The sequence below is a fragment of the Vibrio sp. R10-SG-ISO4 genome (genome assembly GCF_059834135.1).
The window spans coordinates 1-57,671 of record NZ_JCBDHJ010000015.1; the positions used below are offsets into that span (position 1 = coordinate 1).

Genomic DNA, 57,671 nt, shown 5'->3' on the forward strand with positions numbered 1-57,671 from the left:
AGAAACCCGATGAAAAATCGAGTGTAACACTGGGCCATGCAATTTGATACTCACGCAGCGCAGGCATCAACCACTGAAAGCAGGAGTGGCAGTCTATCGCCATGTGCAGGCGTCCGTTGACGTCTTCTTTGAGGCTTGCCAACTCATTTTCTGCGCGCGCAAGCTTGGGCAGAACCTCATCGGCGACACGAAGTAAGATTTGTCCTTCAGAAGTGAATTTCACCGGACGAGTTTTACGCAAAAAGAGCGGACTGCCTATGCGAGACTCGAGATCTTTGATTTGATGAGAAAGGGCCGATTGGGTCAAGTGCAGTGACGTTGCGGTTGCGGTGAGTGATCCGGTATCTCTCAGTGATACTAATGTTTTCAGATGCTTAAGCTCAATCATTAATTTATTTCAACCTTTCCCTGTCTCAGATGAGTAAAACTAACTTACTCGTTTTTTATGGGCGTGTAAACATCTAGACGTCCAGGTTGATTTGATATTCATTCTATAACAACAACGCTGACCCAATGGGTCGGCGTTGTTGTTATAGGGATTGGTTTACAGTGCTTGACCATTCACCGTGACATTAACGTCAATGTTGCCACGAACGGCGTTGGAGTATGGACACACTTGGTGAGCGATTTTCGTCAGCTCTAGTGCTTGCGCATCGTCGAGAGCGAGTGCGACGTTCAAGCTCACGGTGAGTGCAAAGCCACCTTGCTCATTTGGACCGATACCGACTTCAGCGGTCACTGGCGCTTCTTTCAATGTGACCTTGCCTTCACGCGCAACGTGGAGCAGAGCGTTGGAAAAACAGGCTGCATAACCTGCGGCAAATAGTTGCTCTGGGTTAGTCGCCGCACCGGTGCCGCCCATCTCTTTCGGATAAGCAAGGCTAAGCGAAAGTAGACCGTCGTCAGTTTGAACCTGACCGTTACGGCCAGCAGATGCGGTTGCTTGAGTTTTGTAGAGTGTGCTCATGGGTATCTCCTTGGTTATTTAAGTTGTGTGCAATCTAATTGTTTGCAATCATATATCGAACCCAAGTTGTTTTGCAACTATATTGTGCGCAATTTATTTTTAAGGTGAATGCTATGGACACTTGTCATGTGACGCCCCCCTTGAGTGATGAGGATAAAATAAAACTCGAGAATCAAGTCTGTTTTCCACTATACAGTGCGGCTAACGCAGTTGGCCGAGCATACAGACCGCTACTGGATGCATTGGATCTCACCTACGCGCAATACCTAGTGATGATGGTGCTGTGGGAGCAAGATGGCGTCAGTGTCAAAGAGCTGGGTGCTCGGTTATACCTCGATTCAGGGACCTTGACGCCACTGTTAAAACGTTTGGAAAGTAAAAGGTTTGTAGAACGAGCGCGCAGTGAGAATGATGAGCGCGTGCGGGTCCTCAATCTCACCTCGCACGGAAAAGCGTTGAAGCAGCAAGCCCTTACCGTGCCCTCTGCGCTGTCATGTAAAATCAATTTACCCCTGGAAGAGATGGTGATGCTCAAGCAGCTATGTGAAAAAGTGCTTGAGCGTCTAGGTGAGTGAGGGAGAACGCCTCACTGCGTATCGTTACAACACTTCTTCTTTGTAAAAGAAACGGTTGAGCACACTCGCCAAGGCCTCTTTGGTTGCTGGCTTGGTGAGGCGACCATCCATCAGCTTGGCCATTTTCGTGACACTGGCGCTCTCTGCCTCTCCGCTGAGCGCAATAATAGGAATGCTTGGGTAAGACTCCTTGATGCGTCTCGAGGCTTCAAAGCCATCCATGACCGGCATCTGGATATCCATAAACACCAACTCAACGGGATTATCGTGAATGATGTCGAGCGCGGTTCGACCGTTATTTGCCATAATCACTCGATAGCCCAGTTGTTCCACGTACAGTTTGACTAACGCGCGTTGCACTTCTTTATCATCCACCACCAACACCACTGGCGCGCCCGGAGCGGTAGGGCTCGAAACCACTTGGCGATCACGCGGTTTTACTTTATTTGGAGGCTCAGCGGCGGGCGTTGATTTATTCGGCGTTATAACGGGCTTTTGCGTGGTGGGGGGAAAGCTTAACGTGAACTCCGTAAATTTACCTTGTTCTGAGCGGCACTGAATTGCCCCACCAAACGCTTTCATCACGCGTTGACAATAGCCCAGACCTAGCCCGCTACCACCACTCTTACGGTGACTGAAGAAATCATCAAAAATACGCTCAAGAAGATCCGCTGGAATACCTGGGCCAGTATCAGTGACAACGAGCCGGTTGTCGTTCTCCCCAAGCACGGTTTCAATGGTGATGTGGCTATCTGGGTAAGAGTCAAAATAGTAAATGGCGTTGCGAAGGAGATTGAAAATAACAAAATTAAACAGTGTCTCGTTTACCTTAGCGACAAAATCTTGATTCAGTTTTAGGTGGACACGGCGGCGAGTGGGTTCATCGTCAAAGCCATAGTTTTCGACAGCGCTGCGCACGCAGGCGCTGATCGATGTCGCCAACGCGGGCTCTTGATCCAGCGAGGCACTGTTCACCTCTCGCAATATGATATCGATCAGCTGGCGGCCACGCAGGACGGCTTGCTTGCCGTTGTCGACGTGTGTCATCAATTCAAAATGGGCGGGCAAATGGCGAATTTTTAAGTTGAGATGCTCAAACTCATACTGCACTTGGCTGAGTGGGTTACGCATTTCATGTGCAATGGAATTGGCTAATGCCTGAGACTGTTTGACCTTACGTTCGTAGTTGATGTGCGCTTGAACTTTGGAGAGCACCCGTTGCAGCGCTTCAAGTTCCTCATAGGAGAAGTTTAATCCGCCATCTTTCTCACTTGAGACCAAGACATGCGACAGTTTATTTCGACCTTCATAAATAGGCAGAACTAGGGCGGATTGTGTCTTTTTCATCGCTGAGCGAACTTGACTCAGTTTGCTACTGCCACTTTTCGCCATCGCTTCTTCCACCTCATCGAGCACAAGTGGTGCGGTGTGGGTTTCAAAGTAATCACGGTAAAAGCTTGCTCCTTGAAAGTCATCCAACAAGCGCAGTTTATTTTCAGGTACATCGAGGTAGCGAGCGAGTTTGTCCATCGCTTGCGTTGGTGAGTGATGAAATTCGTTCTCCAACTTGATGATTTTTTCCACCGGAGACACGGGATCGCCATACACAATATAGCTAATGGAACGTTGCAAGCTGCGGTAAAGTTTGGACCAAGATAAGCCAACAATCGCGACTATGGTGACCACCTCAAACGCGTGTGAATCATCAAATATGGGCAGTAAGGTGATGGCAGAAAAATAGACGAACAGTGTCACGGCGAAGCTCAAACCGATATACAGGATATAGCGCGAGCTATAAAAGCGAGAGGTAAGCAGCGCGTAGCCCATGAAGAGCATTTCGCTGACAGACAGTGCAGGTGGTAGCCAAGTCAACGAGAAGTCATTGAGGAAATAAGTAAAGCCAAGCTGAATGACCGCCGTTGAGCACATAAAAATGGCCATGCCAAGAATCATGTAGTTGATTCGAGTCCGTTGAATACGGTTTTCGCTTGCCGTTAGAGAGAGCAGATTGATAAACGTCAGCACCACCAAGGTGGCCAAACCGAGGAAAAAGGGCTGAGTATACGGACCAAACTCTAATACGAACTGACTGGGGCCTGAAATAGAGGCGCCTTGTACGGTCAAATCCGGTAAAAGGTTACAAGCCAAACCAAAAGCAAATACGCTCCAAGCCACAATGGATTGGAACACGGGGACGCGTTTACTTGCGTAATAGGTGCGCAGCTTAGCGGTAAAATGATACGCAGAAGCGAAGGCGACTAGCGCAGAATTATTGGCGACAATCGCCATCAAGACCGCCGTTTTCTCTCCGAGCAATGGCAGCAATCCGGTATGAAAGTAGTAGTTACTAAGAATCCAAATAAACAAGCCAAATGTGTAGGTCACATAGTAAAGATAGCTGTTAAGACTGCTTGCACCGTGCTTTTTATACAGTGAGTAACAGAAGTAACTAGACCAAGTCAGTACCAACATCGCTGTCATAAACAGCACGATGGCCTTGGGGTACATAAGCTCTTGAAGGACAAAATTAAGCATGAGTTCTGGATTTCACCATGGGTTGACGTTGTTGTGATTGCGCGTTGTTTTTATCGTTAGGTTGGCAGTATCGATGACCTCTCTGATTGTGATGATTCGCGTCTGTTCTGGAGAGCTCTGGAGTGCTTAGCTTTTGGTAATCATAGTACCTCAGTTCACCTTGTGGGAGGGCGAGTGAATCAAAGTAAGCGCGGGAAAAGAGTTGTTGCTCTAGGGTTGGTGAACCATCATACGAAAGGCAGAGTTTTAAAGCGCGTACACGACAATCCAGTGCTTTTTTAAAAAACACATTCGCCTCTTCGGCATAGTTTTCTTCTACCTGATAAAACCAAGCATGTTTTGCTTCCTCTTTAGAGACGGACGCAGAAATTGGTCTCTCCGATAGGGGGCTGTTTGCTCGGGAGCGGTTGGTCGCCATGACGTTGTCGTGTTTATTTCTATGTGAACACTCTTGTTGTTTCACATAACTCACGCAAATGCAACTTGGTTAATATTCTGGTTGGATCTTAATCCCAAGAAATGATGAGCGTGGTTCGGTGTGCGATGCAACAAAATCTGGATTGCGCTAGTTTTGTGATCTAACGCAACTTAAGTGTTGGGTTGTTGATTTGATTATCAAAATGACATTATCCACTAGAATTGGACGATTTTTTCACAGAATTTTGGCATGATTGATCGCTAAGTTGCGTTAAAATCTATTTATAATTCTGATGTTTAGCGTTTCGTCACCGTTGGCTTTCTCGCCAAGTGATAGGCAGATAGATAAAAAAGTTGGCGAAAATCAGAAGCTTGGCATACACTTTTCAAAGTAACGCCGATATGTTGTTGATTGGCTTACCGAAAGTACTGGGTGTTGCCTTGGCGCAACTATGTTTAACACAGCTTTGAGGAAAGTTTTATGGCGCTCACAAAAGCCGATTTGGCTGAAAACCTGTTTGAAAAGCTTGGATACAGTAAACGGGATGCCAAGGAAACGGTTGAAGCGTTTTTCGAAGAGATTCGTAAAGCTCTAGAAAGTGGCGAACAGGTAAAACTGTCAGGGTTCGGAAATTTTGATCTTCGTGATAAGAATGAACGACCAGGTCGAAACCCGAAAACTGGTGAAGACATTCCTATCAGTGCACGCCGTGTAGTCACCTTCCGTCCCGGGCAAAAACTGAAAGCCCGAGTTGAAAACGTGAAAACAGAAGGTTGATCTGACAAACAGCGCCCTGTGCGATGATGGCAGTCCGAATTCCATAAAAAATCCCCAAGTCTTTGACTCGGGGATTTTTGTTTTTATGCCATGGCGATACAAGAGTGGGGGTTAGTCGCGCTTCCACAGGATGTGGCAAAACTTATGTTCTGGATCGCGGCTGACTAATAGACGTGCGAATACGTCATCCAACACGTCATTGTCTTCATTGACGAGTCCAACCCGAACCTCTGCATACGTCTCTTTGTCGACATCAAAGCCAACATGGCCCGCCCAATCTTCTCCGGTTTCAACCAGTTCGGCAGCACCACGGTCATCAAATTGCGCCGTAAACAGAATCACATCTGCGGGCTCAAGATTATCGGGAGCCATCTCTAGAAAGATGTCGTAGGCCGTGTCAATGGTGTCATCGTAAGAAATGAGATCAGACATATTACGCTCGGCTTGTGTATTTACGTTCAGCAGTGTTGATGATGACGCGATCGCCAGTGGCTATGTACTCAGGTACTTGCACGACAAGGCCAGTCGAGAAACGAGCAGGCTTGGTGCGAGCAGATGCTGACGCACCCTTGAGCGATGGGTCGGTCTCTTCAATCACAAGTTCAACTGAAGCGGGCAGTTCAAGTGCAACCGCATTGCCGTTGACTAAAACCACGTGTAAGCCTTGAATCTCTTCAGTGATAAATAGCAAGTCATCTTCGATATCATCGCGTTTAAAGGTGTACTGAGTGTAATCTTCATTGTCCATGAAAATGTACTCGTCACCATCAACGTATGAGAATGCTGCGGCGCGTTTGAACATGTCGACAGTGTCAAGTACGTCATCGGACTTGTAGCGCTCATCAACGCGAGCACCAGTCGTGAGATCAGTGCAACGCAGTTTATAAATTTTTGAACCGCCGCGACCGCCAGGAGTCGTCACTTCAATATCTTTGATGAGTAGCGTTTTGCCGTTAGATACAATCGCAAAACCTTTCTTTAGCTCACTTGCCTTAGGCATGAACGTTTTCCTTCATATGGGTGTATTTTGGCGCATTATATATCAGTTATTCTTTGAGAAGGAATAACTTGATTGCACAGAGCGTGTGAGCGATCATTAAAGTCACCATTGATTGACAATAAGTTCAGACTGTTACCGCATGCCTCTTCCCGTTATCGACCCAACTCAACCGTTCCAAGCTCGTTATCAGCCTGCAATAGGGGAGCTGATGGCCTATTTACAAAGTGGGCTGGGTGACAATCTCCACAGCGTTTATCTCTATGGCAGCGTGGCGCGTAAAACGGCGGTCGAAGGGAAGTCCAATATGGATGTCATCGTGATTACGCATCGCTCTTTTAGCGATTCGCGGTCATCTCTGTTTAATACCATCAAATTTCACTTTCAAAAGCGTTATCCGTTTATTACTGGGGTTGCTTTTAAAACTGGTTTAGCCAGTGAGGTGGCGAGTTTAGAGGGTATTCTTTCTTGGGGATTTTTATTGCGTCATTGCGCGGTGTGTATTCATGGTGAAGATCTCTCGGAGTGCTTTGGCGATTATGAGCCGAGTTGGGAAATCGCTAAGCAGTGGAACATGGACGTCGAGGATTCGATTGCCGTGTACCGCAATCGAATTGCGCGCAGCAACAAACCCGAAGACCAAAGTCATGCTCAAATCATCATCGCCAAAAAGCTGCTCCGAGCAAGCTACTCATTGGTGATGGTTCGAGACAAACAGTGGTTCGATGATCCCATTGAGTGCGGCCAGCAATTCTTACGCTACCATCCTGAAAAGCAGCTCGACATTGAGCGCTTGGGGATTTTACTGTCTGGGCGTGTTATCCCTAAACGCTCTGTGGTGGGTCTGTTGGATTCCTTTGGTGATTGGTTGGTCAAACAGTACCAAAAGACGGAATTTAAAATCGGTTAGAACAAGCCAAGTTGAGGCTCACTCAAGCGTGCAAAGTCGAGCCCGATAAAGGGCAGAATTGCATCTGCGACGGGTTTGAGTTGTTTATCAATGTAGTGCTGATAATCAATCGGACTCTTTCGATACTCTTTGGGTTCAGGCCCTTGTGTGGTGATGAGGTACTCGATTCGGCCTTTGTTTTGGTATTGCAAAGGTCGACCAAGTTGCGCGTTTATTTCATCCGCCATTCGAGCGGCTCGCACTTGAGGCGGAATGTTCTTTTGATACTCATGAAGTTTGCGCCGTAGCCTTTTCTGATACACTAACTCCTCATCAAAGCGCCCGTCTAACGTCTGCTCGACACAATCTCTAACGTATTGACACGGATCCTCACCGTGAAAGACTAAGCGATAGAGCTCATTTTGAAAGCGCTGTGCCAGTGGCGTCCAGTCTGTACGGGCGCTTTCCAATCCTTTAAACACCAGGTGTTCGTTGCTCTCGGTGACAATCAATCCTGCGTAGCGTTTTTTCGACCCTGTTTCTTGGCCGCGTATCGTTGGCATCAAAAACTTTTTGTAATGGGTTTCGTATTCCAGCTCAAGCATCGAGGTTAAACCGTATTCTTGGCTAAGATACTCACTCCACCACGCATTAATGTGTGTGGTCAGTTGCTGGCCTATAGCATCAGCTTCTTGCTGGCTTAAGCTTGTCCCTAGTGACACAAAGGTCGAATCGGTATCCCCGTAGATCACTTGATAGCCTTGGGATTCAATCAGGCGTTTGGTCTGCTTCATGATCTCGTGGCCGCGCATGGTGATGCTAGAGGCGAGGCGTGTATCAAAGAAGCGGCAGCCCGAGGAGCCTAATACACCATAGAAGGAGTTCATGATGATCTTAATGGCCTGAGAAAAGGCCTTTTCATTGTTTTTCTTCGCTCTATCGCGCGCGGCCCATAAGGTTTCAATCATGGTAGGCAGAAAGTGGGTGCTGCGGTGGAACTGGCCGCCACGAAAGCCTTCCACCGCTTGGTGGGCCTCTTTACCCACCTCAAGCTTCAGCCCTTCGACTAGCCCGATTGGGTCAATCAGAAAGCTGCGAATGATCGAAGGGTAGAGGCTTTTAAAATCCAGCACCAGCACCGAATCGTACAAACCCGGGATTGAATCCATCACATAGCCCCCGGGACTGGCTAGCCAGTTTTCAGGCTGTAAGTTGGGTGCCACGTAACCGGCGCGATGGATCTGCGGTAGGTAGAGGTTGGTGAATGCCGCGACAGAGCCTCCGACGCGATCCAACTCAACACCGGTTAACCGCGATCGTTCGATGGCAAAATCGAGCAAATGGGTATGGGCGAAGATTTTATTGACCAATACACAGTCTTGCAGGTTGTAGCGGGCGAGAGAGGGTTTGTCGTGTCGAAACATGTGGTTAATTTCATCCATGCGATCATGGACGTTGTGGATCTGTTTCCCTTCGCCAAGAAGCTCCTGAGAAACGGACTCCAATGACCAACTGCGAAAGTGGTAAGTCGCGGTTTTTAACGTGTCGATACCGTCCATGACGACGCGACCTGGGATCGAGATGAACGCTTGGCCGGTCGACGTAGATGAGCGGAAGTAGGCTTTTTGGTTGCCTCGCCCTAAGTAGAGCGCCATCTTGTGCCATTGGGCTCGTTTATCGAGCAAGCGAAAGTCAAAATCAATCACGTTCCATCCGATGACCACATCGGGATCATAGGTTTGGAACCAGTGAACCAGAGCTTGGAGGAGGGCTTTCTCATCACTGACCCACTCTATCGGAGTATCGGCGGATTGTGGCGTACCCACCATAATCACGCGACTGTCTTTGGGGCTGTCTAACCCGATCGAATAGAGAAGGCCTTTTTCGGAGCATTCGATATCAAGCGACACCACATGGAGTGTTGGGGTGTATTGGCCTTGGCGACATTTGGCGTTGCTGACTCGAACATAGCCTGACTTTTGCTCTACGTGACCGACAAACTCTACGCTACCCTGAATAAATCGCTCCATGAGAAATCTATCCGCAAGGCGGATGTCGTCTTCCAAAACAAGGACATCTTGCTGCTTCAACTGTTGGCTGAAGGCCGTCGCTGTTTGAATGGTGGCACTGTAGCAAGCCGCGAGAGGGGTGTGGGTAAAGTCTTTCAGTTCGAGGGGTTGGATAGTGGCATCGAACCCATGCTGTAAGTTGATCTCGCGCGCTTGGTCTATATGCGATTGCGGGATAAAGAACACGGGTTTTTCGCCCTCAATGACCAGTTGCATCGGCCCTTGCGCGGTAGAGAGCCAGAGGTCAATTTGAGTGCGGCGTCCAACATCGCGTGCTTGGCGTGTCAGTAAAAAACCGTGTTGAATGGTCATAGTAAAGCGTGTTCCTTGGTGAGCATGATAACCCCAATTGGATGCGGTGATGGGTCATGCTCGCCCAGTGTAGCACAGGCGACTAAGGGATAACGCTAGTAATAAACGTAAGCCGTCAACTGCGCGAGAAGATCGTCACGATGCCAGTGCCGGTAGCTTACTTCACTGCGAAGGGCGAAATCTGACGTCATGGACCAATTCCAGTGGGTACTGGCTTGCGCTTTGTGAGAGGCAGGAGAATCGAACAGACTGAGGTACTGCCCCTGTACGCTCACTTTATGCGCCTGATTGATTTGATAGAGCAGGCCCACCTCAGCCCCTGCGCCGAGAGTGGCTTGGTAGTCGGTCAGCGCACCACCACTTAATTCAGCGGAGAGCAGCGTATAGCCGTGTACGAGATTGGGATCCCCCCATGCCTTTCCCACTCCCCCTTGGCCGAACCAGCGTCCGGACGTGTTGGTGCTATCGGGCTGTCTGTCAAAGCCTGTGCGAATATTCCATGCCCAACTGCTGAAGACGCGATTACTCGGCGCAAGCGCCATTGCATCAATAATATACAGCTTCTCTAACCGGCTTGTGCCGTTGTCATCAAGGCTCATTTGCGCATCAAGAAAGCTAATTTGTGCGCCGGGAATAAATCCAGCTTGCGAGTCTAATAGATCATGATACGCGGCGCGCCAATCTAAGGTGAGCCGATGACGGTTGAGATCGGAGTAGCGGTAGCCTAGCCCGACACGGGCAGAACCATGCCCATGTTCAGGCGATACGCTAGGTACGCGGACGTCGCTGAAGGGTGAGGGGGTTTTAATGATACTGCGTTGATACAAAAGATCGGTGAGCTGTTTGGCGGTAGGGTCGCGTTCTAACCCTTGATCGTAGAGCTCAAAGTTAAGCCACTCATAGGCGAATTCAAGGATCGCCGCACGTTCAGCATCACTGTATTCTGATGCGCTAGGGTAGATGCCCTTTTTTGCGCGTTGCGCCGCAGCAAAGCGCTCATCACTCATCGACTGCGATTGATGCAGTAAGCGTGTACCAAAGGCCGCACGATACTGGGGCGCGGCTAACAGATCTTGCGCCGCGAGGGCTTTGACTGTATCCGAAGGAATGGCCTGAACGGGGAACTGATCGACTAAATAGAGATCTTCACGAGCCAATTCCAAAAGAGCGAGCAGCTGGTAAGAGCAGTTTTCATCCAAGAAATAGTAATCAAATTGAGCTTGCTGCATTTCCCAGAGATGCAGTAAGACCCGTTCCACTTCATCTTCTGTTAAGTTGAGGGGGTATTCCCAAATATCTCTCGACTCGATGTCATTGTATTCCCTTACCTTTCTGTAATAGGGCATCACGGTATAGCGACCTGGATAAGCGCCGAACAACCCTTTCATCGCATAGAGTGCTGCGTTGTCTTGCGTTTCCGGCTCCGCGGCGAAATTCACCGCAAACGCCACTAACTCTTTATGACGCGTCTGGTCTTTGGCGTCGACGCGCAGCAGGGTGTGGCCAAACATGGAGGACGGGTTATTCATAAAAGCAGTAGGAAACACCAGTGTGAGTCCTTGAGGATCCAGTACCGCCTTCCATGTCTCCAACTCCGGGCAGTCGAGCGTCGCTCGTCGTCCTTGTTGCTCTTCAAGCCAAGTAAAGCGTGCGGGAAATTGGCACCTTGCAATGTGGGCTTGTGCTTCCTCCTGCTGATAGAACGCATGAATAGTCGCCTCAAGCTCTCGCTCTGGCGAACGCTTACCCAGTGCAGAGAAAAAGAATTCGTCGGAATCCACTTGGCTCTCTATACGGCCAGACCAATGGCTCTGATAGTGGCCCAGTTTCTGCCAATATGAAGAGTGAGCTAACGTTGCGACGTCTAGTGCGACCTCGGTCGGCGACTCGGCTTGCGCCAAGCAAAGAGGGGAAGAAAGTGCAAGTAAAGCGCCAGTGAGTGACATCAGTTTTTTCATAGTTGGTCGGGGAGATCCTAAATCGGCTTGCGATGACTTTAACGCCAACATGCTGATAATTCGAGTGGTACAGTGATATTCAATACAAGTTTGAGAGGATAAAAGACGCCACACAAGCGTGCAGCGCCTTTTAAGCGAGGATTAAATCGCGTAGTTGGCCAGTGTTTGGTCGCTTGAGACCAAGGCGTTGAGGTTGGTGAACACCTCTTCAGACGTGACGTTTTCAGACTGGAACACTTGCGAGAAGTTCTCTTGCGCTAGCGTATTGAACGCGCCTTTATCTGATTCTTGGATGCCCCACACTTCAGAAAGTGTCGCGAGCGTTTCACCTTCGCCTTTCGCGATGTCACGCGCAAGATTGTCCATGTTGCCATCGATAAACAGGGCTAATTTCTGCGCTGAGCTGATCGTGCCGTTGCCATCACATCCCAATGTACCAAATGTAATACCAAAGGTTTGGTTACCGAACGTACCGTTTGTTGTGGCGCCTAGCACTTTGAAGACTTTGCCAGATTGACCATCAAAAATCATGGTACCTAGACCACAACCGATATCAGAATCGGCCATTGCGACGTTTGAGAGAGGAAGAGTTGAAGCCAGTGCTGCCACTGCGAGAAGCTTTTTCATACCATATCCTTATATCATTATGGTTCGTCAGCTTAATGCCAACGAGGGTTATGCAACGCAATTCGTTACATCCTTTTTATGAATAGTTGAAATTGATTGCATTTTCAATGCATAGCTACGAATAAAGCATTCATGCTCCAAATGTTGAGAATCTATCGCTTTAAATAGTGTCAAACTATTGATTCTTAGGTTAATTAAGTGCAGTCCAACAGTTATGAAAATAAGTTCTTGCTAAACTTTGCGTTTGGGCACATATTCAGTGCAGGCAATAAAAACCAAAATGAGTTAAACTAGGCAGCCATGCTGTTATCCACTGTATAAGTGGGTGCAGAGCCAAGTTAAAAGTGTGGAGATACAAGTTTGATAAATGTTTTCCTTGTAGATGATCACGAGCTGGTTCGCACAGGGATACGACGTATTATTGAAGACGTCCGTGGAATGAACGTAGCAGGGGAAGCTGTAAGCGGTGAAGATGCAGCAAAATGGTGTCGTAGCAATCATGCAGACGTCATTTTGATGGATATGAATATGCCCGGTATTGGTGGCTTAGAAGCGACAAAGAAAATCCTGCGATTCAATCCAGATGTAAAAATCATTGTTTTGACTGTTCATACGGAAAATCCGTTTCCAACGAAAGTGATGCAAGCGGGAGCTGCCGGTTATTTAACCAAAGGTGCAGGTCCTGATGAAATGGTCAACGCGATCCGCGTTGTTCACAGTGGTCAGCGTTACATCTCACCAGAGATAGCGCAGCAGATGGCATTAAGCCAATTCTCACCCGCCTCTGAAAATCCATTTGCTGATTTATCAGAGCGTGAGCTGCAAATCATGATGATGATCACCAAGGGGCAAAAAGTGACGGATATTTCCGAACAACTGAATCTTAGCCCCAAAACGGTAAACAGCTATCGCTACCGTTTGTTCAATAAGCTGCACATCAGTGGCGATGTTGAATTGACGCACCTAGCGATACGACATGGAATGCTCGACACCGAGACCCTCTAGTGACACAAACGTTTGACTCGGTAACCTTCCTTAAGACTGTGACCAATCAGCCCGGTGTGTACCGCATGTACAACACCGAGGCTGAGGTTATTTATGTCGGCAAAGCTAAAGACCTCAAAAAGCGCCTCTCTAGCTATTTTCGCAAAAATGTGGATAGCGAGAAGACTCGCGCGCTCGTTAGTCATATCGCCAAGATAGATGTCACCGTTACGCACACGGAGACGGAAGCCCTTATTCTAGAGCACAATTACATTAAGCAGTATTTGCCTAAGTACAATGTGCTATTGCGTGACGACAAATCCTATCCGTACATCTTTGTCAGTGGTCATAAGCACCCTCGGCTTTCAATGCATCGTGGGGCGAAAAAGCGTAAAGGTGAGTATTTTGGTCCGTATCCTGACTCTGGTGCTGTTCGAGAAACGCTGCATCTGATTCAGAAGATCTTTCCGGTTCGTCAATGTGAGGATACGGTATACAGCAATCGCACCCGCCCTTGTTTGATGTACCAAATTGGTCGCTGTGCTGCACCTTGTGTCAGTGACGTTATTTCTGACGCGGAATATCAAGAGTTGGTTGATCTCGTGCGCTTGTTCTTAAAAGGCAAAGACAGCCAAGTGCTCTCGACGCTGGTGGAAAAAATGGAGCAGGCGAGTCAGTCACTGCGCTTTGAAGATGCGGCTAAGTTTCGCGATCAGATTCAAGCCATCCGCCGCGTGCAAGAGCAGCAATTTGTCTCTGAAGATTCGATGGACGACATGGATGTACTGGGTTTTGCTCAAGAGAAAGGCATCGCGTGTATCCACATCTTGATGATTCGCCAAGGCAAGGTACTTGGCTCTCGAAGCCATTTCCCTAAGATCCCAGCAGAGACCGATGCACAAGAAGTCTTTCACAGTTTCCTGACTCAGTACTACCTCGCGCACAATGAAGCACGCACCGTGCCGACGCGTATTATCTTAAATGCCGGGTTAAGCGACGAAACCAAAGCGTTGCAAACTGCGCTCAGTGAGCGGCTCGGTCGTAAAGTCCATTTTCATACCAATCCGACAGGGACACGGAGTCGCTACCTCAAACTGGCGAACACCAATGCACTGACGGCAATCACCACTAAGATCAACCATAAAATGACCATCTCTCAGCGCTTCAAAGCACTTCGGGAGGTATTGGGTATGGAGACGATCGCCAGAATGGAGTGTTTTGATATCTCACACACCATGGGTGAGAGTACGATTGCCTCTTGTGTGGTATTCAATCACGAAGGCCCATTGAAGCAAGAGTACCGGCGCTACAACATTACCGGGATCACCGGTGGTGATGATTACGCTGCGATGGGGCAAGCCCTTGAGCGCCGATACGCCAAGCAGCTTGATGTCGAAAAAATCCCCGACATTGTCTTTATTGACGGTGGTAAAGGTCAGCTTAACCGAGCCCATGACATCATTTCGCAATACTGGGGGGATTGGCCAAAGCGACCCAAACTGATTGGTATTGCGAAAGGGGTGACACGAAAACCTGGCCTCGAAACCTTAATCACCACCGATGGTGAAGAGTTCAACTTACCCAGTGACGCGCCTGCTTTGCATTTAATGCAGCACATTCGTGATGAGAGCCACAATCATGCGATTGCCGGACATCGTGCGAAACGTGGTAAAACACGTCGTACGAGTGCACTTGAAGGCATTGAAGGCATCGGACCGAAACGTCGTCAGGCGCTGCTGAAATACTTGGGCGGTTTACAAGAGCTCAAACGTGCAACTGTTGAAGAAATCGCCAAAGTTCCGGGCATTAGCCACTCTTTGGCAGAAAACATCTATCAAGCATTGAAACAATAAGAAAAATCCCGCAACATAAGAGCCCGCCAAAACGGCGGATTGCCAGCCGTACGCACACAAAAAGAGCCTTAAATAAATATGCGTTTAAACATTCCGAACCTACTGTCTTTGTTGCGACTTTTCTTGATTCCCATTTTCGTCGTGGCATTTTATCTTCCTTACGCTTGGGCTCCATTCGCGGCGGCAATGATTTTCTTTGTGGCAGGGTTCACCGATTGGTTAGATGGCATGTTGGCGCGAAAACTGGGTCAAACTTCCCGTTTTGGTGCGTTTATCGATCCTGTTGCGGACAAAGTGCTGGTGGCAACCGCCTTGATTCTGATTACCGAGCACTTTCACTCCATTTGGGTGACCATCCCTGCTGTCACTATGATTGCCCGAGAGATCATCATCTCTGCGTTACGTGAATGGATGGCGGAAATCGGCAAACGCGCCAGTGTCGCCGTCTCTTGGGTTGGCAAAGTGAAGACGGTGAGCCAGATGTTTGCGCTTTGGGTTCTGATTTGGCGTTACGATGATTGGATGATTTGGCTCGGCTACGCGGCACTATACGTCGCGACGTTTCTTACCTACTGGTCGATGGCGCAATACTTGTTGGCCGCCAAAGATGATCTACTCGACGAAGAACATCATTAATCCACTACGTTCATTAGAAACAACACAGCCCGTCAATCGACGGGCTGTGTTGTTTCTAATGCTGACGGTTTCGTGAAGGCGGGTTGTTGCGCCGGAACGTAGTGACTGAGTTGATCTATAGGGCTTGGCATAGCAAAACAGTAGCCTTGCAAGAAATCCACATCCAGTTTGGTGAGTTTATCCAAATGCGCGGTGGTTTCCACGCCCTCTACCACGACGCGCAGCCCAAGCCCTCTCGCCATCACGACGATGGTCGAGACAAAATTAAGGTCGTTGTCGTTAAACACGATGTCTTTGACAAACGAACGGTCAATTTTTATCTCATCAATCGGCAGTTTTTGCAGTAAAGAGAGAGAGGAGAAGCCGGCGCCGAAATCATCGAGTGAGATCTTCGCACCCGCTTGGCTCAAGGTGGTGAGCGCTTGTAAGCAGGCGTCGAAATCTGTGATGGCGGCGGTTTCTGTGACCTCAAAACAAAAGCGGCTGACAGGAAGGTGGTGGTGATGAATGATGGTGATCAGCTCATGGGCGAAGTCGGGTTGGATTAATTGCTTTGCACTCAAGTTGACAGAGACATGCTGGTAGCGGCTAAGGCTGACGGACTGTTTAATGTCGCGACACACCTGATGAATCAGATGCTTACCCAGTGCACCAATCAGGTTGATTTCCTCCGCGAGACGAATGAATTGATGCGGCGTAACGTGTCCAAGCTGCGGTGAGTGCCAACGCGCCAAGGCTTCCACAGCGGTAAAGTGATTGTCCGTTGGGGAAAACAGCGGTTGGTAGTGCATGACGATTTCGCGGTTTTCAATCGCGAGCTTGAGGTGATGCTCCATGGTCACTTTATCAAACAGGGATTCTTCGTCTTGTTGGCGATAGCAGGCGGGCTGTGTTGCACCTTGGCGCTTGGCTTGGTACATGGCAATGTCTGCCCGCTTGATGAGATCATCGGGCGTTGTCGCATCCCACGGATACATGGCAATGCCAATACTGCCGCTGGCGACCAACTCAATCTCTTCGCAGTGCAGCGGTTTTTTGATGACGTCCAACATATCACTGGCGAGCGCCAGCGCTTGTTCGCGGTTTGCCACATCGCAAAAGAGTAAGAACTCATCACCCCCGAGTCGGGCGATGCGATGTGTCGCGGCTAATGTGCTTTGTATTTGTTGCGTGACATGTTGTAACAAGGCGTCACCGACATGATGACCAAAAGTATCGTTGATGAATTTAAAGCGATTTAAATCCATCAACATGACCGCTTTGGGCTGTGTAGGTAGGGCGGCAAGTTGGCTGTTCATGACTTCAATGATCTTGCGGCGGTTCGCTACGCCTGTTAGAGCGTCGTAATAGGCCATTTGACGGATTTTTTCCGCGCTCACTCGGCGCTCGGTGACATCGGTGACCGAGCCGATCATTTTCACCGCGCGACCCTGCGCATTATATAGGGCGGAACCAGCCGCATTGACCCACAATATCTCACCTTTCGAACTTTTTAAGCGAAATTCCAACTTGAAAGGGGTTTGATCGCGTAGATGCTGCTTGAGCGCTTGCTTTAGCGTGTCTCTATCTTCATGGTGAGCTAAGTCGATGACCTGTTCGAGAGGGTAGACGCCGCTAGTTCGGCTGGTCTCTATACCCACCATCGCCAGTAAACGACCATTGAGGCGAAAATGGTTAGCAGCGATATCCCACTCCCAAATACCATCGTTTGAACTATTGGACACCACTTCAAGTTGTTCGAGCAGTTGCTGTGATTGTTGCTCGTTGTGTTTGCTGGTGGCAATCAGTGCGTCACGCTCGATAAACAGCGCCAGCATATCTAAATAGTTATTGAACATCGCCATCGAGTGAATGTTGACTTCGTCACTGATGGCGTCCACAACCGACACCAGTTTCCACTGCTGCTGGGTTCCGGTGGCGATCGGGATGATGGTGGCAATGTAGTGGGTATCGTGTTGGATAAACGGAAAACTCTCGATCCCGTCGCTGATACGATGTTGACTATCCAACGTGCTAGGATGTGTCATCCCTTTCTCAGCCCAACTGTCGACGTGGTACTCACCATGACGCCCTGTGGCTAAACATGCCCAAGCGAGCGGACTGTTGTAGATACTCTGGGCATCTAAGATGGCAGAGAAGCCCTCTTGAGCGAGGGAATAAAAGTTTTCGAAAATCTCAAACGACGATCGCCCTTCATTGGTCAGTAAAGCTTGGCGAATCGGAGAGCCAAGGGTGGGGTCGATGGCCTTGAGACCTTCACGAGGCTTAACGCCACAAGAGCGCCGCACAATCAACTGTTGCTCGAGCGATGTGCTGATTCTTGAATAGGGTGCACCTTGCATCCGTTTAAGGGCACGAAAGAAGGCATCTCGAGTGAGCGTCTCAAGCCGCTGGTCGACAGTGGTGAGCGGCGGGGTAGTGTGGTCGCCAAGAAAGACATTGTCTACGCCAACCACCGCGATTTCCTGTGGTACATTTAGGCCCATGTGTTCAAGCTGTTCTATCATTCCGATCGCATTGTGGTCAGTGGCACAAATAATCGCGCTACATGGTGATTGGCGCTGTTGATAAAGCACCGCTGCTTCACGGCCGCCGGCCAGCGAGCAGTTGTTGACTTCGAAGATCATCGCTTGACTGGCAGGGTGACCATAGGCCTGTTGGATGGTTTTATAGGCAGAGAAACGTTGTCGAATGTCATCAACGGTAAAATCGCCACAAAAGCCTATCTGGCGGTGACCAAGTGAGGTGAGATGCTGGTAGAGGGCGGTGATTCCCTGAGCTTGGTCGCTAAAAAAGTGTTCAACGTCCAATGAATAATGTCCACCCATTGAAAGGACGGGAATGTTGAGAGAGAGGGCATGTTCAACCAAACGTTCACTGGCGCCACCGAGCAATACAATGAGGCCATCTAAATGCTGAAAACCGACGGGTAAATCGAACTCTGGATGATCGCCACTGCGAATAAACATCAGGTTGATATTGTTCTCAAAGGCAAGCTGCCTGAGGGTCGCGTTTATCTCACCCATGTAAAATCCACTCAGCACCGGCATGATGATACCCAGCGTCGGTCGCGTTGGAATAAGGTTGTCTGGTTGCTGCATTGGGGCTTGTCTCTCCGCCATATTCTTTTTAGAACTTCATTCTATATAGAACTCAGTGCCGAACGAGCAGCAAAGCAAGATTTTGTTTCTTGGCTCACGCTCTGTGCAAGAGGGTACGGGGCCTAGCGCACAGTTGGTGTCGATCTGATTGACAACGAAACAGACAGAAACAAGGTGAAGAATTGGCGGAAATTGAACAGAAAATAGTTAATTTTGAAAGTTTTGGCGGTAAATTAGACAAACGATTCAAAAAATAAAAATTAGTGTTGACGAACAAGTTCGAATCCGTAGAATGCATTCCGTACCCAAGAGGAAGGCAGCAAGCAAGCAGCTTAACTTGGTACAACGAAGGCGCGTTGGCAGAGTGGCTATGCAGCGGATTGCAAATCCGTGGACCTCGGTTCGACTCCGGGACGCGCCTCCATTTGCGACACTAGCTCAGTTGGTAGAGCGCAACCTTGCCAAGGTTGAGGTCACGAGTTCGAACCTCGTGTGTCGCTCCAAATTTTCAGATAGCGATAATTCGATATCTAGATGGTGTGTTACGTTTCCGTAACGGCATAACAAATTTAGATTTGTGTGCCCTGGTGGTGGAATTGGTAGACACAAGGGATTTAAAATCCCTCGGCGTTCGCGCTGTGCCGGTTCAAGTCCGGCCCGGGGCACCATCTAACGCTAAGTTATTAGCAAACTATGCGACACTAGCTCAGTTGGTAGAGCGCAACCTTGCCAAGGTTGAGGTCACGAGTTCGAACCTCGTGTGTCGCTCCAGTTTATAAAGCCCTAGCAGAAATGCTGGGGCTTTTTGGTTTTTGGTGATCGTCCTTGCCAGTGAATATTATCACCGTCTTAACTTGTAGCGGATTTAGCTGCGGCGCAGGCACCCAGCGTTCTAAGGCTTAGTCAGTTGAAACAGTTTTCCGCTGTCTGTACTAAACACGATGCCTCCGTTGGGGAGCACTTCGATATCTCGGATACGTTCACCTAAAGACTCCAGTAAGCGCGTCTCTTCGATGATGTTGTTGTTTTGCAAGGTCAATACGTTGATATGGGTGAGTTTTAAAGCCCCAGCGAGAAGTTTGCCATCCAGCTCAGGAAAGGCCTCGCCGCGATACAGCACTAACGAGCCAGGTGCGATAGAAGGGACATACACTTTTCGGGGAGAGGTTACGCCGGGCGCTTCTTCAGCTTCACCCACCGCAAGCGGCCCCCAATACTCTTTGCCGTGCGATGTGATAGGCCAACCATAATTCGCGCCTTTTTCTATCAGATTTATTTCATCGCCGCCACGTGGCCCATGCTCTATAGACCAGAGTGTTTGACTTGGGCCGTCGTAAAACAGTCCTTGGGGATTTCGGTGACCATAGCTCCAAATTTCTGCTTGCGCGTCCTTCTCGGTAATAAAAGGGTTGTCTTTTGGGGCTGAACCATCGAGATGAAGCCTTAGTATCGAACCTGCATGCGTGGAACGGTCTTGACCATTGGGCCGCTCACCACGGTCGCCAATGGAGAGGTAAAGGTATTGGTCATCAAAGGTAATCCGACTGCCAAAATGGCGACCGGTATCAGAGCCAGATTTTGTCACGAGCAGTTCACGCCACTGGCTGAGTTTACCCGCTTGAATCGTTGCAGTTGCCAGTGCGGTTTCAAGCGCATCGCCGACACGCTTAGTGAAGGTAAAGTAGTAACGTTCGCTCTCGAAAGGCGAACGGGCGACATCCAACAATCCACCTTGTCCCGACACCGCCACATCGCTGACTTGATGGATGGCCGTGTAGCGCTGAGTGTTGAGATTCACTTGACCGATTTCGCCATTTCTCTGGCTGATAAGTAAGGTGGTGTCATCGACAGCGGCGATTCCCCAAGGGACGTTGAGCCCGGAGACGATAAGATTGGCTTGCCACTCGTTCTCTGACGCTTGCGCAGTGGCGTAAGTGACGTTCAGTGGAGCAAGTGTACAGATTAAAAAAGCGCGCGTGAGAAATAGCTTGGTCATACATCGTCCTCTGAGTTAGAGCCGAAAACTAGTCCGTTATGAATGATTTTAGCATCCATACGTCGCAGCCGTTGTGCTCTGTTTCGTCCATTGGCTCGGATAAGTGTGTAAAGCCTAAGGATTCATACAGAGCGATGGCTTGCGTCATGCTTGCGAGAGTGTCGAGATAGCACTCTTCAAATCCGGCGGATTGAGCGAACGCCAAACATTGCAACGCCAACGCTTTGCCGATTCCGAGACCGCGAGTTTCAGGTAATAGAAACAGTTTCTTCAGTTCACAGCGCGTAGCGGATTGGCCAAACGGCGCCAAACCACACCCACCAACGACTTTGCCATCTGAGAGAGCGACCAAGTAGAGGCTGCGTTCGCTCGGTCGGTAGTGCTCACTCATGGCGAGCACTTCGGCATCGGAAGGGCCAAAGCCTTCCCCAATCGCGCCGAACTCTTGCCCGACACGTTTGATAATATGGCAGATTGCGTCGTTATGTTCCGCTGTGATTGGGGTGATGGTATGGTCTGGAGTGCTGGTATAGCTCGGTGTGTCCAATTCTGATTCCTTGTTCGTTTAAATGTGTGTTACCTACGATAGGCTTAAATAGAGTTTTATCAAGGCTTGGGGCGAATTTTCATTCAAAGGCAGTAATTATCACGATTTCGGTTTGGATTTGACCTTGGCATTCGTTACTATGTACAGCTATTTGAAAATGCCCACAATCCCTTTTGGGAACCTTATGGACACTACCACTTATGGCGGTTGTGATTGACCGACATAGGGTAATGAGGAAACGATGCAACATCTACAAGAGATCATTGCTAATGCGAACGCAGCCATTGATGCTGCGACATCGCTTGTCGCACTTGATGAAGTGCGTGTTCAATACCTAGGAAAAAAAGGTGAGCTAACGGCTCAACTTCAAAGCCTAGGTAAACTGCCACCGGAAGAACGTCGCGAAGCGGGTCAAGAGATCAACAAAGCGAAAGGTGTGGTTCAACAAGCTATCGCGGCGCGTAAAGATGCCCTTCAACGCGCAGAGCTAGAAGAGAAACTGGCCGCTGAAACCATCGACGTGACACTCCCTGGTCGTCGCATCGAAAACGGTGGTTTGCACCCGGTGACTCGTACGGTTGAGCGTATCGAGCAGTTCTTTGGCGAGCTAGGATTCAATGTTGAGTCTGGTCCTGAAATTGAAGACGCTTTCCACAACTTTGATGCCTTGAACATTGCAGAGGATCACCCAGCACGTACGGATCACGACACCTTCTTCTTCAATCCTGATTTGATGCTGCGTACTCACACATCGGGTGTACAGATTCGTACAATGGAAAACGGTCAGCCTCCTTTCCGTTTCATTGCACCTGGCCGTGTTTACCGTAATGACTATGACCAAACGCACACGCCAATGTTCCACCAAGTGGAAGGCATGCTGGTGGATGAAAACGTCAACTTTGCTCAGTTAAAAGGCATCCTGCACGACTTCCTATGCAACTTCTTCGAAGAAGAGGTTCAGGTACGTTTCCGTCCATCTTACTTCCCGTTTACTGAGCCTTCAGCGGAAGTGGATGTAATGGGCAAAAATGGCAAATGGTTGGAAGTTCTCGGTTGTGGTATGGTTCACCCGAACGTACTTCGCAGCGTTGGTATCGATGCGGAGAAATACTCTGGATTTGCATTTGGTATGGGTGTCGAGCGTTTGACTATGCTGCGCTACGGCGTCAACGACTTGCGTGCGTTCTTTGAGAACGATCTTCGTTTCCTTAAACAGTTCAAGTAATCCAGGGGATACATCACTATGAAATTTAGCGAATCATGGCTTCGTGAGTGGGTAAACCCTTCAGTCTCGACTGACGAACTTACTCACCAAATCACAATGGCGGGTCTAGAAGTAGACGACGTACTACCTGTTGCTGGTTCTTTCACAGGCGTTAAAGTAGGTAAAGTGGTTGAGTGTGGTCAACACCCAGATGCGGACAAACTGCGTGTGACTAAAGTCGATGTTGGTGCAGAAGAGCTGCTAGACATCGTGTGTGGCGCGTCGAACTGTCGCCAAGGTATCAAAGTGGCTGTCGCAACGGTTGGCGCTGTGCTACCGGGCGATTTCAAAATCAAAAAAGCCAAGCTGCGTGGTCAACCATCACACGGCATGCTGTGTTCATTTTCTGAGCTCGGTATTGATGTTGAATCTGATGGCATCATGGAGCTAGCAGAAGACGCAGTCATCGGTACTGATTTCCGAGAATTCCTAGGTCTTGACGATGTAACCGTTGACGTAGACCTAACGGCGAACCGTGCGGACTGTTTCAGCATCCGTGGTATGGCGCGTGAAGTTGGCGTTCTCAACCGCGCTGACGTAACTGAGCCAGCGGTGAACCCAGTGGCTCCTGTTATCGATGATCAAGTCTCTATCGAAGTGAAAGCGCCGGCGGCGTGTCCACGCTACCTTGGCCGTGTGGTTAAAAACGTTAACGTTCAGGCTGAAACGCCGCTTTGGGTGCAAGAAAAACTGCGTCGCTGCGGTATTCGCTCTATCGACCCTGTGGTCGACATCACTAACTTTGTTCTGCTAGAGCAAGGCCAGCCAATGCACGCATTCGATCTTGCTAAGATTGAAGGTGGCATCGTGGTTCGTATGGCAGAGCAAGGCGAAAAGCTTACTCTTCTAGACGGCAGCGAAGCTGAGCTAAACGCAGATACGCTAGTGGTTGCAGACCACAACAAAGCTCTAGCTATTGCGGGTATCTTTGGCGGTGAAGAGTCTGGTGTAACGACTGAGACTAAAGACGTACTACTTGAGTGTGCATTCTTTGCACCAGACCACATCCGTGGCCGCGCGCGTAGCTACGGTCTACACACGGATTCTTCCATGCGTTTTGAGCGTGGTGTGGATTTCGCACTACAAGCTAGCGCAATGGAGCGTGCAACAGAACTTCTTGTTGAGATCTGTGGCGGTGAAGTCGCACCTGTTGTTGCTGTAGAGTCAGAAGCTGACCTACCAAAAGCAAACACAGTAGCTCTACGTCGCACTAAGCTAGACAGCCTACTAGGTCACCACATTGCTGATAGCGATGTCGTTGAAATCCTAGAGCGTCTTGGCTTAGCGGTTGAAACAACAGATGCAGGTTGGACAGCAACAGCACCGACATGGCGTTTTGATATCGCTATCGAGCAAGACCTAATTGAAGAAGTCGGTCGTATCTACGGTTACGATAACATTCCTAACCAAAACCCAGCCGCAGCACTTAAGATGCACGACCACGTTGAAGCGAACATTCCGCTAAAACGCGTTCGTAGCTTACTTGTTGACCGTGGTTACCAAGAAGCGATCACTTACAGCTTCGTTGAGCCTGAGCAGCAAAAACTGATCGTTCCGGGTGTTGAGCCACTCATCCTGCCATTCCCAATCTCTGCGGATATGTCAGCAATGCGTCTTGGTTTAATTCAAGGCCTGCTCAACACTGTGGTTCACAACCAAAAGCGTCAACAGCCACGTGTTCGTCTATTCGAATACGGCCTACGTTTTATCCCTTGTGAGTCTGCTGAAAACGGTATGCGCCAAGAGCCAATGCTTGCTGGTGTTATCGCAGGTACTCGCAGCGAAGAGCACTGGGACATCGAAACCAACACAGTTGATTTCTTTGACCTGAAAGGTGACCTAGAAGCGGTGCTTGAGCTAACAGCTAACGAAGCCGCTTACTCTTTCGCAGCGCTTTCTGCTGAAGACAAAGCCGCAAACCCAGCGCTTCACCCTGGTCAATCTGCAGCTATCATCGTTGATGGCAAGCAAGTTGGTGTAATTGGTACCGTTCACCCAGAGCTAGAGCGTAAGTTTGGTCTAAACGGCCGTACTATCGTATTCGAAGTGGAATGGTCTGCAATCAACACCAAAGTGATTCCAGAAGCGGTAGCGCTTTCTAAGTTCCCATCAAACCGTCGTGACATCGCGGTCGTTGTTGACGAAGCCGTCGCTTCTGGCGACATCGTTGCAGCATGTCTAGAGCAAGGTGGTGAGTTCTTGAAAGGCGCGAAACTGTTCGATGTTTACGTTGGTAAAGGCGTTGAAGAAGGCAAGAAGAGCCTAGCCATCGCTCTGACCTTGCAGTCGGTTGAGCGTACGCTCGAAGATGCGGACATCGCCGGTGCGGTTGACGCCATCGTCGCGCACATCTCGGACAAGTTTGGCGCGAGCTTGCGCGATTAATTGTCCGTATTGACTGAGTAATAGAGAGCCCGAAGCGACTCCTTCGCTTCGGGCTTTTTTATCTCTATCGCTCTGCATCTCAACGGAAGCAGAAAAATTACTGTCAATAATGTTGTATAGTATGACAAAATATGTGTGCTGAGCGTGAGTTTCGTGCTTCAGTGAAGGTTACACTATCACTCCCCCCAAGTGTGTTGTTGCGTATCGATGAGATCGGTGACGCAACAGTTTTGCCCAAAAAGCAAACGTTTGCACCAAGGTGATAAGACAGAAATAGATACAGATAATTGAATATTAAGGGTTAGTTGTGGAAAAGTTTTTTACAGCATTAGATCAGTTGGGGTTAGCGTGCACCCCAACTCAAGAAAATTCTCAGACGCTCCTTTGGGATGGCGTGGTGGACAATCAAGGCACAGAGACCAATGTTTGGATTCGTTGGTGCAACGAATTCAAGCGCCCGATTTATTGCAGTTTTGGCTTTCAAAGTTATTGCCATGCATTGTTTATCCGTAAGAACTTTGACAACGCATACCCTATCAGCGCTTAATTTCGTGTGGCTATAGGTCACAAGTGAAAAAAGCAAAACGCCCCATTATCAATGATATGGGGCGTTTTTTGTTATTTAAGACATTTAACTCACAAAAAAAGAGCCCCGCTCAGGCGAGGCTCGGCGTCAAAAACATGTTTTGACTACAGGGGTTAGGTTAGGCCGTCGCGGTGGCCACCGCTTTGGCTTTGTCTCGCGCACCGAGTACCAATGTCAAACCAAAGGCGACAGCGAATGAGATAGCCATGCCGGCGACATAGTATCCAATCTTATCAGGGGTGATTGAGATAATGCCCGGTAGTCCTGCTGCGCCCAATGCTTGTGCTTTCACATTGAATAAGGTGACAAACGCACTCGCCGCCGCTGCGCCAATGATGGCAGCGATGAAGGGGTAGCGTAGCTTGAGGTTCACACCAAACATTGCAGGTTCGGTAATACCGAGCAGAGCTGTAATACCAGATGGCATTGCGATACCTTTCAGTTTTGTCTCTTTGGTGGTGATGCCGACCGCTAGTGCCGCTGCACCTTGTGCGACGTTCGACATTGCCGCAATCGGGAAGATGAAGGTACCACCGGTCACAGCGATGTCTGCCAATAGTTGAGTTTCAATAGCGATAAAGCTGTGGTGCATGCCGGTGATAACAAACGGCGCGTAAATAAAACCAAACAGCGCGCCGCCAATAAAGCCAGCCGAGTCGTAGAGCCAGTTGAGGCCATCACCGAGCAAGAAGCCGATATCGCGGGTAATGGGTCCAACGAGTGTGAACGTCAGGAAGCCCGTAATAAAGATTGCCAGCATGGGTGTCAGCAAGTTATCCAACACAGATGGGATAAACGAACGTAGGCCATTTTCGACTTTCGCTAAGATGAACGCTGACACGAGTACAGGCAGAACCGAACCTTGATAGCCGACTTTCTGAATCTCAAAACCAAAAATGTTCCAAGTCGGAATCGTACCTGCAACGCTCGCGCCGCCAAAACCCCAACCATTGAGCAAATCTGGGTGGACCATCAACATACCCAGTGCTGCGCCTAAGAAGGGGTTACCACCAAATTTCTTACTGGCAGAGAAAGCGAGAAGAACTGGCAAGTAAACAAAAGGCGCATTGGCGAAAGTGTTAATCATACTTGCAAGATCGGCGAGGCCTGGGTTTGCGTCAATGAGTGACTGTCCTTCAATGAACAGACCTGTCGCGGTCAGCACATTAAACAGACCCATCAACAGACCTCCCGCCACAATGGCAGGGATGATAGGGACAAAAATGTCCGATAGCCCCTTAACAGCGCGTTGGACGATGTTCTGCTTTTGTGCACCCGCAGAGGCAACGTCCGACGTCGACATTTCGCTCATGCCAGTCAGTTTCGCCATTTCTGCGTAGACTTGGTTGACGATGCCTGAGCCAAAGATAATTTGGTATTGCCCTGCCACTTTAAACTGACCTTTGACGCCATCGAGATTGCCGATAGCCTCTTCATCGATTATCGAATCGTCTTTCAATGCTAGGCGAAGACGAGTCGCGCAGTGGGCGAGTGCTTGGAGGTTATCTTTGCCTCCTAGCAGCGTGAGCAGCTCTTTTGCAATGTTAGGATAATTCATTCCGGACCCCAGTTTGGTTCGTTACTGTTGATTATATACAATTCTCGCTTGTTCTCTTTGGGAACGTTTGCAATATGGATTTTTGGAGATTTAACCTATTCAGTCAAAGAATATTGGATGTTTATGTGAGATGGATCGGTTTATATTTTTTGCTAAATCGTTTGAGCAGAGTGATTTTTGCGGTGTTTTTTGCTAATTTTTGCAAACAATCCCAATAAGTTAACCCAAGGAATTCCGATGGCGAGCCTACATGACGTCGCGAAGTTAGCCGGCGTCTCTAAATCGACGGTATCCCGAGTCATTAATGATGAATATGGCGTGAAAGAGGCCACCAAGCAAAAAGTGATGAAGGCAGTCGAAGAGGTCGGTTATGTGGTGAATCAGGTTGCCAAAGACCTTAAATCGCAGAAAACCAATTTGGTGGGCGTCATCGTTCCTCGTATGTCATCAAACGCTGTTTCCCTCGGTGTTGATGGCATCAGCGCGGCGTTTGATGCCGCAGGAAAACACGTATTGTTGGCGAGCTCTCAACAGCTGTCAGAAAAAGAAATTGAATACATTCAGGTGTTTAATCAAAAGAGGGTCGAGGGTATTGTGCTCTATGCGACCCATATTGACATGCAATTGGTCGATGCTATCCGCGCCTCTCGCGTTCCCGTTGTACTTGTCGGGCAAGATGGCTCTCTGTTCAACATACCCAGTGTGGTACACGATGATTTGCGCGTGGGCTTTGAAGCGGGTCACCGCTTATTGGATGTGGGCTGCAAAAACATCGGCTTTATGGGGGTAAGAGACTCCGATATCGCTGTCGATAGCTTGCGTTCGCAAGGCTTAGAGCAAGCCCTAAGCATGCGCGGCGCACAACCTCTGCTGTTCCATAGTCATGGAGAGTTTTCGGTTGATTCGGGTTATGCGCAGATCCCGTCGCTTATCGAGCAATACCCTCAATTGGATGGCCTATTTTGTGCGACGGACCGCATTGCCGTTGGCGCGATCAAGGCCTTGCAAGAGCGTGGCATTCGAGTTGGCGAGCAAATCAAAGTGCTCGGAGTGGGGAATGATGAACTGGGCTATGTGGTATCACCGAGTTTATCTACCTTTGGTTATGCCTTTGATAAAGCGGGAGAAAAAGGTGCCAAGCTACTGCTCGATTTGATCGAAGGCCAACCTCAAGAAATGAGTAAAGTGGTATTAACGTTTCATCGGGTTGATCGAGAGACGTGCTGATCCCTTGATACTCAGATTTTTATCTTCAGTTAGGCTACTGGGACACATGCTATCAAGCACTTAGCCTTAAAACGACCACTGAAGTGCGGTTCATGACGGACTCATTGCTTGCTCAAACCATCATTTTTGATTAATCTTGCAAACGTTCCCAAAATTTTAGGTGTTGAGCCATGTCGTTTGAATACTACGTTGCGCTGTGTGGCGGTGAAGAAAATCTCCTTCGAGTCCTAATCCCCGATAGTCGGTTGATCTTTGCGGTGAAAGAGAGGGATTGCTTGTCAGATGAACTCGACCTCAAGGCCATAAGCCGTGTCGGTGACGAATGGCAAGTAACTTTTGTTCGTCCCTCAGACATAGAAGCCGAGCTTCTCCAGCTTGGGCAAAAGATAGCAAAGCGTCAGCAACTAGCGCTCAGCGAGGCCATGGTGCCTGTCGCGTGCTCATATCGTCCTAAGTGGCACGTTTCTCCGCCGCAAGGGCTTCTCAATGATCCAAATGGCTTTATTTATCATCAAGGGCAATACCACCTCTTCTATCAATGGTACCCGTTTGGTTGCGTGCACAAAGACAAATACTGGGCTCACCTGACCAGTAAAGACTTAGTCAATTGGCATTGGCAGCCAGTGGCATTGACGCCATCGGATTGGTTCGACAGTCATGGCGTATTCTCGGGTCATGCGCTGAGTGATGATGAGACATTAATGCTGTTCTACACAGGTAACACCCGGATTGATGAGCAGCGGGATCGGCACACCACGCAGTGTCTTGCGACTTCAACCGATGGCATTCATTTCATCAAGCATGGCCCAGTGATTGATTCGCTGCCACCAGGCGTGACTGCCCATATTCGCGATCCCAAAGTGATACGTCACCAGCAGGAGTGGTTGATGTTGCTCGGTGCGCAAACCACCGATCTGAAGGGGCGCCTGGCGGTGTATCGCTCTGATGACTTGCGCAACTGGACTTTCTCGGCTTTGCATGGTGATGAGCTTGGCGATTTTGGTTATATGTGGGAGTGCCCTGATTGGTTTGAACTCGGTGGGGAGACGTTTGCTGTACTTGGCCCGCAGGGGATCGAATCGTTCTCGCCTCTCAATACCATTCCACACCATAACGGCATTGCCCGCGCATCATGGGATGGTCAGCAATTGCAGTTGGAGGATTTTGTACACCTAGATTACGGTTTTGACTTCTATGCGCCCCAAACGTTGTTAACACCTGATGGTCGACGTGTCATGTGTGGCTGGATGGGCTTACCTGATGAGGTGGATCAGCCATCCAGTGACCACGGTTGGGTTCATCAACTGACGGCGCCACGCGAGCTCACTTACAGGGATGGGAAATTGTATCAATGGCCTGTTGAAGAATTGATGCAGCTAATGATAATCTCCAGTACATTAACATTGTCTAATGTAACTCAGCGTCTCGACGTAAACAGCTATCAACTAGAAGTTGAACTGCAATGGGGGCAGACGTTAAACCTTTTCGAAGGTCATGGGCAAAAGGTAGCTTTGACCGCAGACGCTAACCACCGCCGGTTGGTACTAGATCGCAGTGAGACGCAAAATCGCGCTCAAGATGAATGTCGAGAAGTGCCGCTGACCAGTGATAGCGTTCGTTTACTGATTTTAGTCGACACGTCCAGTGTCGAAATATTCATTAACAGCGGTGAAGCGGTGATGACCTCAAGAGTGTTTGTCGATGCTCAGTCGACGGGCATTTCGGTCACGGGAGCGGCAACCCGTGCTGAACTGAGATATATGAACCAAACGACGGAGCCATTTGTTTAGCGGTTCGTCGAAGTTGATAAAGGGCGACCAATGGCAGTATCGGAATACCTCGCATCGAAGGAAAAACAAGATCAGGGTTTAGCATCCGCAAGTTACTCATTTATAGCACGACAGCCTATTTTAGATAGTAATCGAGAGACTCATGCCTTTGAACTTTTGTACCGCGACGGTGAGCACAACGGTTTTCCGGTGCATATGGATTCCTCTTTGGCTACGCGAAAGTTGCTTGCGGAGCACTTCCTCAGTTACAAAGCGAGAGTGTTGGAATCCTACAAAGGGTTTGTCAATTTCAGCCAAAGTTGCTTGATAGATGGTGTTCCTTTTGACTTTCCCAGCGATTCTTTAGTGGTGGAAGTATTAGAGCAGTGTCAGCCCGACGAAACGTTGTTTCAAGCGCTCAGCAAGCTTAAGAAAGCAGGTTACACCATCGCATTAGATGATCATGTTTTCGATTCGAACTGGCAACGGTTTTACCCGCTTATCGATATTATAAAAGTCGACATTCAGCAAACCTCCATCCCCAAAAGTGCGCTAATGATTGAGGGTTTAAAACATCTCGATATCATGTTTCTTGCGGAGAAGGTCGAGACAAATGACGAATTTGAAAGGGCCAAAGCGTGTGGCTTTACACTTTTTCAAGGCTACTTTTTTACAAAGCCGGAAATCATAAAGAGTCGAAAAATTAACGCGTCATTTACTGACTTGATGTCGTTATCCGAGAAACTCTCTGCAGATATTATTGATTTTGACGAAATTAGCCGAATTGTGGCTAAAAATCCGGTCCTATCACTCCAGCTTCTCAACTTCATCAACGGTAGTTGCAAGCTTCGTGCGCCGATTCAATCCGTCAAGCAGGCAGTGGCTTATCTTGGTGAAGACAAGTTGAAGAAGTTTGTAACTTACGTATTGATCTCCTCACTCGCGCCCGGAAAACCAGAAGCTTTGTTTCTCATGTCATTACACAGAGCAAAAATGTCGGAATTGCTGGTGCATTATATGCGTCGATCAAGCTTAAAAAATCTTGCATACCTCTGCGGTTTACTGTCTCTGATCGATGGCATTCTCGATATAGATATGCGTGAGGCTTTGCAGTATATCCACTTAGATAGCACCATTAAGCAAGCATTGATTTATCGAAGCGGGACTTTGGGGCAGTTAATTGATTTATTTGAATATATTGAAGCGTCAGAGTGGGATAAGATCGATCAGATTCGTCGATCCCTAGACGTGAATGACCAAGATATCATTGGCTGCAATGTTGAGGCGTCAATGTGGCTTAATGAGCTTTCAGTGCAGCCCGATTAGTATTTCTATCAATGATCATTATATCGCCCCATCTGCTCAGAAGAGCCAAACGGGGCGATGAATCCTCCATCAAAGGCGCTTAGAGTGCAGTGATATAATCGCGTAGCGCACTTTCGGATGGCAGTGCGGTCATCGCGCCTTTTTGGGTTGTCGCAAGTGCGCCACAGCCATTGGCCCACTCAACGGCATGATGAATAGCCTCTTGGTTATCCCATTGATCGTATTGAGACAGTTTAGCCAGTAGGCCGCCCACGAACGCATCGCCTGCGCCTGTCGTATCGATGGGTTGAATTGCCTTTCCAGCTTGTAGGGTCTGCGTCCCCTCAAAAACCACCAACGCACCTTTCGCGCCTTGCGTGACGACCACCAAGCGGTTGTTGTTACCCTTAATCGCCTCTAGTCCGGCATCGAGTGTGTGGGTCTGTGTGAGGTACATCAGTTCATCGTCAGAAAACTTAAGCACATCTGCCAGCTCAAGCGCTTGGCGAACAACCGGTAAAATCTCACTAGGGTTAGCCCACACTTCTTCTCGCAGGTTAGGATCAAAACTCACATAGCCCCCGGCGTGTTTAATTCGACGCATCGCTTCCAAAGTGCTACTGCGGCTCGGCTCATTCGCCAGTGCAATAGAGCAGACATGCAGCCAATCTCCGGCAGCAAACTCAGGAATATCGCTGGGGATCAAGAACTGATCGGCGCTGGGTTTGACCATAAAGGTGAAGCTGCGCTCACCGCTGTCGTCCAGATCGACGATGACAGTCGATGTGCGCTGTTCATCATCAAGCCGCATGCCCTGTGTGTTGACCTTTTCTGCGGTTAAGGTCTCTTTCATAAATCGGCCCAGTGGGTCGTTCCCTACACGGCCGAAAAATCCACTCTTGCCGCCTAATCTGGCGATGGCAACCGCCACGTTTGCGGGTGCACCGCCCGGACATTTTAAGTAGGTGGTGTCGGAATCTGGAATCAGGTCGACAACCGCGTCACCTGTCACCCAAATCATGCTCATGCTCTGTTCCTCGCATAAATAAATATTGGCCCATTATAAAGCTAAATCGGTTTAGCTAAATGCTAAACGGACTGTTTTGTGGTTTAGATCGTTTAATTTCTGACAAAAATCGGCCTAGGTAGAGTAAAGATAGTATTTCCTTCTCAGCGGGGTAAGATAAGGACCGATTTTGAGGTAAAGAAAGGCTGAGGGTGATGAACAAAAGGCCCAAATTGGCAGATATCGCGGCGTTGGCAGGGCTATCGAAATCGACGGTGAGTTTTGTGCTTAACGGACATGCAAAGAAACACCGAATTCATGCAGAGACGGTTGAAAGGGTACTAGCGGTAGCCAAAGAGCACAACTACGCCCCCAGTTTGTACGCACGGGCGTTGAAATCAAGTCGCACCTACAGCGTCGGCTTAGTGATTCCCGATATCCTCAATATGGGGTTCGCCACTATTGCCAAAAGGCTTGAGCAGCTAAGCCGAGAGGTGGGCTACCAACTCTTAATAGTCTCTTCAGAAGACGATGCCGATATGGAGCAAAGCGTCATCAAACACTTGCTGGAGCGCCAAGTAGACCTACTGCTGGTGGCCAGTGCAGCGCAAAATGCCGATTTTTTACTGGATGTGAATCAACACACGCCCGTCATCACCTTTGACCGCGTGTTTGAAGGTAGTCCCCTTTGTGGCGTGAAAAGTGATGCGACTGCCGCCACAAAGCAGGTGGTGGCAAAACTGTGTCACGAGTGCAGCGAGTGCGTTTATATCGGCGGGCAGCTTACGCTCTCTACTAGCCAAGAGCGATTTGAGGGGTATCGACAAGGATTAGTCAGTGCAGGGCTCGATTATCAGCCACAGCATGTGTTGATCAAAGATTATCAACCTCAAAGTGGCTATGAGCTGATTGAGCAGGCTCACCGGTCTATGGGACGTTTACCCCAAACGGTTTTTACCGCCTCATATTCCATTTTAGAGGGCGTGCTCCGTTATCTCAGTGAACACAAGCTATTAAATGCCGACATTCGTCTCGCGACATTCGATAACTATTCGATCCTTGATTGTCTGCCGCTGGCGATCGATTCCATTGAGCAAGATTGTGAGCAAATTGCACTGGCGCTGTTTGAGTGTGGCCAATCCATACTGGAGCAAAAAGATGACGTTTTATCCAACCCTTACGTCATTCCTGCGAAAGTCCATCTACGGTGTATGGATTAGGTATGAGAAGTCGCACAAATCCAAGTCTAAAAGTGTGATTGCTATCAAATCTTAAGTATCTTATGCGCATAGAAACGGTTTTTCCTAAGTATTTGTTAATGCTTGTTTGTCAGTAGATTGTAAAAAAAAGGTTATTTTTATTGATTTTCTGGTGGTAGTGCGAGATGTCCATAATATGTTGTTTTTAAATATATTTTGTTTTGTCAATACATAAAATGATTGATTTATTGTGACTTGGATTGCGAATTTGAAATAGATAAAAAACATTCCTATCGTTTTCACCTGTTAGTTGTGCAATAACATGGATAGGCATAGGTATGCATAATATAAAGGTGATACCTCTCGGGATAGCCATCTTGGGAGTGCTAGCGGGGTGCGACAACGGCGGCTCCCCACCGACAGAAGCGTCGTCATACAGTGTCACAGCCATAGATGGTTATCTCAATGGCGCACGTGTGTGGTTAGACTTAAACCGAAACTTTGAGCTCGATGATGGCGAGCCCAACGCAGTGACTGGCGAAGGCGGTGTCGCTGAACTCGATGTGACTGGCGTAGATAACCCAGAACAATACCCCGTAGTCGTTCAGGCTATTGCGGGACAAACGACAGACGAAGATCAAGGTGTGGTGACAGAAAATTACGTCATGTCAGCACCGGCAGGTGAAACGGCTGTCACCCCTCTCTCTACCATCGTGCACAACGTGCTCGAACAAAACCCTTCTTTAACCAAATCTGAAGCCACGCAACAAGTTGCTACCGAACTTGGGATCGCATCGGATGATGTACTTGGTGATTTTATTGCTGGTGGCGCTTCAAAAGCGAAATACGCTGCGGAGCAGATCGTCAGCTTGGGCGTCTTGCCACAAGAGCCTGTTGAGCTTAAACAGGCGGCAACCTCAACGGACAGTGCGTCGAGCAAATTTAAAATTATTGTTGCAGCGGCCAATGAGGACATCAAAGCCATTTTGGACACGGTCAGCGACGAGCAGAGCGCCGAGGAGATTGAAACCGAACTCAATACTAAAATGCCACCGGAAAAACCCACAGATAGCGATGGCGACGGTGTTGGCGATGAAGATGATTTATTCCCAGAAGATGCCAACGAGTGGGCTGATGAAGATGGTGACGAGCTTGGCGATAACCTAGCCGACGAATACCCCAACGACACCGACAATGATGGTTACAACAACGATGTGGATCAGTACCCCACAGATAGCACTCGAGCCGGTGATGATGACGAAGATGGATTCGATAATCTCGACGATGAGTTTCCAAACGATGCGACCAAGGCAGGGGACTCAGACGGTGACGGAGTCGATAGTGTCAATGACTGGGCGCCTGAAAATCCCGATGAGTGGGAAGACTCAGACAACGACGGTACGGGGAACAACGGTGATACCGATGACGACAATGATCTTGTCCTAGATGATGTTGATAACTGTCCGCTTGTATCAAATGAAGATCAGGCAGACAGTGATAACGATGGCATCGGTGATGTGTGTGATGAAGACAACGGCTTCACTTGGGATGATTCAAATTGGGATGAAGCGACTTGGCAGTAACTCGCCAAAGCGATGGTAAAATTGAAAGGAAAGTATCATGAAAAACACTAACAAACTCGTGTTGGCGGCGGCGATCAGTCACTTAGTTGCGTTCAGTGCTTACGCTGCGGTCCCACATACATTCAGCTCAGGCGACGCAGCACTGGCGAGTGAGGTCAATGCAAACTTTAGTGACTTAGATCAGCGTTTGACGACACTAGAGAACGGCTCAAGTTCAAGTGGAGACGGAACGGGGTCTGCTCCTTATACAACGATAGAGATTGATTGTAGTAGTGACTCAACCGCACTTGCCACAGCCGTTGACGCATCACGCAATACGACAACACGTACAACGTATAACATTACCGGCAGTTGTGATGGCGCTTATATTGTGCGAAACGATGTGAAGATTGTCGGTACTGGTGGAGCTATGATAGGACCAATCTTGGGAGATGATTGGGACGGTGAGTCACTGTATATTGATGGTCAATCCACAGTAAGAGTGTTCGACGTTACCTTGACAGGTACAGTTTATGCTCGCAATAGTTCAGCAGTGCGTTTGCAAAATGTTGTACTTCCCGTTCCGGCTATGGATGGTGACGAATACGAGCGAAATGTCGATATTCGCTCTTCCTACCTGAGAATCAATGCCGGTACGGTAGAGAACCTCTCTTTGCACGCTTCCCGCAACTCAACGGTAGACATCAAAAGCAGCGTTACCGGTGATGGCTTGATGCTCATTTCTGACGCGAACTCAACCATTACCCTTGATAGCTCAGACGTTTCTTTCGAGTACATTGTCGCGGTGGGGAGTTCTGTCATTAAGGGCCCACTACTATCCGCCACGGAAATCATCTCTGAGGGTGCCTCATACATTGAAGCTGATGAATTGGTTGTCGGTGAGTTTTTAGATATTTGGGGCAGTGCGCGTGTCGCCGTATGGGGTGACGTGACCGTTGAAAACGACACCGGTGACGGTATCAGTGTTTACCAAAACAGTTCTTTAGTTGTCGACGGCAGCATTACAACCAACATCATGGAATGTTCCAATTCGTCATCGTTTGAAGTTGAAGGCAACATTACATTGGAATCGACACTACCTTGGAGCGATGTATGGGGTTTGGCAGTGCAACGTGGGTGTCATGGCAAGTTTGGTAGCTCCGATGACGGCGGCACTTTGACTGGTGGTGTATTCGTAGATCAATTCTCATCTCTGCACGATGCGGACTGGATGCAAGTCTCTACATCGGAATAACGAGATTGATAGCGTTGAAACGAGCATAGATGGAGGTTCGGGTCTGATACCACTCGGCGGGCATGGCGTTCAGCAGGCCCGCCTTTTTTAATTGGTTCTTTTCGGCTTTGGTGATGACAACAAAATGCAGCAAACTTTGCAGTAGTCGCCTTAGCTGTGGTTTGGTTAGCTCACCGTCTCGCCAGTGGCGTTTGATCTCACCCACCACCACGGCATAAGGGACGACAGGTTCTAGCTCACACCCTTTGATGTGGTTGACCTGCAAAGAGCGAGGGGCACTCGAGCGCAATTGCTCCCAGTCTGCTTTTCCTTGTCTCGTCACCAAACCGTGAGCAAGGCAGTAGTAACTGAGTAGAAATCGTTCGATGTGCATCCAACGCTCAGCCGATACTTCCAGCCAGATGTGTTCAAACTCAATATCAATATCGGTCATGATTTGGGACATTAGGGTGAAAACCGCGAGTGTAGCGATTAACTGACCGCGTGCGCAAGTTCAACGGTTTGACTCTGCTTGCGTACCGCCGCCATCAATTGTGCGAGCAGCAGTACGCCCGTCACCGCTAGACCAATGCCGATGCCCGCCCAAATCCCTTCGAGTTGATGGTGTTTCATCAACAGCCAAGCTGCAGGTAGACCGAACAACCAGTAGCCGATCGCGGTCATGATGGTCGGAGCAATCACGATTTTCATGCCGCGCAGTAGATTGATCGCAAGCAGTTGCCAAGCATCCACAACAAACGACAGCGCCACGACCCAGAGCACTGAGACCAACAAGGCGCTGAGGTCTGCACTCAAATTGAATAGATGAGCGATGCCTTCTGGCCAGAGCATAAATCCGCCTGCCAGAATGACGCTAACCAGGGTGGTGATCGTAAAGCTACGTATGGCGGTTTGTTTAATGCCGCTATAGTTCTGCGCACCAAAATCTTGGCCTACCAGTATCGCGGCGGCTTGGGAGAAGCCGAAATTGACGTTCCATGTAAAGCTCAAGCATTGCAGCAGAATTTGATGCAGTGCAAGAGCACTGATGCTGATGGCGCCTGCCATCAAGGTACCGCCATAGATCAAGCCGTGCTCAAGCAAGGCTGCAATGGCGATAGGTAATCCCATAGAGAGTAGGGGAATCATGAGCTTGAGCGAGTACTCATCACGATTTAGCCAAGGGGCATATGGGCGATATTTTTCGCTGCTAAAGACCCAGTAGCCATAGCCAAGCATAACACTAAAGGCAGAGAGCGCCGTGCCTGCGCCTAGACCAGCGAGACCAAAATCGAAGGTAAAAGCGAGGAGGTAGCTGATCGGCACATTGAGCGTGACGGTGAGCAGAGACATCACCATGATTGAACGCACATTGCCGAGCGCGCTTGTTAGACCACGCAGTACTAGGAGGATCAAAGAGGGCAGCATCGCCCATTTTAAGGTATTCACGTAAGTCATGGCGAGCTCAACCAGTTCGTCGGGCTGCTTGGCGTAACTCAGTAAAGAGGGTACCCATTGGAAGGCGACCATTAATAGCACAGAGAGCGTGAGCGAGAGCAGCACCGCGCCTTTCACCGCGAAGCGAATTTGTTGGTCGCCATACTCCGGGCGACCAATTCTTTGCCCATAAGCAATCGCAATCAGGTTTGCCACGCATCCAACGGTGCTGCTCGCGATGATAAAAACAAACGAGTAGACCGATGCGCCTAAACCGCCAGCGGCGATGGCGGTCATGCTTAGGCGTGACATCATCCAGACATCCGTCAATACCAGTGCCATCGCAATCAGTTGCGACACAATAAGGGGCAGCGCCAGTTTTAAAATGGTATTCATAATGTTCTCGATCTTGGCTGTGTGCTGTCACGATTTTGTTCGTGATCTCTATCACGCTAAGTTAGTGGTTGTTCATCTGGTTTTCAAATGACATTTATGCCACTCTGGTATGATCTGAGATCATGCGAGTAAAGAGTGTGCACCCTTACCCGAATCTCCCGTATTCTCATAACGCGCTGAAAGTATTCGAGTCCGTGGCAAGGCTGATGAGCTTTACCAAAGCGGCGCAAGACCTGCATGTGACGCAAAGTGCAGTGAGCCGTCAAATTAAGCAACTGGAAGATGATCTCAATTCATCCTTAATTGTACGTCAGCATCGGGCGATATCATTGACGCCGCGCGGAAAAGAGTTGTTTGAAGTGCTGCGTAAAAACTATCAGTCTCTCTCTCATTTGATCGCATCTTGGCAGGCGCCGACAAGAAAACGAATTGTGATTAAAAGTGCGCTCAGCTACGCAACGCGCGTCTTACTGCCCAAGGTGGAAATGCTCAATCAACGTTACCCCGATCATGAGGTGGTGATCATCCCCTCTATTGAGGAAGACCCGGACTTGAGCCATGAAGATTGCGATTTGCTTATCATCAACACCCAGCGTCGTGAGCAGTATCAGGGTCAGAAAGGGGTCACCTTTCTGCGTGATGAATACATGGCACCAGTCTATGCACAATCGATGTCTGAGCGTCGGATCACCCAACAGGATGTACTCAGCTTGCCCCACCTTCATGCCACATTGGAGCATCAAGATTGGAATATCTGGCTGAACAACGCGGGGTTAGATGGCGAGAAACAAGGTCGCGATACTGTGTTCTTTAGTTTGGATTTGGCCCTCAGTGCTTGCTTGTCCGGCCAAGGCGTGACCGTCACGGATTTGTTGTTGGTCTTGCCGGAGCTGCAGCGTGGCTTTTTACAATGCCCCGAAGGGTTGGCGCTGCAACATAGTCATTGGTGTTACTTTTGCTACCGAAATCAAGATGACACATTAAGTCAAGAAATCTTGGAGTGGCTGGTGGCACAAACAGAGCAAGAGAGGGCACTGCTGCGCCGCCTAGCGCATGAGCACGGTTGGGGATTAGAGAGCGTCAGCTTATAAGTCTCATTGGCAACGGCGTTAAAACGCATCAAGGCCAATCAGAATCATGACACCTAGGGTACATGTGAACGTTGAGACGACGGTGGTCAAGGCGATGATGTTGGCAGCAAGTGTCGCGTTACCTCCCATTGAGCGTGCCATTACATAACTGGCGGCGGCCACCGGAGAGGCGTTCATGAAGAACAGTATCCCCAGCTCTACTCCGCGAAATCCCCACCAATAGCCAGCACCTGTGATGGCGATAGGGGCGAGCACCAGTTTGTAGCCGGTCGCAAACCAGGTTGGCTTTTGATCACTCTTCATCGACGAGAGATTGAGCGACCCACCGGTACAGAGCAAGGCCAAAGGGAGCGTCATACGCGCTAAATAGTCACCTGCGTCAACGGCCACCTTAGGGACGGGAATAGATAATAGATAGAACACCACGCCGGTGACGATAGCGATGATCAGTGGGTTTTTGGTCAGGGTTTTGACCATCACTTTTGCAGCCTGGGTGCCAGATGTCTGCCCGCGAGGGGTTAAGCAAATCACCGCTTGAACGTTATAGATAAAGGTTGTAGCCGCGACGTAGAGCGCAGCTTGTGCGACGCCTTGATCGCCAAAGGCGTTAGCCACATAAGCGATACCTATGATGGCGGTGTTGGCGCGATAGCCACCTTGGACAATCACCCCTTTATCCGCTGAGCCAGCAAAAGCACCGTTGACGGAGAGTGTGGTGAAAATGAAAAATGCCACACTGGCAATGGCACCAAAGCCGATAAATCGCCCGGCTGAGACGAAGTCGTGATCGGAGATGACGATACTCAAAAAGAGCATGGCAGGTAGGCAGACTTGAAACACCAGCTTTGACGCGACATCGATAAAATTGTCGTTGACTAAACCGATGCGCTTAAACGCCACACCCAATACCAGCATCAAGCAAATAGGGCCGGTAATGGAAAGTGAGAACTGTAACTGACTAACAATGGCGTCCATGCGTGATCCGATTATGAAGAAATAAGTGGAGAAGAATCCACAACATAGCGATTAGTTGGCGAGATCACAATAGCGACATCTTACCAAGGTGAAAAACAGTCAAGCCTGGTGTTCTCACCAGGCTTGTTAGGCGCAGAAAGCGCGCTCGATGAGGCGCAGCTTGTTTGCTTGAGTGTCTCAATATGGGTTACTTGAGTTTTACCGCATTGATGAGTCGATAGCTCGGTCCTGCGACCTCAGCGGTGATCACGCTCAGCGATTCGACGTTCGCACCTGCACCTTCGTAGGCATAAAAACCACCAATTTGTGTTTTGCTTGGTAGCGTCGCACTGTAATCATTGATCTGTTCTTTAGCCGTGACTGTACCGGCGTAGAATTCATTGTGATAGGTTGCGTTGACCAGTGGGTGTTCATCAGTCGCTCGTACACTAACAAATTCTGGATTGCGCGTATTGTCTACCACGTTTGAGTCGAAGTCGACATCTACGCCTGTGTAGATAGTATCGACGACGTCATTGTTAAACAGGCTCACGCGGTGCGTTTGATTGCCGTAGACAATGCCCCACTCAGTATCCACTAAGGTGTTGTGGTGAATCTGAATATTTTTCGGTGTCCACTGCTTGTTGAGCTCTTTCCCTTTGACCGCTTGATCCAGCACTTCACCGTTCGCCACATCAATGATGCCCGTATTGATCACGACACCGCCGCGCAAATCGGCATTGCCCTCTATCAATCCATCACGTCCACGGGTACCTGAGATGTAATTATTGCTGATCACATGGTCTTCGTCATAAATGCGAATGCCGCCAGTCAGCAATTTCTCATTACCGACGATGATGTTGCTGTCGACAGTGTTGGCTTTACCGTGACGCAGCGAGATCAGTGCTGCACTTTCAAAAATGGTATTGCGCGCAATGGTGTTACCACCGGATTTGATGGAAATCAGCTCTCGCTCACCATCCATATTGATCAGCAGGTTATCGACAAACTGAGAATTCGAAGGCCACTGAGACGATTTAGAATCACCAATGCGAATCGCTTCCCAGCTATTGCCGTTGTAGCGAATGGCTTCTTTGATATCCAACTCATTGAACTGATTCTGTTGCTGATCGAGGAAAATGTTATGTGCGATCAGGTGGTTATCCGGCGTGTCGTCTTTTTGAACGCCGATTAACGTGCCACGCTTTTGCTTACCTTCAAATTGGTTGTTGATGACTTTACCGTCTTTGCCCCACAGTGATAACCATAGGTACTTCGGGTACTCAGAGCGACGTTCATCTGGCTCATACGCGTAATCATGGTTGAAGTAGTAGAAGGTTGAGTTTTGCAAGGTATTGCGATCGCCCATCATACGCACTGCACCAAAGCGCTCGGCTGGACCACCCTCTGTAAAGACCAGGCCATCAAGAGTGATGTCGTCGCCTTCAAGGACAAATTGCACTAAGCCTGTAAGCCACGCGCTACCTGCTTGCTCTGCGTTGATGGTGATATTGTTGGCAGAAATCGTGACGACACCAAGATCTGCATATTTGCCAGCAGGTAGAGTGACAGTGTCACCATCTGCTGCATTTTCCAGTTGGGCTTTGAGTTTCGCGGTCTCTTGCGCTGAATGTTCAATCAACGCACTGCCGTCAACGATATCGAGTCTCGTTGTTGAAAGAAGGTAGTCTCGGGTCAGTGTATGTGCAGAGATATCCGCCGTGGCGGGTGTGGGTGCATCTAGGGCTAGCTCATTTGATTGTGTGGTCGTGCATGCTGTCAAAGTAACAACAGAAAGAGAGGTGGCAATCACGCCCGCCAGTAGAGTTTTTTTCATTGTTGAACTCGTCTACTTAGGTAAGGAAACATACTCAAAGCGTCTTATGTGATGGAGCAAAATGGGGGTGACACAAAACGCCTTGAGTATGTAAGGCGGCCGAAGCCGCCTTGATTAAGAGAGTTACGCCGAAAGAGAGCGTTTATGCTGTCGCAGATTTTGACTCTTTTTTGTCTTCAATGCTCTGATCGACCGCTTTGACCAGCAGTAGACCAACACCCATGACAATGGCGCCGCAGAGAATAAAGATGAAGCGTCCCCATAGCGGGTTAGGCAGTAAGAACATCGCCATCACACCCACACCCGCTACTGCGATAAGAGAACCCAGCATACGACGTTGTTTGTTGTCGAGTTTCTTCTGTTCCGTTGACTCAGAAACTAGTGGTGTTGCCAAGTTTTCGAAGAATTTGTCGACGTTCTTCTGGCGCTCTTCAGAAAGAGGCTTGTAGAACAGGGTAGTGAGGATAAAGAAGCCGCCTGTAAACACTAGGTGTCCAATCAGACCAATCGCCACTTTCAAGTCAGACCATTCACGACCTGTTAGTGGTTCAAGGTTGAACCAGTTTGCGACCATTTCTGCATTGATCACAAAGCCCACGTAGTAAGAGACGATAGCACCGACAACCAGCGTACCCCAGCCAGCCCAGTCCGGAGTTTTCTTGATAAAGAAGCCAAGGAAAGCAGGGATGGTCATTGGGAAGCCAATCAAAGCACCTACGTACATCATGGTATCAAACAGGCTCAAACCTTTGAGTGAGTTGATAAATAGTGCAACGAGAATGATCGCAATACCGAAGAAGGTAGAAGTCAGTTTCGATACAAGCACCAACTCTTTCTCTGTCGCGTCTTTACGCAAAATCGGTTGGTAGAAGTTCTTAACGAAAATACCAGAGTTGCGGTTGAGGCCAGAGTCCATGGATGACATGGTCGCAGCGAACATCGCCGCAATCAGTAGACCAACCATACCTGCTGGCATGTACTCTTGGACAAAGTAAAGGTAAGCAAAGTCACCCGCTTTCTTGCCTGCTTCAGGGTATTGCATCGCTAGGTCGACACCTTGACCGGCAATAAACCAAGACGGCATGAACCAAATCAGTGGACCCATTGTCATCAAAATGCACGCCAGTAGAGCGGCTTTCTTCGCATTTTTGGAGTCTTTTGCCGCCAAGTAGCGGTAAGAGTTCAACATGTTGTTGGTGATGCTAAACTGCTTGAAGAAGATAAAGAATGCCCAGATACCAAAGATGCTTAGGTAGTTGAGGTTGTTACCTGAAACAAACGACGCGCCTTCTTGTACCGGGAAGTTGCTAACGATCTCACTCACGCCGCCACCTTGGATAACCGCTACAACCGCACACGTCACGGTCACAGCCATAATGATCACCATCTGCATGAAGTCAGAGGCAATTACCGCCCAAGAGCCGCCGGTGACCGACATCACCAATACAACCAGACCAGTAATAATAATGGTGGTGGTCATATCAAAGCCGAAAATACCAGAAGCAATGATCGCTAGGCCGTTTAGCCAAATACCGGCTGAAATAACGCTGTTTGGCATACCAGACCAAGTAAAGACTTGCTCGTTGAAGTTACCAAAACGCATGCGAATCGCTTCAATGACCGTAACAACGCGAAGTTGGCGGAATTTCGGTGCAAAGTAGAGGTAGTTCATCAAGTAGCCAAACGCGTTGGCAAGGAAGATAACGGCTACCGCAAAACCGTCTGCGTAGGCTTTACCCGCTGCACCGGTGAAGGTCCATGCACTGAACTGCGTCATAAACGCTGTTGCACCAACCATCCACCACAACATACTGCCGCCCCCGCGGAAGTAGTCACTGGTATTACTGGTAAAGGTTCTGAACATCCAACCTATTGCAATCAAGAATAGGAAATAGATGCCGACAATAATTGTATTGAGTTCCATCTTTTGACCTTTGTAATGTTATGTAATGTCACCTCACTATGTTATCTAGCTCTTTGTTTATTTGTACTACAATAACTCAAAAATGTGACCAATGATCGAAGAGTGATGGATTAATAAATAATACAAGTGATCGAGATCGAATCTCTAAATATTCAATAATCTCGGGAGAGTAGGGGATTGCTCGAGTGGGATGAAATTAAAACAGCGTTTTAATTTCCTAATTTAAGTTAGGGGAGAGAAGAGGATAAAAAAACGCCCACATATTGCCTGTAATATGTGGGCGCAAACGGTATGGGTACCGTCTGGATAATCACCATCGTCGTTACACTTAAACCAGTGATACACACCAAGACGCAAAGACGGAACGGGGGTGAGCGATGTCCTGTCTTTTGAGCCGTGATTGCAGCACCAGATCTTCGAGCGTTTAAGCTGCCGGAGCGAGGCTGTGTCCAGAAAATATTATTGTTAATTAGGTTGGGAGCGAACTTAAAACTCACTTCGCTGCTTGTTTCACTGAGTGGAGAGCATCGACAATGCCAATAACACCTTCGAAACAAACAGCAATAATACGGTTGCGACCATCAACACACGTGCACTTAATACCAGCGTTCCAATCACACTTGCTTTGAGCATGGTGGTCAAAGTTTGCATTGTTTGTTCGCTATTCCTGCCTTAATGCGTTGTTCAGCCGTCTTTTTTGCTAACTGTTCAACATCCAACGCTGCGTATAGTAATGTATGACTATTAAAAATGAAACTGTTTTTTATAAAAATCAAATCAAGCGCACATTTTGTATTCGGTGACGATTCGCCACTTCTTGTCATCACCCAGTACAATCAGTCACTTAGCAAAATCAAAGCTCAAATGATGATGGCTCTGTCACTGCTTTGTTACCAAAATCGGAAATGAATCACAGAAACATTTCATTTCCTTGTTAGTATTTTAATACTACAAATAAACAAAAAACAAGGAAAAACATGAAATTTAATGTGAAACCTCTACGTCTTGCCGCTATCCTGTCGGCGGCTCTGTTAAGCGGCCAAGCGTTGTCAGCGAATTTTGTCTTTTTGGATCAGGATGTCATCGAAAAAAATCGCGCCGTTCTCCATTCCCAAGAGGCACCGGATTCGATGAAAGTGGCTTATCAACGTCTGCTGGAAGAAGCGGAATTTGCGATGCAAGACGGACCTTTCTCAGTCGTCGATAAGGGAATGACACCGCCAAGTGGCAGCAAGAATGACTACTTGAGCATTAGCCCATATTGGTGGCCAGATGACACTAAAGCTGATGGACTACCTTGGATACGCCATGATGGCAAAACCAACCCTGCGTCGAAAACCAATGAGACAGACTCAAGACGAATTGGCCACTTTACCCGCTCGGTTAGAGCGCTGGCGCTGGCTTACTACTTCAGTCAAGAAGAGCAATATGCTCAAAAGGCAATCGAATACATTCGCACTTGGTATATCGATCCTAAGACCAAGATGAACCCCAATGTGAATTTTGGTCAGGGTGTCCCGGGGCGCGCGGAAGGACGCCGAAGTGGAATTATTGATACACGCACCTTGGCCGATCGCATGCTCGATGCCATCGCGATTGTTTCGACATCGTCTGCTTGGACCGAAGGCGATGAGCAAAGCATTCAACAGTGGTACAGCAATTACTTAGATTGGCTCATCGTTGATGATTTGGCAGGTGGGCCAAAGGGTGAAGCTTACGCACCGAACAATCATGGTACTTGGTATGACTACCAAGTCGGTGGTATCGCCTACTTCTTAGGCAATGAAGCACTGACGAAACAGATGGTGCAAAAAGGTAAGATGCGCGTCGACACCCAATTTGACGCCGATGGTTCACAGCCGCACGAAATCTCTCGCACGCGTGCTTATCACTATCACTATTTTAGTCTCGATCCTTTGGTTGGCTTGGCCCAACTTGGCGATAAAGTCGGGATTGATTTGTGGCACTATCAAAACGACAAGGGCGGTTCATTAGTTAAGGGCATTCAACTGATGGCCAATTACCACGATCCCGCCGCCCCTTGGCCTTACACCGCCAAAGACAATCCTCGGCGTGTTGAGCGCATGACCCCTCTTTACCTCAAAGGTGGCATCGCCACGGGTAACCAGGAATGGGTCAACCTCGCCAAGCAAACTAACTTTGATGCCTATACGGTCAAGAAAAATCTTGCCGAAGTCTGGGCTCAACGGGACATTGAGTTGCTTTACCAACCTTACTAGTCATGTTTCGGCCTCTAATCGAGGCCTTTTTGTTGTCTATTCATTATACGGTGCATCTTCATGTATAAACGATTAAAACTCGGCTTTAAAGCCAAACTTATGCTGACCGTCTTGACCACGGCGGCGGGTTCATTGTTGGTGACTCACTACCTGTCTTATCTTCAACTTAGTGAGCAGGTTGAACGTCGAATTGTCGCAGATATCCACACTGCACTTGATAAAAAGGTGGATGAACTCGAATCGAACATTGAAAGAACGATCGATACGGTGGTTGCTTTAGCAAAAGAGTACGAAAGCGGTTATGTCGAAGACATTCGTAACGAAAAATTGGTCTATCTTGCGTATCAACTCGGTGGTATCGAGAAAATAATGGTGGGTTTTGATGATGGTCGTTCATTCACATCAAGGCCATCTGAAGAATCATTTCCGAATGGGATTGGTATCAAAAGTAAGTACGATCCAACTGCCAGACCTTGGTACAAGGAAGCCAAGAAAAAACGTGGACTCGGCTTTAGTGACGTGTTTTTCACAAAAAGTGACCGAAGTCCGATGATAGGTGTAACTTATACGTTAGATAATGGCGTGATTTTGGGAGACATCCGTTTCTCTGGTATCACCCAACAATTGACCGATCTTGAACGTGTCAATGGAGCACGAGCGTTGGTTGTGGATCAAAAAGGGTTGATTATTGCGTCGACGATTGATGGCGTCGCGGCACAAACCTCAATAGCAGACAGTGAAATCGCGCCATACTTAGAAGGCTTGAAGAGCACATCACAAAATGGGGCATTTGTGCCGGCGGTGCTAGGAGATACTCAAGCTCTTATGTTTGCTACCTCCATTGACGTGGGGCAACATTCGCAGTGGCAACTTATCGCGGTGATGGATAAGGCAATCGCGCTCTCAGAACTTAGTTCAGCAAGTCGACACTCCTTCCTGACTATGCTCGCTGCCTTGTTGGTCACTATGTTTATCGTTTTAGTGTTGCTTCATCACATCTATCGACCCATCACGGACTTGAAAGTGTTGGTTAAAGACCTTTCCAGAGGAGAAGGCGATCTCACACAAAGACTCGATGTCAGAGCCCACGGTGATCTAGAAGAAATAGCCGACGGTTTTAATACGTTCATTTGCAATATTCAAAGTATGTTGCAAGAGCTCAGAAGTGCTACGCGTTCTTTGTCTAAGAGTACCTCTGAAATTGAGCAAAGCTGTCAATTGTCCCACTCGGTGTTACATACCCATTCTGGTGAAACGACCCAAATTGTGACAGCGGTGGATGAGCTCGCACAAACGTCAAAAGTCGTCGAGCAGCATTCGGAATCGGCGGCGGCGACAGCCAATCAAGCGACGAAGTTGAGTGATGAATCCAAAGCGATCAACAGCGAAACTCGCACCCACATTGAAGAACTCGAAAAGTTGATTGGCAGTACGTTTCAAGATATCAACGAAATGGCGAACGAGGCTCAAAGTATCCAATCGATTGTAACAGTGATTGGCGGCATCGCGGAACAAACCAACTTGTTGGCATTAAATGCGTCTATCGAAGCGGCCCGAGCCGGAGAACATGGGCGAGGTTTTGCCGTTGTTGCTGACGAAGTTCGTGCGTTAGCTAACCGCACGCAAACGAGCACGTCGGAGATTGATTTTGCGTTAACCAAGCTAAGTCATAAATCGAGTAGCCTGGTTCTGTCGATTGAACAAACCAAAGAGCAATGTTTAGCCACGCGTTTAGAGATCGAACACGCAGTGGATATGCTTCACAAGCTAGATAATGAAATAGACATCATTAACCAATTTAATAGTCAAATTTCCCATTCTTCCAGCGAGCAAAATACGGTTATTCAGTCTGTGAATGTTAATATTCACAAGATCAATGATCTTGTGAATGAGCTAAACACCATCAGTGAAAAGCAAGTCAGCGAAGCGAGCAACATCCAGAACTTAAATGGTGAGGTAGACACGTTAATCGCGAGATTTAAGATCTAAATCTTCCATCATATCGACTGGCCTACTCTCTTTTCTTAGTCGAGAGTAGGCGACTTCTTTTCCAAGTCAAAGATAATCTATCTCATTTGCTATTTTGTAGTATTTAAATTTTATCTTTAGTGTGCGATTAGTGTGATGTATTTAAGCGCTTAAGTGCATACAAATAACTTATGAAATTCATTAACTTTATAACCTGATATTTAACTAACTAATTAACTCGACGCACATTGTTATGTTTCGATCTTTAATCGAGAAATGGATCACGGAATATTTTATCTTTCTGATAAATAATATTGTCATACATAAACACAATATAGAAAGGTCGAAAATGAACAACATGAAAAAAACAGCTGTATTAGTGAGTTCACTACTTTGTACTACCCTTGTCTCTGCTGCTTCTCTCGATTTTCGGGAGGAATATAAACATGGCGGAGAACAATGGGCGGGGCGCGTGCTAATTGGTGGCAATTCTGGAAGCCACAATTTTAGTGTTGAAATGAAACACTCCGGACATTTAGGTGAGTTACAGCGCGGTGATAGCGAGTTTGTCTACAGCTATAACTTTGACCTTGCCGATGGTTGGCGATTGCAGCCAGGTATGCCAGTGACATTCGGTAGTAACAATGTCACGTATAAACCTCAGCTAAGAATCCAAAAGAAATTTGATAATGGTGTAACGGCTAAGTTTCGTTACCGCCATGAATTTCGAAATTATTCGAGTGGGAATACATCGACAGGACGTGATGGCGAAAAACACGACTCTCTTAACGCAAGTAAATTAACTGGTAACCTCGAATACACATGGAATCAAATACAACTGGGTTTTGAAGCTAACTACAAAGAAGACTTTTTTAGCAAAGAATGGAAAGTTGGAAACAAAGACGGCGAGTACGAGTGGGATTATAACTTGAAAGTCGGTTACAAGATTCAAAACTCAGACTGGCGTCCTTATGTAGAGTTTGGCAATGTTCAGTGCAACAGTGCGTGTGATGACAAGACTGATCGTCAGTTGCGAAGCCGTGTAGGCATCACTTATAAATTCTAACAACCCTGATGAGTCGACCAAGTGCGGCTTGGTCGACTCATCAGAGTCAATAATTGTCGAGAGATATTGTCATGAAAAATACAAACCTCAATCTCATTGTTGTGGGTATGTTGCTCGCATCTGCTTCTTCTACACTGTCCGCTGAATCAGCTTTACCAGCTTCGACGAGCTCTGAATTAGTATCTTCAATGGTGCAGTCCCTGGATCCTCAAGCAAAACCAGGGCAAAACTTCGACTTGAGTAACTGGAAAATCACCTTACCGATGACGGAAGAAGAGGGGAGCCGAAAAGGAAAAGCGGCAGAAATCCAGAAAGATAAGCTATCGGATTATGAGCATTCAGAATGGTTCTATACCGATAAAGAAACTGGCGCTATGGTGTTTAAAGCGCCCAACACAGCGCCAACCACACCTAACAGTAAAAATGCGCGCAGTGAGTTAAGAGCGATGCTAGCTGATCATTACGGGGAGCCTAAAAACAACTTCGTCGTCGCATCGCATCCTCAAGCCGAGGAGTATGGCTCAATTGGGGGGCGTTTGAAGGCGACTTTAGCTGTGGACTGGGTGAGTACCAGTGGTGATTATAAAAAGAATGGTGCATTTGCGACTGTGATTGGGCAGATTCATGGCTCAAAGAATGAGCCACTAAAAATCATTTACCGAAAATTACCGGAACACAACCTGGGTTCACTCAGTTGGAACTACGAACTGAATCCACCGCTTGAGCAGCAAAAATCAAAACTGCGCAAAGACATTCGACATGATGTCTTTGGTCAGCACAACCTGCGTCAAGGTGATTCAGAGCCACGCGATGGCATTGCGCTCAATGAAGTCTTTTCTTATGAAGTGATTGTCGAAGGTGACATGATGACGCTCAACTTTGTCAAATCCCCGGGACTAGACAATGAAGAGACGAAAAGCGTCACCATCGATTTGACCGCAGGTCAGTACCAAGGGCATGAAATCGACCAGGGCTACGGCACCGACTGGATGTACTTTAAGGCGGGATCTTACAACCAGTGTAATACCGGTTCGTCTGGCTGCGCTTATGGTGGCCCAGACTCAGAAGACTATGCGCAGGTACGATTTTATGAGCTAGTTCTCGACCAGTAATCGATAAAAAGAGGTGGTCTTCCCACCTCTTTTTATACTCCATATCTAAACCGCTAAATCAACGTCTCTTCTCTTTCCTCTTATCCACCGTTTCCAACGTATTGGCATCATAGGAACAATAATCAGTATTATGCCTAGCGCTGTGAAAAAATCAGGGATTTCATCGAACCACATCACGCCAAACAGAGTGACAAAGGCAAGGCCAGAGTATTCGGCGAGCGCGATTTGGCTGGCGGGGGCTCGGCGAAAGGCTTGTACAACAAGGGCATGATAGCTTAGCACAAACAGGTTGATCGCTACAATCCAGCCTACGTGGTGCCATTCGATAGGTTGCCACTCAAGGTAGGCAATGACGGCGCCAATGGGCAGAGTCATCAAGGTGGTCCAAAACAGAGTGCACACCAAGGGCTGATTTTGAGGCATACGTCTGATGAGAATGTTACCCACCCCCATGGCGAGCGCACTGCCTAGCGCGATGATGGCCGCCCAGTGAAAGTGCTCCGGGCGCAAGACAATCAAAACACCAATAAAGCCCAGTAGCGTGGCAAAAATTTTGCCCGCGGAAGGGCGCTCTCCCAAAAATACGATGGAAAGCGGCAACACTAACAGTGGCCCAACGTAGAAAATCGCATTCGCGGTCGCCAAGGGCAGGTGAGTAATGGCCACCATGGCACATGCGCTTCCCAATAAAATCAATTGTGCGCGCCAAAAGGTAATGCCATCACAGCCCATTCGACGGCGCTGCTTGGGGAGTGACCACCAAAAGGGCAGTAGCAGAGTGAGGCTAATCAATTGACGGAGGAAGACATATTGAAATGTCGGGACTTCACCATTGAGGATTTTTAACGATACATCAGACAGTGAAGCGAGTAAGTTTGCGCCAACCAGCAGGAAGATGGCGAACGAGACATCATTTTTTTTCATACAGTGTGTTTAAGGTGCGGGAAAACCGAGTTAATGACTGAGTTTATACAACTGGCTCAGCGTCACCGTCTTGTGGGAAGCGATGCGTTTTTTCTGCGCCAATAAAAGTTCTGCCGTGGCGACCGCATCCGTGAGGGCGTTGTGGGCGAAATATTCGGGTAGTTGATAGCGTTGTCGTGTGGCTGAGAGCGACACGTCGATCTCTTCGTGGTGATTGATCGCTTTTGCCATCTTCTTTTCGATACACAAGGTGTCGAGCCAGGTGAGAGGAAAAGCGTTCAGGCCAAATGATTTAGATAAGTAACGATTGATGAAATTGCTTTCTACCATACAACCGTGCGCGACGAGTATTTTGCCGTGTGCGGCTTCAAAGAAGGTGTTCATCGCATCATGAATCGAAATGCCATCTTCAAGCATTTGTGGCGTAATGTGGTTGATGACTGCTGTCTCGGCTTTGATTTGCGAACGGCTATTAACATAGTAGTGGTGCGCCGAGGTCATATCGATAGACTCGGCGGAGAGCGTGACCCAACCAATCGACAAAATTCTATCTACTTCACTGTCTAAGCCCGTCGTCTCAAGGTCGACAACCAAATAGTCGTAGTCACTTGCAAGCGTCGACAAATTGAGTTCAGGTTGTTTCACCAACGGGTAAAACACATCGGCGAGACGAACATTCGCAAGGTAATGCTCGCGCGCTTTAATGTGATGGGACAGCGGATGGAAATAGCGATTAAAGAGCTGAATCATCGTGAGCCAAACCTTATCTTCGCCCCGTCTTGTAGCTCAGAAACGATACGGAACGCATCTTTTAGGTGATTGCGCTCGAAGCTACCGAAGCTGTCGGGGTTAATGTGGTTGTCTGCTATCTCACCGCGTTTGAGCGCTTCCACTTGATGGCTAAAGCGAAATGAGAGAATAAACTGATAGGCACGCAAGATGTTCTTATACGAATCTTCACTCATGATGCCTTTTTCAAATGCGGCTTTAAAACGCTCGTCGGTTGCAGAGACATCAGACTCCACCGCTAAACCATAGATTCGTGCCAAATCAATGATCAAGTTGATGGCGTATTTCTTAATATTGAGTGTTTTCTTGTTCTCGCCAGATTTTTCTAAAACGAGCTTGTTAAAGATGCCGAGTGGTGGGTTGGTTTGCACCGAATCATTGACGAGGATACTCAAGAAAGCATGGTTATCACGGATGTTGCGATGCAACTCATCACGGAGGATCTGCTCAAACTCTTTGTTGCCGTAGACGGAGCGAATCTCTAAGAACACGCTGATATTCAGCAGCCGCTCATATTCTGGATTCGCGACCCACTTTTTGTAGTAGTGCTTCCAAACGCTCAGCGGCTGGCACCATTTGGGCGTCGCGGCCATGTACTTGCCAGGGCATAAGGGGTAACCACAGCTCGCTAATCCATTGGAGACCATCATCGCCATGTGTTTAAAGTAGATTTTATCACTGTCGGTGGCGTCGTCGGCGAGAACGATCGCACTGTCTTGATCCGACAGCATGTGAACTTCATTACGTGCATGAGACCCGGCCACCAACCAAGAGAACTCACACGGCGGCGGTCCCAATTTGTCGATAGCAATTTGAATCAAACGGCGCGTATAGGCATCCATGATCATTGTCATGACTTTACCGATCACTTCTGGTGCGACATGGCCCTCGACCAGAGCTTCGAAAATTGCTTGTCTTTCCGGTGTGTAACTGGCCAATGTCTTGATACTGCCTGAGTATTTAATCTTTTCAATCAAGAAGATGGCTTGCACGCGGTGGTTTTGCACCAAGTGGGTGGTGGTAAGCAAACCGACCACTTTGTTGCCTTTGACCAAAGGCAGGTTACGGATGTTGAACTGCATCATCATAGAGGCAGCGTGCATCACAAGATCATCTGGGCTGATGGTCAGCGGCGACAGTGTCATGACTTTGGAAATCGGCTCATCGGTGCTGACGTCCTGTGCGATGACGCGTTTGGTCATGTCACGGTCCGTGATGAGACCTACAATTTTTTCGTCCTCGTAGATCACCGCACACGGCGAGCGTTTGATCAGCATCTCTTTGGCAACTTTCTTGATGGAATCTTTAGCATCACCAATCGCAACGCGACCACTGGCAACCTCAGAGACCTTCTTGATAAAGATGCCTTTCTCTTTGTTTGACCACACCACATCTAATGCAGATTTAAGCCGCACTTGAGCTTGGGAAGCAAAGTGCTCTGCGCATTCAGGGTGTGCCTTAAACAGAGCCTTCAGGGCTGAGTGAGGCACGATGTAGAGCAGGGTGTTTTCTAGCGCAATCGCTTTGTAGCCTTTATCGCTGTTACTATCGACATCTTTTGAGAGGAAGGTAAAACCAAAAATATCTTCAGCTTCGAGCTTGGCGCGCAAGACGCCATCTTTTTTACGTTGCTCCATTGAGCCGGTGCGGATCATGTAGAGGGATTTTTCTTTGCCCTCCTTACATAGATCCACGGTGTCTCCTTTGCACAAATAGGTAATCTGAACATTCCCAGCCAATTCACGAACAGCGGTTTTAGGCAGCTTATCAAAAGGGTCAATTTGCGCGATAAATTGGACAATATTGGGCAGTAAAGATTCGGTCATGAGCGATGTGAGTCAACGAGTCAAAATGAATTGTCTTATGATAGCCCCTATTGTTGGGTGAAGTCCAAATTTAAGTCAGATTTTGCCGAAATTTTGGGAGGTTAGGCGAGATAGAAGTGCGCTAGGCTTGCAGTAAGTTGGATGATTTGTGTTGAAAATGACAAAGCCCTCGCATCGGCGAGGGCTTTGAGTTTGATATGTGCTAGTGATCAGTTCACTGCTGCGAGGCGGTGCTTCGAATCTTGCAGGTGAACGATAGACGCTTGACGCGCTTTGTCTGGGTTGCCCGCCATGATCGCATCGTAGATGTGGCGGTGCTCATTGATGCAAGTGCTGCCTTCCTCTGACGAGTGCGCAATAAAGTTGACAAACATGGTGGTCAGAATGTTACCAAAAGGCAGGTAGAAATCATTACCGGTTGCGTTGAAGATCAGGCTGTGGAATCGCGTATCCACTTCCATCCAGCGCTCTTGGTCAAACACGTCAGCTTCGGCAATCTCAACCATCTGTTGGAAGGTCTCAGAAAGTTCAATGCGCTCATCAGCCGACGCATGGATGGCGGCAAGTGCGCACGCTTCGGGTTCAATGGCACGGCGCAGACCCAAGAACTGTGAGCAGAACTGGTCAGTGTCTGTTAGTCCATCCATCCACTCAATCAGTTGAGGGTCGAGGAAGTTCCAGTAGGCACGATTGACCACTCTGGTTCCGACTTTAGGTCGTGACTCAAGCATGCCTTTCGAGGTCAGCAATTTGACGGCTTCGCGCAGGGCAGTGCGGCTGATGCCAAATTGTTCACATAATTCCATCTCACCAGGGAGAATAGAGCCTTGTGCCAATTTGCCAGATAAAATGCCTCGAGCGATTTCTCTCGCGACTTGTACGTGCAGGCTACGTTTTGAACCTGCGATTGAGTTAAAAGCTCCAGTCATCATATTGCTACTTCTTCGACCTGTTTCAATTAAAAATATAAGTATTATTTAAGCCTAAATATAGCACTCTTCTCACCGTTGACCAACCATTGCTTTTGCAAAGCGCGATTGACTCACACTCTTTGTGCCATAAAGGCTCGCGCGATCACTCAAAAGGCTCAATCTAGCACGTAGAGAGGGTCGATTTGTGTCTGTTTTTTGCGCCTTTTTGTGACTAAATGCGTGTTAAATCGGCGCATTATTTCTTGAGTTTGAACTGGTTCACAAATATTAAATGAAACAAGGGTTTATTTTGTTTGGTGATTATTTTGCTGAGAAATTAAGTTGTTAAAAATTGATATTATTGTATTATTAATGGTGTTTGGTGTGTTTTTCTCTCCACGCAATCCTTCGTCTGACCCAAAAGCCGACGCTGACTGGCTTTTTATAATTCAAGCGTTCTTCTCGCTGAGAGTGTTTCGATTATATCATTGTGTCTGTGCTCACTATGGCCTTGTCGTGAACCTGGTCATCATTGGGTGCATCGGGAGTACTGTATGGCGACATTTACCTCAGTCGAGGATTCAAGCCGTAAAATTCACGTTCAAGTCGCGCGGCAGATCGCTCGGCGCATTTTATCGGGGGGATTGCAGCCTCTGGAAAAGTTGCCTTGTGAGCTGGAGATGTGTGACATTTTTGGTGTCAGTCGAACCTCATTACGTGAGTCGATCAAACTTTTGTCCGCCAAAGGACTTATTGAGTCCAAACCCCGGGTAGGAACGCGAGTTCAAGGGCGTAATAATTGGCATTTTCTTGACCCTCAGTTGATGGAATGGATCCAAGATTTAGAGGATAATCAACGTTTTCTTGCGCAGTTCCTCGGACTGAGAAAAGCGATTGAGCCAGAAGCGTGCGCCCTTGCCGCGAAACATGCCTCGGTCGCTCAGCGTAAAGATCTGTCTATTGTGTTTCAGCGCATGACCTTTGCGGCACAGAGCCACAACATGGCGCAGTGGACAGAAAACGATCACTTATTTCACCAACTGATTTTTCAGTCAACAGGTAATCAGTTTTTCTTGCCGTTTAGCAATATCCTCTCCACTATCTTCCGCGAGTTTATTGATGAGTCGGCAGAAGGCGGACGGTTTTGTTTAGCCGAGCACCAACGCATTTACGATGCGATCATGGCAGGAAAATCGGATGCGGCGCGTCTCGCCTCTCAAACGCTACTGAATGATGAGAACCAGCGTTTAGCGCAAGTCGTTTGAAAAAGAATCACCCCAATAACGTCGCTTCGGTGACGTTTTTTCGTTTGTTTAAGCATTGGAAATTGAGTCGTCACCATGACCCTTAACCCTTACGTTCGCAAAAACCTATCGCTTGCTTGGCCCTTAGCACTCAATGCATTGCTGATGCAATCCATGTTGATGATCGACACCTTGTTGGTGTCACCGCTTGGTGAGATATCGCTAGCGGCGATGGGGATCGCGTTTACCATCGTCTCTTTCTTGCTCGGGATTCAAATCTCTCTTGCCAATGGCTCGCAATTGGTGCTCAGTCGCGCGTTTGGCTCTGGTCAAGAGAGTGCGCTGAATAAGGGCTTCTGGGCGGCGATTTTGATTAATGGCTGTATTGCTGTGCTGTTTTTAGCCTTGTTGACGCTCGCAGACAGTGCGCTTATTAGTGCGCTGACCAATGATGACCTTTTAAAGCAAGAAACCGCGCGTTACTTATCGGTGGCGAAGTACATTGTGGTCATCAACGCGGCGACGCAGGTGATGATTGCCCTCTTTAACGCACTGGGGAAAACCAAGTTGCCGTTTAAAGGGTACTTACTTGAAGCGCCCATTAATGTCGCGGTTTCATACGCGATGATTCACGGTATGGGGTCATGGCAAGGCGTTGGGGTACAAGGGGCGGCAATCGGAAGCTTGGTGGCGATTACTGTTCGGCTGCTGTTTCTCGTCCTTTGCTTACAGCGCAGTCATGTGCGTCTCTCGCTGCGCACCTTGGATGCGTCATTGCGGCGCAACGCTATCAACCACTTTAAAGAGATCTTTCCCGTGGCGGCTAATGTCACTATGCTGATGACGGGCGCAACACTGTACATGCTGACTTTTTCGCAGTTGCCGCTTTATTCCTACGTGGCGATCACCATTATTATGCCTTGGGTTAAGGCGGGTAATCAGTTCATCACGGCGTGGGCCGTCTCATCGGCCATTACCATTAGCCAAGCGATTGGTTCTAAGCAGCTGGATGACTTACGCAAGAACGTCGATGTCAGTATTGATGTCGCGGTGACCATCTCGGCATTGTCTTGCTTGGCCTTTTTAGGATTAAGCTTTCTGTTGCCCCATTTGTATTCCAATTTGGACCCCGACACCTACCTTGCACTGGCGGTGATTGCACCTTTGTATATATTCCTTCCGATTGTGCGGGGCTATAACACCGTGCATGGGCAGGTTTTGCGTGCTTTGGGTAAAACCACTGAGGTTTTTAAGATCAACTTTACGGGGCAATGGGTGATTGCGCTGCCGCTGTGCGCTGGCATCGTACTGTGGCTAGAAGGCAGTATTTTCTGGGCGTTTGCTGTGATGCCACTTGAAGAAATCGTCAAAGCGTGGCCGTTTAGACGCTTAGCCAGACGTTCTTTGGATGAGTTTGATGCAGAAAAAGCCAAGCAATTGATGTATGACTAGAGCGCTTCTAGATGATGAGTGCACTAACGAAGTGCGCGGCTCAACAGGCGCTCAAGTAGTAAAAGCTGGCGTGACAATCGGTTCGATTTAAACGTCAGCACTAACTTGGCCATCCAGCGATTGTAGGTGAGAAAGCGTGCGACAACGGCTAGGTTGTGCGTACT

Annotated in this window: 47 protein-coding genes and 4 tRNA genes (1 of these 51 running past the window's edge); 26 read left to right on the forward strand and 25 right to left on the reverse strand. The window is 48.4% G+C overall.

Annotated features, from left to right (window positions below; translation table 11 throughout):
- Both AC6R03_RS08775 and ohr read right to left on the reverse strand, forming a co-directional pair.
- Positions 1–388 (reverse strand): LysR family transcriptional regulator (locus AC6R03_RS08775; RefSeq protein WP_500653657.1); only part of this gene is annotated, 388 nt, incomplete at its 3' end.
- Positions 389–544: 156 nt separating this feature from the next.
- Positions 545–967: an organic hydroperoxide reductase Ohr gene (gene ohr / locus AC6R03_RS08780; RefSeq protein ID WP_500631587.1), complete on the reverse strand. Its 423-nt coding sequence runs from the start codon at positions 965–967 to the stop codon at positions 545–547.
- A 113-nt stretch (positions 968–1,080) separates the two neighbouring features.
- Here ohr and ohrR point away from each other — a divergent pair, with 113 nt between their 5' ends.
- Entirely contained in the window at positions 1,081–1,542 is a 462-nt protein-coding gene (ohrR, locus tag AC6R03_RS08785) for a transcriptional regulator OhrR (protein ID WP_500631586.1), read from the forward strand.
- A gap of 24 nt (positions 1,543–1,566) precedes the next feature.
- Here ohrR and AC6R03_RS08790 read toward each other — a convergent pair whose 3' ends face one another.
- Together AC6R03_RS08790 and AC6R03_RS08795 are read right to left on the reverse strand one after the other, a co-directional pair.
- On the reverse strand, positions 1,567–4,077 hold the full coding sequence (locus AC6R03_RS08790; protein WP_500631585.1) for a response regulator: 2,511 nt from the start codon (positions 4,075–4,077) through the stop codon (positions 1,567–1,569).
- A complete protein-coding gene (locus tag AC6R03_RS08795) occupies positions 4,070–4,495 on the reverse strand; it encodes a hypothetical protein (RefSeq protein ID WP_500631584.1) in 426 nt (141 codons plus the stop codon). The genes AC6R03_RS08790 and AC6R03_RS08795 overlap by 8 nt, the downstream gene beginning before the upstream one ends.
- Positions 4,496–4,975: 480 nt before the next feature.
- On the opposite strand from AC6R03_RS08795, the gene ihfA reads away from it, so the two are divergent.
- A complete protein-coding gene (gene ihfA, locus AC6R03_RS08800) occupies positions 4,976–5,272 on the forward strand; it encodes an integration host factor subunit alpha (RefSeq protein WP_334550680.1) in 297 nt (98 codons plus the stop codon).
- 111 nt (positions 5,273–5,383) lie between these two features.
- Here the strand turns inward: ihfA and AC6R03_RS08805 are convergent, their stop codons facing one another.
- Together AC6R03_RS08805 and yeiP are read right to left on the reverse strand one after the other, a co-directional pair.
- A complete protein-coding gene (locus AC6R03_RS08805) occupies positions 5,384–5,704 on the reverse strand; it encodes an HI1450 family dsDNA-mimic protein (protein WP_334550678.1) in 321 nt (106 codons plus the stop codon).
- Between the two features lies 1 nt (position 5,705).
- Positions 5,706–6,272 (reverse strand): elongation factor P-like protein YeiP, encoded by a 567-nt coding sequence (gene yeiP, locus AC6R03_RS08810; RefSeq protein ID WP_500631583.1) that lies wholly within the window; start codon positions 6,270–6,272, stop codon positions 5,706–5,708.
- A 139-nt stretch (positions 6,273–6,411) separates the two neighbouring features.
- Between yeiP and AC6R03_RS08815 the strand changes: the two genes are divergently transcribed.
- Positions 6,412–7,179 (forward strand): nucleotidyltransferase domain-containing protein, encoded by a 768-nt coding sequence (locus tag AC6R03_RS08815; RefSeq protein WP_500631582.1) that lies wholly within the window; start codon positions 6,412–6,414, stop codon positions 7,177–7,179.
- On the opposite strand, the gene AC6R03_RS08820 is transcribed toward AC6R03_RS08815, so the two are convergent.
- From AC6R03_RS08820 to AC6R03_RS08830, 3 genes are all read right to left on the reverse strand, one after another.
- The gene (locus AC6R03_RS08820) at positions 7,176–9,539 is read right to left on the reverse strand and encodes a DNA polymerase II (RefSeq protein ID WP_500631581.1); all 2,364 of its coding nucleotides are present in this window, start codon (positions 9,537–9,539) and stop codon (positions 7,176–7,178) included. The two genes, AC6R03_RS08815 and AC6R03_RS08820, sit on opposite strands and share 4 nt — an antisense overlap.
- A gap of 95 nt (positions 9,540–9,634) precedes the next feature.
- A complete protein-coding gene (locus AC6R03_RS08825) occupies positions 9,635–11,497 on the reverse strand; it encodes an Lnb N-terminal periplasmic domain-containing protein (protein WP_500631580.1) in 1,863 nt (620 codons plus the stop codon).
- A 141-nt stretch (positions 11,498–11,638) separates the two neighbouring features.
- The gene (locus AC6R03_RS08830; protein ID WP_500629378.1) at positions 11,639–12,124 is read right to left on the reverse strand and encodes a DUF3015 domain-containing protein; all 486 of its coding nucleotides are present in this window, start codon (positions 12,122–12,124) and stop codon (positions 11,639–11,641) included.
- 360 nt (positions 12,125–12,484) lie between these two features.
- Here AC6R03_RS08830 and uvrY point away from each other — a divergent pair, with 360 nt between their 5' ends.
- The 3 genes from uvrY to pgsA all read left to right on the forward strand — a co-directional run bounded on the left by uvrY (position 12,485) and on the right by pgsA (position 15,597).
- On the forward strand, positions 12,485–13,129 hold the full coding sequence (gene uvrY / locus AC6R03_RS08835) for a UvrY/SirA/GacA family response regulator transcription factor (protein WP_334550669.1): 645 nt from the start codon (positions 12,485–12,487) through the stop codon (positions 13,127–13,129).
- The gene (gene uvrC, locus AC6R03_RS08840) at positions 13,129–14,961 is read left to right on the forward strand and encodes an excinuclease ABC subunit UvrC (protein ID WP_500631579.1); all 1,833 of its coding nucleotides are present in this window, start codon (positions 13,129–13,131) and stop codon (positions 14,959–14,961) included. Before uvrY ends, uvrC begins: the two co-directional genes overlap by 1 nt.
- A 78-nt stretch (positions 14,962–15,039) precedes the next feature.
- Positions 15,040–15,597: a CDP-diacylglycerol--glycerol-3-phosphate 3-phosphatidyltransferase gene (pgsA, locus tag AC6R03_RS08845; RefSeq protein WP_334550665.1), complete on the forward strand. Its 558-nt coding sequence runs from the start codon at positions 15,040–15,042 to the stop codon at positions 15,595–15,597.
- A 32-nt stretch (positions 15,598–15,629) separates the two neighbouring features.
- Here pgsA and AC6R03_RS08850 read toward each other — a convergent pair whose 3' ends face one another.
- Positions 15,630–18,719: an EAL domain-containing protein gene (locus AC6R03_RS08850; RefSeq protein WP_500631578.1), complete on the reverse strand. Its 3,090-nt coding sequence runs from the start codon at positions 18,717–18,719 to the stop codon at positions 15,630–15,632.
- A 329-nt stretch (positions 18,720–19,048) separates the two neighbouring features.
- Here AC6R03_RS08850 and AC6R03_RS08855 point away from each other — a divergent pair.
- From AC6R03_RS08855 to AC6R03_RS08870, 4 genes are all read left to right on the forward strand, one after another.
- Positions 19,049–19,122 (forward strand) — tRNA-Cys (locus tag AC6R03_RS08855).
- 3 nt (positions 19,123–19,125) lie between these two features.
- A tRNA-Gly gene (locus AC6R03_RS08860) sits at positions 19,126–19,201 on the forward strand.
- Positions 19,202–19,279: 78 nt separating this feature from the next.
- Positions 19,280–19,366 (forward strand) — tRNA-Leu (locus AC6R03_RS08865).
- Between the two features lie 27 nt (positions 19,367–19,393).
- Positions 19,394–19,469: transfer RNA gene (locus AC6R03_RS08870), tRNA-Gly, on the forward strand.
- Positions 19,470–19,590: 121 nt separating this feature from the next.
- Here the strand turns inward: AC6R03_RS08870 and AC6R03_RS08875 are convergent.
- Positions 19,591–20,694 carry a PQQ-dependent sugar dehydrogenase gene (locus AC6R03_RS08875; protein ID WP_500629374.1) on the reverse strand — a complete coding sequence of 368 codons (1,104 nt, stop codon included), beginning with the start codon at positions 20,692–20,694 and terminating at the stop codon, positions 19,591–19,593.
- A 28-nt stretch (positions 20,695–20,722) separates the two neighbouring features.
- On the reverse strand, positions 20,723–21,241 hold the full coding sequence (locus AC6R03_RS08880; RefSeq protein WP_500629373.1) for a GNAT family N-acetyltransferase: 519 nt from the start codon (positions 21,239–21,241) through the stop codon (positions 20,723–20,725).
- Positions 21,242–21,482: 241 nt separating this feature from the next.
- On the opposite strand from AC6R03_RS08880, the gene pheS reads away from it, so the two are divergent.
- The 3 genes from pheS to AC6R03_RS08895 all read left to right on the forward strand — a co-directional run bounded on the left by pheS (position 21,483) and on the right by AC6R03_RS08895 (position 25,437).
- On the forward strand, positions 21,483–22,466 hold the full coding sequence (gene pheS, locus AC6R03_RS08885) for a phenylalanine--tRNA ligase subunit alpha (RefSeq protein ID WP_334550655.1): 984 nt from the start codon (positions 21,483–21,485) through the stop codon (positions 22,464–22,466).
- Positions 22,467–22,484: 18 nt separating this feature from the next.
- Positions 22,485–24,890, forward strand: coding sequence for a phenylalanine--tRNA ligase subunit beta (gene pheT / locus AC6R03_RS08890; RefSeq protein ID WP_500631577.1), 2,406 nt, complete (start codon positions 22,485–22,487; stop codon positions 24,888–24,890).
- 307 nt (positions 24,891–25,197) lie between these two features.
- Positions 25,198–25,437: a hypothetical protein gene (locus AC6R03_RS08895; RefSeq protein ID WP_334550651.1), complete on the forward strand. Its 240-nt coding sequence runs from the start codon at positions 25,198–25,200 to the stop codon at positions 25,435–25,437.
- A 157-nt stretch (positions 25,438–25,594) separates the two neighbouring features.
- Here the strand turns inward: AC6R03_RS08895 and AC6R03_RS08900 are convergent, their stop codons facing one another.
- Complete coding sequence (locus AC6R03_RS08900) at positions 25,595–27,034, reverse strand: sucrose-specific PTS transporter subunit IIBC (protein WP_500626853.1); 1,440 nt, start codon at positions 27,032–27,034, stop codon at positions 25,595–25,597.
- A 237-nt stretch (positions 27,035–27,271) separates the two neighbouring features.
- On the opposite strand from AC6R03_RS08900, the gene AC6R03_RS08905 reads away from it, so the two are divergent.
- The 3 genes from AC6R03_RS08905 to AC6R03_RS08915 all read left to right on the forward strand — a co-directional run bounded on the left by AC6R03_RS08905 (position 27,272) and on the right by AC6R03_RS08915 (position 31,356).
- A complete protein-coding gene (locus tag AC6R03_RS08905) occupies positions 27,272–28,261 on the forward strand; it encodes a LacI family DNA-binding transcriptional regulator (protein WP_500629371.1) in 990 nt (329 codons plus the stop codon).
- A gap of 170 nt (positions 28,262–28,431) precedes the next feature.
- The gene (locus AC6R03_RS08910) at positions 28,432–30,051 is read left to right on the forward strand and encodes a glycoside hydrolase family 32 protein (protein WP_500629370.1); all 1,620 of its coding nucleotides are present in this window, start codon (positions 28,432–28,434) and stop codon (positions 30,049–30,051) included.
- A gap of 30 nt (positions 30,052–30,081) precedes the next feature.
- Positions 30,082–31,356: an EAL and HDOD domain-containing protein gene (locus AC6R03_RS08915; protein WP_500631576.1), complete on the forward strand. Its 1,275-nt coding sequence runs from the start codon at positions 30,082–30,084 to the stop codon at positions 31,354–31,356.
- A gap of 79 nt (positions 31,357–31,435) precedes the next feature.
- Here AC6R03_RS08915 and cscK read toward each other — a convergent pair whose 3' ends face one another.
- Positions 31,436–32,362, reverse strand: coding sequence for a fructokinase (gene cscK / locus AC6R03_RS08920; RefSeq protein ID WP_500631575.1), 927 nt, complete (start codon positions 32,360–32,362; stop codon positions 31,436–31,438).
- Between the two features lie 191 nt (positions 32,363–32,553).
- Between cscK and AC6R03_RS08925 the strand changes: the two genes are divergently transcribed.
- From AC6R03_RS08925 to AC6R03_RS08935, 3 genes are all read left to right on the forward strand, one after another.
- Positions 32,554–33,561: a LacI family DNA-binding transcriptional regulator gene (locus AC6R03_RS08925; protein ID WP_500631574.1), complete on the forward strand. Its 1,008-nt coding sequence runs from the start codon at positions 32,554–32,556 to the stop codon at positions 33,559–33,561.
- Positions 33,562–33,878: 317 nt separating this feature from the next.
- The gene (locus AC6R03_RS08930; RefSeq protein ID WP_500631573.1) at positions 33,879–35,123 is read left to right on the forward strand and encodes a thrombospondin type 3 repeat-containing protein; all 1,245 of its coding nucleotides are present in this window, start codon (positions 33,879–33,881) and stop codon (positions 35,121–35,123) included.
- Between the two features lie 37 nt (positions 35,124–35,160).
- Complete coding sequence (locus tag AC6R03_RS08935) at positions 35,161–36,357, forward strand: hypothetical protein (RefSeq protein ID WP_500631572.1); 1,197 nt, start codon at positions 35,161–35,163, stop codon at positions 36,355–36,357.
- Here AC6R03_RS08935 and AC6R03_RS08940 read toward each other — a convergent pair.
- On the reverse strand, positions 36,344–36,790 hold the full coding sequence (locus tag AC6R03_RS08940) for a hypothetical protein (RefSeq protein ID WP_500631571.1): 447 nt from the start codon (positions 36,788–36,790) through the stop codon (positions 36,344–36,346). The two genes, AC6R03_RS08935 and AC6R03_RS08940, sit on opposite strands and share 14 nt — an antisense overlap.
- A 38-nt stretch (positions 36,791–36,828) precedes the next feature.
- Complete coding sequence (locus AC6R03_RS08945) at positions 36,829–38,169, reverse strand: MATE family efflux transporter (protein WP_500631570.1); 1,341 nt, start codon at positions 38,167–38,169, stop codon at positions 36,829–36,831.
- Positions 38,170–38,306: 137 nt separating this feature from the next.
- Between AC6R03_RS08945 and AC6R03_RS08950 the strand changes: the two genes are divergently transcribed.
- Positions 38,307–39,260, forward strand: a complete 954-nt coding sequence (locus AC6R03_RS08950; RefSeq protein ID WP_500631694.1) for a LysR family transcriptional regulator — start codon at positions 38,307–38,309, stop codon at positions 39,258–39,260.
- An 18-nt stretch (positions 39,261–39,278) separates the two neighbouring features.
- Here the strand turns inward: AC6R03_RS08950 and AC6R03_RS08955 are convergent, their stop codons facing one another.
- From AC6R03_RS08955 to AC6R03_RS08970, 4 genes are all read right to left on the reverse strand, one after another.
- Positions 39,279–40,235, reverse strand: coding sequence for an AEC family transporter (locus AC6R03_RS08955; RefSeq protein ID WP_500631569.1), 957 nt, complete (start codon positions 40,233–40,235; stop codon positions 39,279–39,281).
- A gap of 187 nt (positions 40,236–40,422) precedes the next feature.
- Complete coding sequence (locus tag AC6R03_RS08960) at positions 40,423–42,051, reverse strand: polysaccharide lyase 6 family protein (RefSeq protein ID WP_500631568.1); 1,629 nt, start codon at positions 42,049–42,051, stop codon at positions 40,423–40,425.
- Between the two features lie 142 nt (positions 42,052–42,193).
- The gene (locus tag AC6R03_RS08965; RefSeq protein ID WP_500629362.1) at positions 42,194–43,975 is read right to left on the reverse strand and encodes a sodium:solute symporter family transporter; all 1,782 of its coding nucleotides are present in this window, start codon (positions 43,973–43,975) and stop codon (positions 42,194–42,196) included.
- A 510-nt stretch (positions 43,976–44,485) separates the two neighbouring features.
- Positions 44,486–44,626, reverse strand: coding sequence for a hypothetical protein (locus AC6R03_RS08970; RefSeq protein WP_500631567.1), 141 nt, complete (start codon positions 44,624–44,626; stop codon positions 44,486–44,488).
- A gap of 326 nt (positions 44,627–44,952) precedes the next feature.
- Here AC6R03_RS08970 and AC6R03_RS08975 point away from each other — a divergent pair, with 326 nt between their 5' ends.
- From AC6R03_RS08975 to AC6R03_RS08990, 4 genes are all read left to right on the forward strand, one after another.
- Positions 44,953–46,215 carry an alginate lyase family protein gene (locus AC6R03_RS08975; RefSeq protein ID WP_500631566.1) on the forward strand — a complete coding sequence of 421 codons (1,263 nt, stop codon included), beginning with the start codon at positions 44,953–44,955 and terminating at the stop codon, positions 46,213–46,215.
- Positions 46,216–46,275: 60 nt separating this feature from the next.
- Positions 46,276–48,204, forward strand: a complete 1,929-nt coding sequence (locus AC6R03_RS08980; RefSeq protein ID WP_500631565.1) for a methyl-accepting chemotaxis protein — start codon at positions 46,276–46,278, stop codon at positions 48,202–48,204.
- Between the two features lie 328 nt (positions 48,205–48,532).
- Complete coding sequence (locus AC6R03_RS08985) at positions 48,533–49,249, forward strand: oligogalacturonate-specific porin KdgM family protein (RefSeq protein WP_500631564.1); 717 nt, start codon at positions 48,533–48,535, stop codon at positions 49,247–49,249.
- 107 nt (positions 49,250–49,356) lie between these two features.
- Positions 49,357–50,361: a polysaccharide lyase family 7 protein gene (locus tag AC6R03_RS08990; protein ID WP_500631693.1), complete on the forward strand. Its 1,005-nt coding sequence runs from the start codon at positions 49,357–49,359 to the stop codon at positions 50,359–50,361.
- 45 nt (positions 50,362–50,406) lie between these two features.
- Here the strand turns inward: AC6R03_RS08990 and AC6R03_RS08995 are convergent, their stop codons facing one another.
- From AC6R03_RS08995 to AC6R03_RS09010, 4 genes are all read right to left on the reverse strand, one after another.
- Entirely contained in the window at positions 50,407–51,285 is an 879-nt protein-coding gene (locus AC6R03_RS08995; RefSeq protein WP_500631563.1) for a DMT family transporter, read from the reverse strand.
- A gap of 30 nt (positions 51,286–51,315) precedes the next feature.
- The gene (locus tag AC6R03_RS09000; protein WP_500626930.1) at positions 51,316–52,032 is read right to left on the reverse strand and encodes a 3'-5' exonuclease; all 717 of its coding nucleotides are present in this window, start codon (positions 52,030–52,032) and stop codon (positions 51,316–51,318) included.
- Positions 52,032–53,900, reverse strand: a complete 1,869-nt coding sequence (locus tag AC6R03_RS09005; RefSeq protein ID WP_500631562.1) for a DUF294 nucleotidyltransferase-like domain-containing protein — start codon at positions 53,898–53,900, stop codon at positions 52,032–52,034. Before AC6R03_RS09005 ends, AC6R03_RS09000 begins: the two co-directional genes overlap by 1 nt.
- A gap of 209 nt (positions 53,901–54,109) precedes the next feature.
- The gene (locus AC6R03_RS09010) at positions 54,110–54,829 is read right to left on the reverse strand and encodes a FadR/GntR family transcriptional regulator (protein WP_500626929.1); all 720 of its coding nucleotides are present in this window, start codon (positions 54,827–54,829) and stop codon (positions 54,110–54,112) included.
- Positions 54,830–55,365: 536 nt separating this feature from the next.
- On the opposite strand from AC6R03_RS09010, the gene AC6R03_RS09015 reads away from it, so the two are divergent.
- Together AC6R03_RS09015 and AC6R03_RS09020 are read left to right on the forward strand one after the other, a co-directional pair.
- A complete protein-coding gene (locus tag AC6R03_RS09015) occupies positions 55,366–56,076 on the forward strand; it encodes a FadR/GntR family transcriptional regulator (protein ID WP_500629356.1) in 711 nt (236 codons plus the stop codon).
- 75 nt (positions 56,077–56,151) lie between these two features.
- Positions 56,152–57,507 (forward strand): MATE family efflux transporter, encoded by a 1,356-nt coding sequence (locus AC6R03_RS09020; RefSeq protein WP_500631561.1) that lies wholly within the window; start codon positions 56,152–56,154, stop codon positions 57,505–57,507.
- 23 nt (positions 57,508–57,530) lie between these two features.
- Here the strand turns inward: AC6R03_RS09020 and AC6R03_RS09025 are convergent, their stop codons facing one another.
- Positions 57,531–57,671, reverse strand: the 3' end of a protein-coding gene (locus AC6R03_RS09025; RefSeq protein WP_500631560.1) for a BUD32 family EKC/KEOPS complex subunit. The gene runs 591 nt beyond the window's last position; the window shows 141 of its 732 coding nt (coding positions 592–732); its start codon lies beyond the right edge, outside the window; it ends in the stop codon at positions 57,531–57,533.

Excerpts from the sequence above, each read along its gene's own strand:
- AC6R03_RS09020 (WP_500631561.1), top strand. The coding sequence starts at position 56,152 with ATGACCCTTAACCCTTACGTTCGCAAAAACCTATCGCTTGCTTGGCCC.
- AC6R03_RS08910 (WP_500629370.1), top strand. The coding sequence starts at position 28,432 with ATGTCGTTTGAATACTACGTTGCGCTGTGTGGCGGTGAAGAAAATCTC.
- AC6R03_RS08825 (WP_500631580.1), bottom strand. The coding sequence starts at position 11,497 with ATGAAAAAACTGATGTCACTCACTGGCGCTTTACTTGCACTTTCTTCC.
- AC6R03_RS09015 (WP_500629356.1), top strand. The coding sequence starts at position 55,366 with ATGGCGACATTTACCTCAGTCGAGGATTCAAGCCGTAAAATTCACGTT.
- AC6R03_RS08790 (WP_500631585.1), bottom strand. The coding sequence starts at position 4,077 with ATGCTTAATTTTGTCCTTCAAGAGCTTATGTACCCCAAGGCCATCGTG.
- ohrR (WP_500631586.1), top strand. The coding sequence starts at position 1,081 with ATGGACACTTGTCATGTGACGCCCCCCTTGAGTGATGAGGATAAAATA.
- AC6R03_RS09005 (WP_500631562.1), bottom strand. The coding sequence starts at position 53,900 with ATGACCGAATCTTTACTGCCCAATATTGTCCAATTTATCGCGCAAATT.
- pheT (WP_500631577.1), top strand. The coding sequence starts at position 22,485 with ATGAAATTTAGCGAATCATGGCTTCGTGAGTGGGTAAACCCTTCAGTC.
- ohr (WP_500631587.1), bottom strand. The coding sequence starts at position 967 with ATGAGCACACTCTACAAAACTCAAGCAACCGCATCTGCTGGCCGTAAC.
- AC6R03_RS08905 (WP_500629371.1), top strand. The coding sequence starts at position 27,272 with ATGGCGAGCCTACATGACGTCGCGAAGTTAGCCGGCGTCTCTAAATCG.
- AC6R03_RS08985 (WP_500631564.1), top strand. The coding sequence starts at position 48,533 with ATGAACAACATGAAAAAAACAGCTGTATTAGTGAGTTCACTACTTTGT.
- yeiP (WP_500631583.1), bottom strand. The coding sequence starts at position 6,272 with ATGCCTAAGGCAAGTGAGCTAAAGAAAGGTTTTGCGATTGTATCTAAC.
- AC6R03_RS08970 (WP_500631567.1), bottom strand. The coding sequence starts at position 44,626 with ATGCAAACTTTGACCACCATGCTCAAAGCAAGTGTGATTGGAACGCTG.
- AC6R03_RS08945 (WP_500631570.1), bottom strand. The coding sequence starts at position 38,169 with ATGAATACCATTTTAAAACTGGCGCTGCCCCTTATTGTGTCGCAACTG.
- AC6R03_RS08980 (WP_500631565.1), top strand. The coding sequence starts at position 46,276 with ATGTATAAACGATTAAAACTCGGCTTTAAAGCCAAACTTATGCTGACC.
- AC6R03_RS08960 (WP_500631568.1), bottom strand. The coding sequence starts at position 42,051 with ATGAAAAAAACTCTACTGGCGGGCGTGATTGCCACCTCTCTTTCTGTT.
- AC6R03_RS08900 (WP_500626853.1), bottom strand. The coding sequence starts at position 27,034 with ATGAATTATCCTAACATTGCAAAAGAGCTGCTCACGCTGCTAGGAGGC.
- AC6R03_RS08940 (WP_500631571.1), bottom strand. The coding sequence starts at position 36,790 with ATGACCGATATTGATATTGAGTTTGAACACATCTGGCTGGAAGTATCG.
- cscK (WP_500631575.1), bottom strand. The coding sequence starts at position 32,362 with ATGAGCATGATTTGGGTGACAGGTGACGCGGTTGTCGACCTGATTCCA.
- ihfA (WP_334550680.1), top strand. The coding sequence starts at position 4,976 with ATGGCGCTCACAAAAGCCGATTTGGCTGAAAACCTGTTTGAAAAGCTT.
- pgsA (WP_334550665.1), top strand. The coding sequence starts at position 15,040 with ATGCGTTTAAACATTCCGAACCTACTGTCTTTGTTGCGACTTTTCTTG.
- AC6R03_RS08955 (WP_500631569.1), bottom strand. The coding sequence starts at position 40,235 with ATGGACGCCATTGTTAGTCAGTTACAGTTCTCACTTTCCATTACCGGC.
- AC6R03_RS08805 (WP_334550678.1), bottom strand. The coding sequence starts at position 5,704 with ATGTCTGATCTCATTTCTTACGATGACACCATTGACACGGCCTACGAC.
- AC6R03_RS08930 (WP_500631573.1), top strand. The coding sequence starts at position 33,879 with ATGCATAATATAAAGGTGATACCTCTCGGGATAGCCATCTTGGGAGTG.
- AC6R03_RS08795 (WP_500631584.1), bottom strand. The coding sequence starts at position 4,495 with ATGGCGACCAACCGCTCCCGAGCAAACAGCCCCCTATCGGAGAGACCA.
- AC6R03_RS08850 (WP_500631578.1), bottom strand. The coding sequence starts at position 18,719 with ATGGCGGAGAGACAAGCCCCAATGCAGCAACCAGACAACCTTATTCCA.
- AC6R03_RS08875 (WP_500629374.1), bottom strand. The coding sequence starts at position 20,694 with ATGACCAAGCTATTTCTCACGCGCGCTTTTTTAATCTGTACACTTGCT.
- AC6R03_RS08990 (WP_500631693.1), top strand. The coding sequence starts at position 49,357 with ATGTTGCTCGCATCTGCTTCTTCTACACTGTCCGCTGAATCAGCTTTA.
- AC6R03_RS09010 (WP_500626929.1), bottom strand. The coding sequence starts at position 54,829 with ATGACTGGAGCTTTTAACTCAATCGCAGGTTCAAAACGTAGCCTGCAC.
- AC6R03_RS08915 (WP_500631576.1), top strand. The coding sequence starts at position 30,082 with ATGGCAGTATCGGAATACCTCGCATCGAAGGAAAAACAAGATCAGGGT.
- AC6R03_RS08975 (WP_500631566.1), top strand. The coding sequence starts at position 44,953 with ATGAAATTTAATGTGAAACCTCTACGTCTTGCCGCTATCCTGTCGGCG.
- pheS (WP_334550655.1), top strand. The coding sequence starts at position 21,483 with ATGCAACATCTACAAGAGATCATTGCTAATGCGAACGCAGCCATTGAT.
- AC6R03_RS08935 (WP_500631572.1), top strand. The coding sequence starts at position 35,161 with ATGAAAAACACTAACAAACTCGTGTTGGCGGCGGCGATCAGTCACTTA.
- AC6R03_RS08965 (WP_500629362.1), bottom strand. The coding sequence starts at position 43,975 with ATGGAACTCAATACAATTATTGTCGGCATCTATTTCCTATTCTTGATT.
- AC6R03_RS08830 (WP_500629378.1), bottom strand. The coding sequence starts at position 12,124 with ATGAAAAAGCTTCTCGCAGTGGCAGCACTGGCTTCAACTCTTCCTCTC.
- AC6R03_RS08815 (WP_500631582.1), top strand. The coding sequence starts at position 6,412 with ATGCCTCTTCCCGTTATCGACCCAACTCAACCGTTCCAAGCTCGTTAT.
- AC6R03_RS08995 (WP_500631563.1), bottom strand. The coding sequence starts at position 51,285 with ATGAAAAAAAATGATGTCTCGTTCGCCATCTTCCTGCTGGTTGGCGCA.
- AC6R03_RS08820 (WP_500631581.1), bottom strand. The coding sequence starts at position 9,539 with ATGACCATTCAACACGGTTTTTTACTGACACGCCAAGCACGCGATGTT.